The sequence below is a fragment of the Streptomyces nojiriensis genome (assembly GCF_017639205.1).
In the GTDB taxonomy this organism is placed as follows: Bacteria; Actinomycetota; Actinomycetes; order Streptomycetales; family Streptomycetaceae; genus Streptomyces; species Streptomyces nojiriensis.
On the sequence record NZ_CP071139.1, the window covers coordinates 6111493 to 6168208 of the forward strand.

52 protein-coding genes (2 of these 52 running past the window's edge) are annotated in these 56716 nt (G+C 71.7%); 27 read left to right on the forward strand and 25 right to left on the reverse strand.

The window, feature by feature from the left end:
* Positions 1-265, forward strand: partial view of a hypothetical protein gene (locus JYK04_RS28650; RefSeq protein ID WP_189743087.1) — the 3' portion only. Its footprint begins 320 nt before the window's first position; 265 of the gene's 585 nt are visible here — the last part of the coding sequence; its start codon lies beyond the left edge, outside the window; its stop codon occupies positions 263-265.
* Between the two features lie 338 nt (positions 266-603).
* Here JYK04_RS28650 and JYK04_RS28655 read toward each other — a convergent pair whose 3' ends face one another.
* A complete protein-coding gene (locus tag JYK04_RS28655) occupies positions 604-1176 on the reverse strand; it encodes a cob(I)yrinic acid a,c-diamide adenosyltransferase (RefSeq protein ID WP_150259391.1) in 573 nt (190 codons plus the stop codon).
* A gap of 284 nt (positions 1177-1460) precedes the next feature.
* Between JYK04_RS28655 and JYK04_RS28660 the strand changes: the two genes are divergently transcribed.
* The 3 genes from JYK04_RS28660 (at position 1461) to JYK04_RS28670 (ending at position 5454) form a co-directional block, all read left to right on the forward strand.
* Positions 1461-2309: a 3-hydroxyacyl-CoA dehydrogenase family protein gene (locus tag JYK04_RS28660; RefSeq protein ID WP_189743085.1), complete on the forward strand. Its 849-nt coding sequence runs from the start codon at positions 1461-1463 to the stop codon at positions 2307-2309.
* Positions 2310-2484: 175 nt separating this feature from the next.
* On the forward strand, positions 2485-2808 hold the full coding sequence (locus JYK04_RS28665) for an STAS domain-containing protein (protein ID WP_030764081.1): 324 nt from the start codon (positions 2485-2487) through the stop codon (positions 2806-2808).
* Positions 2809-3000: 192 nt separating this feature from the next.
* On the forward strand, positions 3001-5454 hold the full coding sequence (locus tag JYK04_RS28670; protein ID WP_189743082.1) for an ATP-binding protein: 2454 nt from the start codon (positions 3001-3003) through the stop codon (positions 5452-5454).
* A gap of 55 nt (positions 5455-5509) precedes the next feature.
* Here JYK04_RS28670 and nucS read toward each other — a convergent pair whose 3' ends face one another.
* Complete coding sequence (gene nucS, locus JYK04_RS28675; protein WP_189743080.1) at positions 5510-6181, reverse strand: endonuclease NucS; 672 nt, start codon at positions 6179-6181, stop codon at positions 5510-5512.
* 220 nt (positions 6182-6401) lie between these two features.
* On the opposite strand from nucS, the gene JYK04_RS28680 reads away from it, so the two are divergent.
* Positions 6402-6794, forward strand: a complete 393-nt coding sequence (locus JYK04_RS28680) for an SCO5389 family protein (RefSeq protein ID WP_030009605.1) — start codon at positions 6402-6404, stop codon at positions 6792-6794.
* Between the two features lie 105 nt (positions 6795-6899).
* Here JYK04_RS28680 and JYK04_RS28685 read toward each other — a convergent pair whose 3' ends face one another.
* Positions 6900-7931, reverse strand: coding sequence for an LLM class flavin-dependent oxidoreductase (locus JYK04_RS28685; RefSeq protein WP_189743078.1), 1032 nt, complete (start codon positions 7929-7931; stop codon positions 6900-6902).
* Positions 7932-8160: 229 nt separating this feature from the next.
* Between JYK04_RS28685 and JYK04_RS28690 the strand changes: the two genes are divergently transcribed.
* On the forward strand, positions 8161-8487 hold the full coding sequence (locus JYK04_RS28690; protein ID WP_030009607.1) for a hypothetical protein: 327 nt from the start codon (positions 8161-8163) through the stop codon (positions 8485-8487).
* A gap of 31 nt (positions 8488-8518) precedes the next feature.
* Here JYK04_RS28690 and JYK04_RS28695 read toward each other — a convergent pair whose 3' ends face one another.
* The 7 genes from JYK04_RS28695 to mce all read right to left on the reverse strand — a co-directional run bounded on the left by JYK04_RS28695 (position 8519) and on the right by mce (position 18826).
* The gene (locus JYK04_RS28695; RefSeq protein WP_189743076.1) at positions 8519-9355 is read right to left on the reverse strand and encodes an ABC transporter permease; all 837 of its coding nucleotides are present in this window, start codon (positions 9353-9355) and stop codon (positions 8519-8521) included.
* A complete protein-coding gene (locus tag JYK04_RS28700) occupies positions 9352-10488 on the reverse strand; it encodes an ABC transporter ATP-binding protein (RefSeq protein ID WP_189743074.1) in 1137 nt (378 codons plus the stop codon). Before JYK04_RS28700 ends, JYK04_RS28695 begins: the two co-directional genes overlap by 4 nt.
* Positions 10489-10640: 152 nt before the next feature.
* Entirely contained in the window at positions 10641-11414 is a 774-nt protein-coding gene (locus JYK04_RS28705) for an ABC transporter permease (protein ID WP_189743072.1), read from the reverse strand.
* Positions 11415-11416: 2 nt separating this feature from the next.
* Positions 11417-12412 (reverse strand): ABC transporter ATP-binding protein, encoded by a 996-nt coding sequence (locus tag JYK04_RS28710; protein WP_189743071.1) that lies wholly within the window; start codon positions 12410-12412, stop codon positions 11417-11419.
* A gap of 102 nt (positions 12413-12514) precedes the next feature.
* Positions 12515-13453, reverse strand: a complete 939-nt coding sequence (locus tag JYK04_RS28715; RefSeq protein WP_033218870.1) for a coiled-coil domain-containing protein — start codon at positions 13451-13453, stop codon at positions 12515-12517.
* Between the two features lie 195 nt (positions 13454-13648).
* Positions 13649-18205: a polarized growth protein Scy gene (gene scy, locus JYK04_RS28720; RefSeq protein ID WP_189743069.1), complete on the reverse strand. Its 4557-nt coding sequence runs from the start codon at positions 18203-18205 to the stop codon at positions 13649-13651.
* Between the two features lie 192 nt (positions 18206-18397).
* Positions 18398-18826, reverse strand: a complete 429-nt coding sequence (gene mce, locus JYK04_RS28725) for a methylmalonyl-CoA epimerase (protein WP_008738238.1) — start codon at positions 18824-18826, stop codon at positions 18398-18400.
* Positions 18827-18961: 135 nt separating this feature from the next.
* On the opposite strand from mce, the gene JYK04_RS28730 reads away from it, so the two are divergent.
* Both JYK04_RS28730 and meaB read left to right on the forward strand, forming a co-directional pair.
* Positions 18962-20161 carry an acetyl-CoA C-acetyltransferase gene (locus JYK04_RS28730; protein ID WP_189743067.1) on the forward strand — a complete coding sequence of 400 codons (1200 nt, stop codon included), beginning with the start codon at positions 18962-18964 and terminating at the stop codon, positions 20159-20161.
* Positions 20162-20265: 104 nt separating this feature from the next.
* Positions 20266-21228 carry a methylmalonyl Co-A mutase-associated GTPase MeaB gene (gene meaB, locus JYK04_RS28735; RefSeq protein ID WP_189743065.1) on the forward strand — a complete coding sequence of 321 codons (963 nt, stop codon included), beginning with the start codon at positions 20266-20268 and terminating at the stop codon, positions 21226-21228.
* 68 nt (positions 21229-21296) lie between these two features.
* On the opposite strand, the gene JYK04_RS28740 is transcribed toward meaB, so the two are convergent.
* From JYK04_RS28740 to JYK04_RS28760, 5 genes are all read right to left on the reverse strand, one after another.
* The gene (locus tag JYK04_RS28740) at positions 21297-21869 is read right to left on the reverse strand and encodes a PepSY domain-containing protein (RefSeq protein WP_189743064.1); all 573 of its coding nucleotides are present in this window, start codon (positions 21867-21869) and stop codon (positions 21297-21299) included.
* A gap of 129 nt (positions 21870-21998) precedes the next feature.
* Complete coding sequence (locus tag JYK04_RS28745; protein ID WP_189743237.1) at positions 21999-22502, reverse strand: MarR family winged helix-turn-helix transcriptional regulator; 504 nt, start codon at positions 22500-22502, stop codon at positions 21999-22001.
* Positions 22503-22566: 64 nt separating this feature from the next.
* Positions 22567-23379, reverse strand: coding sequence for an AIM24 family protein (locus JYK04_RS28750; protein ID WP_189743235.1), 813 nt, complete (start codon positions 23377-23379; stop codon positions 22567-22569).
* Positions 23380-23390: 11 nt separating this feature from the next.
* On the reverse strand, positions 23391-24041 hold the full coding sequence (locus JYK04_RS28755) for an AIM24 family protein (RefSeq protein WP_030009699.1): 651 nt from the start codon (positions 24039-24041) through the stop codon (positions 23391-23393).
* Complete coding sequence (locus JYK04_RS28760) at positions 24041-24679, reverse strand: AIM24 family protein (protein ID WP_030009698.1); 639 nt, start codon at positions 24677-24679, stop codon at positions 24041-24043. The genes JYK04_RS28755 and JYK04_RS28760 overlap by 1 nt, the downstream gene beginning before the upstream one ends.
* A gap of 199 nt (positions 24680-24878) precedes the next feature.
* Here JYK04_RS28760 and JYK04_RS28765 point away from each other — a divergent pair, with 199 nt between their 5' ends.
* The 7 genes from JYK04_RS28765 to glxA all read left to right on the forward strand — a co-directional run bounded on the left by JYK04_RS28765 (position 24879) and on the right by glxA (position 31649).
* On the forward strand, positions 24879-25223 hold the full coding sequence (locus JYK04_RS28765; RefSeq protein WP_189743062.1) for a DUF3817 domain-containing protein: 345 nt from the start codon (positions 24879-24881) through the stop codon (positions 25221-25223).
* Positions 25220-25516, forward strand: coding sequence for an MTH1187 family thiamine-binding protein (locus tag JYK04_RS28770; protein ID WP_189743060.1), 297 nt, complete (start codon positions 25220-25222; stop codon positions 25514-25516). Before JYK04_RS28765 ends, JYK04_RS28770 begins: the two co-directional genes overlap by 4 nt.
* A 172-nt stretch (positions 25517-25688) precedes the next feature.
* A complete protein-coding gene (locus JYK04_RS28775) occupies positions 25689-26387 on the forward strand; it encodes a hypothetical protein (protein ID WP_189743233.1) in 699 nt (232 codons plus the stop codon).
* Positions 26384-27073 (forward strand): DUF4166 domain-containing protein, encoded by a 690-nt coding sequence (locus tag JYK04_RS28780; protein WP_189743058.1) that lies wholly within the window; start codon positions 26384-26386, stop codon positions 27071-27073. The genes JYK04_RS28775 and JYK04_RS28780 overlap by 4 nt, the downstream gene beginning before the upstream one ends.
* Positions 27070-27699 carry a TetR/AcrR family transcriptional regulator gene (locus JYK04_RS28785; RefSeq protein ID WP_189743055.1) on the forward strand — a complete coding sequence of 210 codons (630 nt, stop codon included), beginning with the start codon at positions 27070-27072 and terminating at the stop codon, positions 27697-27699. The genes JYK04_RS28780 and JYK04_RS28785 overlap by 4 nt, the downstream gene beginning before the upstream one ends.
* 162 nt (positions 27700-27861) lie before the next feature.
* Positions 27862-29622, forward strand: a complete 1761-nt coding sequence (locus JYK04_RS28790) for a glycosyltransferase family 2 protein (protein ID WP_189743054.1) — start codon at positions 27862-27864, stop codon at positions 29620-29622.
* Between the two features lie 2 nt (positions 29623-29624).
* Positions 29625-31649, forward strand: coding sequence for a radical copper oxidase GlxA (gene glxA / locus JYK04_RS28795; protein WP_189743051.1), 2025 nt, complete (start codon positions 29625-29627; stop codon positions 31647-31649).
* On the opposite strand, the gene JYK04_RS28800 is transcribed toward glxA, so the two are convergent.
* Positions 31613-32653, reverse strand: a complete 1041-nt coding sequence (locus JYK04_RS28800; RefSeq protein ID WP_189743049.1) for a glycoside hydrolase family 6 protein — start codon at positions 32651-32653, stop codon at positions 31613-31615. The genes glxA and JYK04_RS28800 overlap by 37 nt on opposite strands.
* 157 nt (positions 32654-32810) lie before the next feature.
* Positions 32811-33809 (reverse strand): ArsR/SmtB family transcription factor, encoded by a 999-nt coding sequence (locus JYK04_RS28805; RefSeq protein WP_189743047.1) that lies wholly within the window; start codon positions 33807-33809, stop codon positions 32811-32813.
* A 113-nt stretch (positions 33810-33922) separates the two neighbouring features.
* Between JYK04_RS28805 and JYK04_RS28810 the strand changes: the two genes are divergently transcribed.
* The 5 genes from JYK04_RS28810 (at position 33923) to JYK04_RS28830 (ending at position 38436) form a co-directional block, all read left to right on the forward strand.
* Entirely contained in the window at positions 33923-35179 is a 1257-nt protein-coding gene (locus tag JYK04_RS28810; RefSeq protein ID WP_189743045.1) for an MFS transporter, read from the forward strand.
* A gap of 21 nt (positions 35180-35200) precedes the next feature.
* Positions 35201-35707: a MarR family winged helix-turn-helix transcriptional regulator gene (locus tag JYK04_RS28815; RefSeq protein ID WP_030011146.1), complete on the forward strand. Its 507-nt coding sequence runs from the start codon at positions 35201-35203 to the stop codon at positions 35705-35707.
* Between the two features lie 82 nt (positions 35708-35789).
* Positions 35790-36119 carry a DUF3817 domain-containing protein gene (locus JYK04_RS28820; protein WP_189743043.1) on the forward strand — a complete coding sequence of 110 codons (330 nt, stop codon included), beginning with the start codon at positions 35790-35792 and terminating at the stop codon, positions 36117-36119.
* 98 nt (positions 36120-36217) lie between these two features.
* Positions 36218-37918: a coenzyme B12-dependent isobutyryl-CoA mutase large subunit gene (gene icmA / locus JYK04_RS28825; RefSeq protein ID WP_189743041.1), complete on the forward strand. Its 1701-nt coding sequence runs from the start codon at positions 36218-36220 to the stop codon at positions 37916-37918.
* Positions 37919-37965: 47 nt separating this feature from the next.
* The gene (locus tag JYK04_RS28830) at positions 37966-38436 is read left to right on the forward strand and encodes a hypothetical protein (protein WP_189743039.1); all 471 of its coding nucleotides are present in this window, start codon (positions 37966-37968) and stop codon (positions 38434-38436) included.
* 31 nt (positions 38437-38467) lie between these two features.
* Here JYK04_RS28830 and JYK04_RS28835 read toward each other — a convergent pair whose 3' ends face one another.
* Positions 38468-39088, reverse strand: coding sequence for a TetR/AcrR family transcriptional regulator (locus JYK04_RS28835; RefSeq protein WP_030014167.1), 621 nt, complete (start codon positions 39086-39088; stop codon positions 38468-38470).
* A 249-nt stretch (positions 39089-39337) separates the two neighbouring features.
* Here JYK04_RS28835 and JYK04_RS28840 point away from each other — a divergent pair, with 249 nt between their 5' ends.
* From JYK04_RS28840 to JYK04_RS28855, 4 genes are all read left to right on the forward strand, one after another.
* Entirely contained in the window at positions 39338-40342 is a 1005-nt protein-coding gene (locus JYK04_RS28840; protein WP_189743037.1) for a tetratricopeptide repeat protein, read from the forward strand.
* Positions 40343-40970: 628 nt separating this feature from the next.
* Positions 40971-41618 carry a DUF6230 family protein gene (locus JYK04_RS28845; protein WP_189743035.1) on the forward strand — a complete coding sequence of 216 codons (648 nt, stop codon included), beginning with the start codon at positions 40971-40973 and terminating at the stop codon, positions 41616-41618.
* 108 nt (positions 41619-41726) lie between these two features.
* Positions 41727-42323: a DUF6114 domain-containing protein gene (locus tag JYK04_RS28850; protein ID WP_189743033.1), complete on the forward strand. Its 597-nt coding sequence runs from the start codon at positions 41727-41729 to the stop codon at positions 42321-42323.
* Complete coding sequence (locus JYK04_RS28855; protein WP_189743031.1) at positions 42313-43635, forward strand: hypothetical protein; 1323 nt, start codon at positions 42313-42315, stop codon at positions 43633-43635. Before JYK04_RS28850 ends, JYK04_RS28855 begins: the two co-directional genes overlap by 11 nt.
* A gap of 65 nt (positions 43636-43700) precedes the next feature.
* On the opposite strand, the gene JYK04_RS28860 is transcribed toward JYK04_RS28855, so the two are convergent.
* The 5 genes from JYK04_RS28860 to pta all read right to left on the reverse strand — a co-directional run bounded on the left by JYK04_RS28860 (position 43701) and on the right by pta (position 53269).
* On the reverse strand, positions 43701-44222 hold the full coding sequence (locus tag JYK04_RS28860) for a hypothetical protein (protein ID WP_189743029.1): 522 nt from the start codon (positions 44220-44222) through the stop codon (positions 43701-43703).
* Between the two features lie 18 nt (positions 44223-44240).
* Complete coding sequence (locus JYK04_RS28865; RefSeq protein ID WP_189743027.1) at positions 44241-48110, reverse strand: hypothetical protein; 3870 nt, start codon at positions 48108-48110, stop codon at positions 44241-44243.
* 307 nt (positions 48111-48417) lie between these two features.
* The gene (pyk, locus tag JYK04_RS28870; protein WP_189743025.1) at positions 48418-49848 is read right to left on the reverse strand and encodes a pyruvate kinase; all 1431 of its coding nucleotides are present in this window, start codon (positions 49846-49848) and stop codon (positions 48418-48420) included.
* Between the two features lie 61 nt (positions 49849-49909).
* Complete coding sequence (locus JYK04_RS28875) at positions 49910-51124, reverse strand: acetate kinase (protein ID WP_189743023.1); 1215 nt, start codon at positions 51122-51124, stop codon at positions 49910-49912.
* 60 nt (positions 51125-51184) lie between these two features.
* Positions 51185-53269, reverse strand: a complete 2085-nt coding sequence (gene pta / locus JYK04_RS28880; RefSeq protein WP_189743021.1) for a phosphate acetyltransferase — start codon at positions 53267-53269, stop codon at positions 51185-51187.
* A 238-nt stretch (positions 53270-53507) separates the two neighbouring features.
* Between pta and JYK04_RS28885 the strand changes: the two genes are divergently transcribed.
* Complete coding sequence (locus JYK04_RS28885) at positions 53508-54533, forward strand: ATP-dependent 6-phosphofructokinase (RefSeq protein ID WP_030009086.1); 1026 nt, start codon at positions 53508-53510, stop codon at positions 54531-54533.
* 40 nt (positions 54534-54573) lie between these two features.
* Here JYK04_RS28885 and JYK04_RS28890 read toward each other — a convergent pair whose 3' ends face one another.
* Complete coding sequence (locus JYK04_RS28890) at positions 54574-55257, reverse strand: helix-turn-helix domain-containing protein (protein WP_189743019.1); 684 nt, start codon at positions 55255-55257, stop codon at positions 54574-54576.
* A gap of 320 nt (positions 55258-55577) precedes the next feature.
* Here JYK04_RS28890 and JYK04_RS28895 point away from each other — a divergent pair, with 320 nt between their 5' ends.
* Positions 55578-55970 carry a MerR family transcriptional regulator gene (locus tag JYK04_RS28895; protein WP_189743017.1) on the forward strand — a complete coding sequence of 131 codons (393 nt, stop codon included), beginning with the start codon at positions 55578-55580 and terminating at the stop codon, positions 55968-55970.
* 25 nt (positions 55971-55995) lie between these two features.
* Entirely contained in the window at positions 55996-56337 is a 342-nt protein-coding gene (locus JYK04_RS28900) for a thioredoxin family protein (RefSeq protein WP_272933154.1), read from the forward strand.
* 42 nt (positions 56338-56379) lie between these two features.
* On the opposite strand, the gene glgB is transcribed toward JYK04_RS28900, so the two are convergent.
* On the reverse strand, positions 56380-56716 hold the final stretch of the coding sequence (glgB, locus tag JYK04_RS28905) for a 1,4-alpha-glucan branching enzyme (protein ID WP_189743015.1). Its footprint extends 1958 nt past the window's final position; 337 of the gene's 2295 nt are visible here — the last part of the coding sequence; its start codon lies off the right edge, out of view; its stop codon occupies positions 56380-56382.

Here is a 56716-nt window from a genome sequence, read left to right on the forward strand (position 1 = left end):
GGCGCGTGCCGCGCACGAGTGGAAGCTCTGGGTCCGTACGGTGATCGCCGCCGCCGTCGCCCTGACGCTGCTCCAGGTGGCGATCTGGTACGTGGGCGACGCGGGCGACGTCAGCTCGCTCCGGGGCTGGCAGTCCGGCGCCCTGCGGGTGGTCGGGATCCACGCCCTGGTCGCCGCGGCGTACACGATCTGGCCGAGCAAGGCCCCGGCCGTCCCGGACGACGCCGGGGAGCGGCCGCTCGCCCCGACCGGGCGCCGGCGCTAGGCCGTGTCCGCAAAGTCCCGCCTGCCCCGCGACGCCTGGCACCGCACCTCGCCGCGTTGTCGGGCACGCCCAAGTACGTCCAGTACACGGGCGACCCTCCGCCTTGCGATGCACGGCACCAGACGCCGCGGGGCCCGCCCTCCGGGCGGCCGGCGCTACTTTGCGGACACGGACTAGGCCGTCTCTTTCGGATCTTGTCGGCCGAGCCCGCGGCGTCCGGTGCCGTAGATGGCAAGGCGGAGGGGCGCACCGTGTACTGGACGTACTCGGGTGCCCCGACAACGCGGCCAGGTGCGGCACCGGACGCCGCGGGCCCGGCAAGATCCGGAAGAGACGGTCTAGCGCTCGCCGCCCGGCACCCACAGCACGTCCCCGACCTCCTTGTTGGCCACCCGGGCCAGGATGAACAGGAGGTCGGAGAGCCGGTTCAGGTAGGTCGCGGTCAGCGGGTTCATCACCTCGCCGTGCACCTCCAGCGCCGCCCAGGTCGAACGCTCGGCGCGCCGGACCACCGTGCAGGCCTGGTGCAGCAGGGCCGCGCCGGGGGTGCCGCCGGGGAGGATGAAGCTGCGCAGCTTCTCCACCTGCTCCAGGAAGCGGTCGCAGTCCGCCTCCAGCTTGTCCACGTAGAACTGCTCCACGCGCAGCGGCGGGTACTCCGGGTTCTCGACCACCGGGGTGCACAGGTCCGCGCCGACGTCGAAGAGGTCGTTCTGCACGCGGACCAGGACCTTCACCACGTCCGCCGACAGCCCGCCGAGCGCGATCGCCGTCCCGATGGCCGCGTTGGCCTCGTTGGCGTCGGCGTACGCGGAGATCCGCAGGTCGGTCTTGGCGGTGCGGCTCATGTCGCCCAGGGCGGTCGTGCCCTTGTCGCCGGTACGGGTGTAGATGCGCGTGAGGTTCACCATGCGGCCAGGGTAGACGGGCCCGCCGGGGAAATTCGGGGCGCGGTCGCCGCTGCCCCCGCGCCGCCCGCTGGGAGCTGCGGCGGCCGCGCGCGCCGGCCGGGAAGTACGCCGGGGACGACGGCACGCGAACTGGGCGGCCGGGCAGGGCTGCTGGGCCGTACTGGTGTGATGTCCGTCATCTGAGACGTGACGCGTGTTACTTCACGGTCACACCGCACCGCCCGGGCGCTAGTCTCCGCCGGAGTGGCTACGTGACTGTGCCGTAGGGAAACGAGGGGTGTGTAGTGGCTGGGAAGCTCGCCGTCATCGGTGCCGGACTCATGGGTTCCGGAATCGCGCAGGTCTCCGCTCAGGCGGGTTGGGACGTCGTGCTCCGTGACGTCACCGAGGCCGCGCTCACCCGTGGCACGGACGGAATCAAGGCCTCCTACGACAAGTTCGTCTCCAAGGGGAAGCTGACGGCCGAGGACGCCGAGGCGGCGCTCGCCCGCATCACCACCACCACGGACCTCGACGCGGTCGCCGACGTCGACATCGTGGTGGAGGCGGCCTTCGAGAAGATCGAGATCAAGCACGAGATCTTCCGCGCCCTGGACAAGATCGTCCGCGAGGACGCGATCCTCGCCTCCAACACCTCCGCCATCCCGATCACGAAGATCGCGGCCGTGACCGAGCGCCCGGAGCGGGTCGTCGGCGCCCACTTCTTCTCGCCCGTCCCGATGATGCAGCTGTGCGAGCTCGTACGCGGCTACAAGACGAGCGACGAAACCCTCGCCGCCACCCGCGCGTTCGCCGAGTCCGTCGGCAAGACCTGCATCGTCGTCAACCGCGACGTCGCCGGTTTCGTGACGACCCGTCTGATCTCCGCGCTGGTCGTCGAGGCCGCCAAGCTGTACGAATCGGGCGTGGCCTCCGCCGAGGACATCGACATCGCCTGCAAGCTCGGCTTCGGGCACGCGATGGGCCCGCTGGCCACCGCCGACCTCACCGGCGTCGACATCCTGCTGCACGCCACCAGCAACATCTACACCGAGTCCCAGGACGAGAAGTTCGCCCCGCCGGAGCTCATGCGCCGGATGGTGGACGCCGGGGACATCGGCCGCAAGAGCGGCCAGGGCTTCTACAAGCACTGAGGCCTGGCCCTGCCACGGAGCACCACCGTTCGAATGCCGTCACCCCCCAGGGTGAATTAGGTATCGGTTCGCTCACGGTCGGCAACTTCCCTGCCCGCGCGGCAGTCAGTTGCAGTGAGAGTTGCCGACCACGGACCAGTCGGACCATACGTACGCAGTACCGCCGGGAGTACACATGCACATCAGGGGCGACCACGCCGAACTCGCAGTCGGGGGCCGCCTCGACGTGCGCAGCGCGGCGGACGCCCGTACGGCCCTCCACTCCGCCCTCGACGACGGCCAGGGCGATCTCGTGCTCGACCTCACCGGGCTCGACTCCTGGGACGCGACCGGCCTCGGCGTGATCATGGGAGCGCACCGCCGGGCCGGCCGGACCGGCCGGCGCCTGGTCCTGCGCGGCGTGCCGCCGCAGATGCAGCGGCTGCTCGTCGCGACCCGGCTGCACCGGATCCTCGCGATCGAGGGCGGCCTGGAAGCCGAGTCCCTGCCGCGCGTCTGACCGGCGGGCCGCTGACCTCCGCGTTCCCTGCGGAAACGTAACGGTCCGGTGGTGATCGCACCCCTGCGGTTTCCCGCACGACCGGCCACGGTCTAGGGTTCGGGCGGAAACCGGACCGGTGGCGACAGCGGGTGCGCGAAGGCCGGGCGGTACGACGGCGAGGCGCGCGGCCCGCGATCGGGGGACTGGGTCATGGACCGTACACAGGGGCAGAGCGGACAGCACGAGCAGCCCGACGGCGGCTCCGCGGCCGCGGCACCCGGGGCGGCCGGGCCCGCACGGGTCGTCAGCCTGACCGCGGGCGGGTTCGCCCTCACCGTCAACCCGGTCGACGGCAGCGAGATCGAACCGCTGCGCCCCGGCACCGAGCCGGCCCGACCCGCCAAGCGCGCCGCGGCCGCCCGCGCGGCCCGCGCCGCCGCCGCCCGTCCGCCCGTACTGCCGGGCCCCGCCGCCCCCGCCCGCCCCCTGCCGGCGCGCGAGGAGGAGCGGGAGCGGCTGGTGCGGCTGCTGGGCCGGGGCCGGTCCGTACGGCTGACCGGGCCCTCGGGGTCCGGCCGCACCGTGCTGCTCGACGCGGTCGCCGACCGGTGCGCGGGCCTGGCGCCCGACGGCGTCGTACGGCTGAGCGGATACGGGCACCAGCAGCCCGGGGAACTGCTCCACGCCCTCTACGCGACCGTGTACGAGGCCGAGCAGCAGCGCCCCGGCCGGGCCGAGCTCCTGGCCCGCGTCCGGGAGATAGGCGCGGTCGTCCTCCTGGACGACCTGGAGATGGGCGGGACCGCCCTCGACGAGTTGATGCGCGCCACCCCCGAATGCGCCTACCTGCTGGCCGCGACCCCCGACACCCGGGCCCCCTCCGACGACTCGCACATCGAGGAGGTCTTCCTCGGCGGACTGGGCAAGGCCGACTGCCTGGAACTGCTGGAAGCGGGCGTCGGACGGCCGTTGACGGACGAGGAGACCGCCTGGGCGGGGGACCTGCGCTTCGCCTCCGAGGGGCTGCCCCTGCGCTTCGTACAGGCCGCCGCGCTGCTGCGGCAGCGGGACGAGCTCAACCACAGCGACGAGGACGACGAGGAGGAGGAGCCCGGCGTCTTCGAGGAGCGCCCGCGCGACGCCGTGCACGTCCCGCTGCCGACCCTCGCCGAGGGCGCCGCACCGGCGGAGCTGCTGGCCTCGCGGGTCAGCGAGTCGGCGCGCGCGGCCCTGCGGATCGCGTGCGCGCTCGGCGGCGAGCTGCCGCACCACGCGCACCTGCCCGCGCTGGTGGGGGACACCCACGCCGACACGGCGGTGGCGGAGCTGCTGGCCTGCGGGCTGCTGACGCCCGTCGGGACGCGGTACCGGCTGGCGTCGGGCGTCGCGCGGCAGTTGGAGGAGGTCGGGTACGGGGACACCGCGCCGGAGGAGGCCCGTACGGCCGCCCGGCACTACGCCTGGTGGACCGGGCACGCCTCGGTGGTCCCGGAGCGGGTCGCGGCGGAGGCGGACGCGGTGCTCGCGGCGCTGGCCGGCGCGGACGTGGTCGCGGCGGTGCTGCTGGCGCGCACGGCGGCCCCGGCGTTCGCGGCCTCGCTGCACTGGGAGGCCTGGGAGCGGGTGCTGCGCTCGGGAGCGGAGGCCGCGCGCAAGGCCGGAGAGGTCGCCGAGCAGGCGTACTTCCACCACGAGCTCGGGGTGCTGGCCCTGTGCGAGGAGCGCCTGGACCGGGCGCGGGCCGAGCTGGAGACCTCGATCGGGCTGCGGGGCGCACTGGCGGACAAGCGGGGCACGGTCGCGGGGCGGCGGGCGCTGGCGCTCGTCGTCGACCGGGAGACGGCCGGAGCGGCCGCGTCACCCCCGCTCCGACTGGAGGCACCGGCCGCCGCGGCGGCTCCGGAGGCCGTGACGGTGGCCACCCCGGCCGCTCCGGCGCCCCAGGCCGCTCCCGTGGCCAAGGCGGCCCCGGTGGCCTCCGAGGCGCCCACGACCAGGGTGCCCCCCGTGGCTCCCGGGGCCCGGGTCGCCCCCGTGGTCCCGGTGTCCGCCGAGGCGGTGACCCGGATGACCCCGGTCGTGCCGGTGACCGGCCGCTCGGCGGCGCCCTCGACCCTGTCCGAGGTCTTCGAGGACGCCTTCCCGCTGAATCCGAAGCCCGCCCCGCCCGCCGCGTCCCCGCCCGCCGCGCCCCGGCCCGCCCCCGCACCGGCCCCCGGCCGTCGCCGGCTCGTCCTGCTGGCCGGTGCGGGCGCGCTGGCGGTGGTGACGCTGGGCACGGTCGTGAGCCTCGCGCTGAGCTCCTCGGACACCGCGCCGCCGGAGCAGGGACCGGCGGTGTCCGCCACCCCCGCGGCCACGGAGTCCGCCACGACCGCGGTCACCAGCGGGAACGATCCTGCGCCGGAGCCGCCCGTCTCGGCCCCGCCGGCGGAAACCTCCGAGCCCGGGCAGAGCGCCGCCCCGACCCCGGGCCGCAGCCCCGTCCGGACCCCGTCGCGCCGGCCGTCCCCGACACCGCCGAAGTCCCCGCCGACGACGCCCGTTTCGCCCCCGCCGACCAGCGTGGAGCCCTCGCCCACCCCGACGGGGACCGGCGAGCCCTCGCCGACGGCCACCACCACCCAGACGGGTACGGCCGTCTCACCGGTCACGGACCGGTGAACGACAACGGCTCCGTCCCTCGGGACGGAGCCGTTGTGCGGGGCGTGGCGGAGGATCAGAACAGGCGGAGCTTGTCGTCCTCGATACCGCGCAGCGCGTTGTAGTCCAGGACCACGCAGTCCATGCCGCGGTCCGTCGCCAGGACCTTCGCCTGCGGCTTGATCTCCTGGGCTGCGAAGATGCCCCGCACCGGGGCCAGGTGCGGGTCGCGGTTGAGGAGTTCGAGGTAGCGCGTCAGCTGCTCGACACCGTCGATCTCGCCGCGGCGCTTGATCTCCACGGCCACCGTCGCGCCCGAGGCGTCCCGGCACAGGATGTCCACCGGGCCGATCGCCGTCATGTATTCGCGCCGGATCAGCGTGTAGCCCTCGCCCAGCGTTTCGATGCGGTCCGCGAGGAGTTCCTGGAGGTGCGCCTCGACGCCGTCCTTGATGAGCCCCGGGTCGGTGCCGAGCTCGTGGGAGGAGTCGTGGAGGACTTCCTCCATGGTGATGATGAGCTTCTCGCCCGCCTTGTTGATGACCGTCCAGATGTTGGCCTCATCACCGCTCCCCTCCTTGAGGGTGCACGGCGGCGACATCCAGTTGAGCGGTTTGTACGCTCGGTCGTCCGCGTGGATCGAGACACTGCCGTCGGCCTTCACGAGGATCAGACGGGGTGCCGAGGGCAGATGGGCGGTGAGCCGGCCCGCGTAGTCGACGGAGCAGCGGGCAATGACGAGACGCATGGTCGGCAACGCTACTCGACGAGAAGGCCTTCACGCGATTCGCCCCTGAAAGCCCCGTTCGCCGATGGCGCGTTGTATGCGCATTCTCCTGGTGCGTCACCGATGGGGCGCCTACCGTGGTGAGCGGGAGGTTGCCGAGCGTGCACTCTGCGTCGCGACCTCCTTCCCTGCCCGTAAGACTCCGGCAACCCAAACAGCCGGGGTCGCGAGAGGAGAACCCATGTCGCTCGACGTCTCACCGGCCCTACTCGAACAGGCCGAGCGAGGCGAGGTCGACGAAGCCGCTTTCGTCGACTGCGTCCGGACCTCCCTGCCCTTCGCCTGGGAGATGATCAGCTCGCTGGTGGCTCAGCTGAAGGTGGACGGCGGAGAGTTCGCCGACAACCAGACGCCGCCGCCGGACGAGCAGGCGCGAGGGCAGCTGCTGCGCGCCCTCGCGAGTGACGCGATACGCGGTGCGCTGCAGCGGCACTTCGGAGTGCGCCTGGCATTCCAGAACTGCCACCGGGTGGCGGTGTTCCCGCTGGATCCCTCGGTGGACGACCGGTTGGCCAAGTTCACTTCGATCCGTGGCCAGCTGCTCAACCAGTCGCCCGAGCTGCGGGACTGCTAGGCCCCGTAGGCCGTGTCCTGGCCGCCTCTTTCGGATCATGCCGCCCGGGCGTGATCCGGAAGAAACGGCCCAGGTGTCCAGGTATCCGGGTAGGGCCGGTGGGTCTCAGCCGAGACGGGGAAGGACTTCGGCGCCGAGCCGGCGTACGTTCTCCTCCGTCGCGGCGAGATCACCCGAGCCCTCCGTCATGAGGGCGAAGCGCGTGATGCCCGTCCGTGCCGACGTGGCCGCCAGCCGGTCCGCCGCCACCTGCGGGGTGCCCACCGGGTGCAGGTCGCACAACAGTTCCGTATAGGCGACCGGATCCCGCATCGCGCGCGCCCGGCCGTCCACCGTCACATGCGCGTCGAGGCCCTGCTTCAGCCAGCCCGGCATCGCCTTCAGCAGGGTCTCGCGCGCGTCCGCCGTACGGTCCGCGATCTGGCACACCCCGGCGGAGACGTGTCCCGCGTCCGCCACGAGATCGCGCGAGTGGCCCGCCGCCAGCGCCGTGCTGCGCCACAGCGCGACCATCTCGGCCTTGGTGTCGTCGCCGCAGTGCATCCCGAGGAGCATCGGCAGCCCGCGCTCCGCGGCCATCCGCACCGACGCAGGCGAGGTGCAGGCCACGATGACCTCCGGCCCCGCCGCGTCCCCGTCCAGGGACTCCGAGGGCCGCGGTACCACGGCCACCTCGCGGAACCCGTACCGCTCGCCGGCGGCGCCCACCCGCGCCTGGGTCAGCCAGCGCCGCAGCAGGTCCAGGGCCTCCGGGAAGCCGTTCTCGTAACTGTCCAGGCCGCCCCCGAACACCTCCAGGTCGACCCACGGCCCGCCGCGGCCCACCCCGAGGGTGAACCGGCCGCCCGAGGTCAGGTGCAGCAGGGCGGCCTGCTCCCCGAGCGCCACCGGATGTGTGCTCGGCAGTACGCTCACCGCCGTGCCCACCCGCAGCCGCCGGGTCCGGCCCAGCAGCAGGGCCGCCAGGGTCACCGCCGAAGGGCAGACCCCGTACGGGACGAAGTGGTGCTCGGCGAGCCAGACCGAGTCGAGCCCGGCCTCCTCGGCCACCTCGGCGGTCCGCACCGCCCGGTGCAGTGCCTCGCCCTGTCCCTGGCCCGGGAACTGGGCCGCCAGTACAAACGCTCCTACGCGCATCGCCTATAGCCTCCTCGCGGCTGACGCGGCCTCCCCCAGGTGGACCGGTTCTTCCTATGGCAACAACGTCTGACACGTGCCAAAGGCACGGGCTGACAGGAAAGTTATTGGGATTGTCGGGCCATTCCTCTTCGCGAGGCCGCCTTCCTCGGCAACCCTGCGGGTACCCGGGCTCGCTGCGCGTAGTCTGGGAGAAAGTCACTGCCGTCCGCCCATCCGTGAGGTATACGTGTCACCGCGCAACAACCGCCCCAGAGGCGGCGAGACCCCGGACGAACGCCCCAGCACCGGCCTCGACCGCTACGGGCTGGAGCGCACGGAGGAGTACCAGGGCGAGGACTGGAAGGTCCGGCACGTGGCCGGCGCGAGCGCGGCGGGCAAGCGCTACCGCTGCCCCGGATGCGACCAGGAGATCCCCTCCGGCACCCCGCACCTGGTGGCCTGGCCCGAGTACGGCGGCGTGGACGACCGCCGGCACTGGCACAAGGCCTGCTGGAACGCGAAGGACCGCCGCACCTCGAAGGTGCAGCGGTCCCGCAACGCGCCGCGGTACTAGGCCGCCTGCGGCACTAGGCCGTGGTGCCGGTTCAGACGTCCCGGCGGCCGACGATCACGTACGAGGCGGCCACCGCGCTGCCGGTGACCAGCAGGATGAGCGTCACGTGCGAGAGGCTGCTGGGGTCCGGCCCCATGTCGCCGCCCGCCGGCAGGCCGAACAGCGTCATCAGCGCCACCGGCACGTTGTGCTGCAGGATCATCCGGCCGGCGGGCGCGACGGCCTCCCAGACGATGAGCATGGCCCCTATCACCGGCGGCAGCGTGACCACGCCCAGCATGACGGCGATCGCCCCGGCGGAGTGCCGCACGAGCGAGCCGATCGCGAGCGCGAGCACGCCGAGCAGGGTGACGTAGCCGCAGCCGAGCAGCGCCCCGAACCACTCGCCGGCCGCGTGCGGGCCGGACGCGGTGCCGCCGCGCACGACCGCCGCGGTGATCCCGACCAGGAAGACCGACAACGCCGTGGTGGCGAAGGCCGCCATGCTGAAGACGAGGTACTTCGCGGTGAGCACCCGGTACCGGTCGGGGGCGGCCGTGAAGGTGGTCCGCACCAGCCCGGTGCCGTGCTCCGAGCTGATGGTCAGCACCCCGAGGACCATCACCGCGAGCTGGCCGACCAGCAGGCCGAAGAGGGCGGGCGTGGTGAAGTTGATCTGCGTGTAGTCCCCGTCCGCGGTCTGCGCGACGACGGTCAGGCCGACGCCGACCACCGTCAGCACCAGCGAGCCCAGCGTCCACAGGGTGGAGCGGAGCGAGACCAGCTTGGTCCACTCCGAGGCCATGGCGTGCCCCAGGTGCGGCCGCGGCGTGGCGAGGGGCGAGCTGTAGCTCCCGGGCTGCTCCGCCGTCGTGGTCGTCGGGGTCATCGGGTGTCCTCGGGGGTGTGCGGGGTGGTGTTCCTGGTGGTGCTCGCGAGCTCGCCCGGCTTGCCGGGCATCAGGAAGGGCCGGCCGCCCGCCCCGGGCGGCGGGGGCGCGAAGAAGCCGGTCTGCGGGACCTCGGGGGCCGTCGCCTCCGCCTCGTCCTCCTCCCAGGCCGGGAGGGAGAGCGGCTCGGGCTCCCACAGCTCGGCCCGCGGGTCGTCGGTGGAGGTGTACTCGACGGTGGACTGGGTCATCCGCATGTACGCCTCCTCCAGCGAGGCCCGATGCGGTGACAGCTCCCACAGCCGTACGCCCGCCTCGTGCGCGAGGTCGGAGATGCGCGGCAGCTCCAGGCCGGTCACGCGCAGTGCTCCGTCGGGCTCCTGGAGGACCCGGCCGCCCGCCTTGGTGAGGGCCTTACCCAGCGTGTCCCAGCCATCAGGATCGGTGTCGGCCGTGCGTACCCGAGCGAATCCGGCCGAATTGTGCGCGATGAACTCCTGGGTACCCATGTCGGCCAGCAGCCGTCCCCGGCCGATCACGATCAGGTGATCGGCGGTCAGTGCCATCTCGCTCATCAGGTGGGAGGAGACGAAGACGGTGCGGCCCTCGGAGGCGAGGCGGCGCATGAGGTTGCGGACCCAGAGGATGCCCTCGGGGTCGAGCCCGTTGACCGGCTCGTCGAACAGGAGCACCTGCGGGTCGCCCAGCAGGGCGGTGGCGATGCCGAGCCGCTGGCCCATGCCGAGCGAGAAGCCCTTCGTACGCTGCCTGGCGGCGTCCTGCAGGCCGACCACGGCCAGCACCTCGTCCACCCGCTTCTCCGGGATCCCGGAGAGCTGGGCGATGGACAGCAGGTGGGTACGGGCCCGGCGGCCGCCGTGCACGGCCTTGGCGTCGAGCAGGGCCCCGACGTGCCGCTGGGCGTTCGGCAGCTCCCGGAAGGGACGGCCGTTGATCGTGACATGACCGGACGTGGGCCGGTCCAGGCCGAGGATCATCCGCATGGTGGTGGACTTCCCGGAGCCGTTGGGCCCGAGGAATCCGGTGACGTGACCCGGCTTGACCTGGAAGGACAGCTGGTCGACGGCGGTCTTGGCGCCGAAGCGCTTGGTCAGGCCGACTGCCTCGATCATCTTGCTGCCCCTTACCAGGCCGGGACGACTTTCGCCCGCGTAAGGGTTAAGAGGATAACGAGGTTCCTGCGGTTCCGTCCCGGGCCGGATCCCTGAGCTGCCCCTGAGACCGACCCGGGCATCACCCGTAGTACTTCAGCGGGGGCCGGCCGTCAGGCGTCCCTCTTCCTGAGGACGACGTAGCCCCCGAGTACCGCGGCGGCCACCCACAGGAGCATGATCCCGAGCCCGCCCAACGGTCCGTACGGGGACTCCCTTCCCATGGCGTTCGGTACGACCTGCATGATCCTCGATCCGGCCGCGGTGGGCAGGTACTGGCCGTACTCGCGGGTCGCCTCGAAGGCGTTGAGGAGGTTCGTGACGATCAGGAAGAACGGGATCAGGATGCTGATCGAGGCGACCGAGCTGCGCAGCATGGCGGCGACACCCATGGAGAACAGGGCGAGGAGAGCCATGTACACGCCGGCGCCGACGACCGCGCGCAGGACGTTCTCCCCGTCGAGGCCGGTGCCGTGGTCGCCCAGGATCGCCTGGCTGAGGAAGAACGACACGAAGCTGGTCAGCAGCCCGACCAGCAGGGCCAGCGCCGTGGCCACGGTGAGCTTGCCGAAGAGGAAGCCCCCGCGGGCGGGTACGGCGGCCAGCGAGGTGCGGATCATGCCCGTGCTGTATTCGGTGCTGACCACCAGCACGCCGAAGACGATCAGCGCCAGCTGGCCGAACTGCATGCCGGCGAAGCCCACCAGGGTGGGGTCGAAGGTGGCCCGTTCGATCGGGCTCATGTCGTCGAAGGCCGACGCGACCGCGGTGGAGATCAGGGCGCCGAAGCCGGCGGTGACGATCAGGGCCAGCGCGAGCGTCCAGCTGGTGGAGGCGACCGTGCGGATCTTGGTCCACTCGGACTGGAGGACGGCGGTGAAGGCCATGCTCACTCACCGGCCTTGGGCGTCGCCTGGAAGCCGGCGCCCCAGGCGGGGGCGTCGGTCGGCCGGGCCGGACCGTCGGCGGCCATGCCCGGGGCGTGGGCGTGGTACTCGACCGAGTCCGCCGTCATGCGCATGAAGGCTTCCTCGAGTGAAGCCCGTTGCGGGCTGAGCTCGTGGAGCACGATCTGGTGCTGGGCCGCCAGCTCGCCGAGCTGCTCCGCACTCGCGCCGTCGATCTCCAGGGTGCCGGTGGCGGGAACGCTGACGGCGTTGATCCCGGCGTCGTGCAGGACGTCTTTCAGCCGCTCCTGCTGCGGCGTGCGCAGCCGGACGTAGCTGCGCGAGTTCTGCTGGATGAAATCGGCCATCGGCAGGTCTGCCAGCAGCTTTCCCTGTCCGATGACGACCAAATGGTCGGCGGTCAGTGCCATTTCGCTCATCAAGTGGGAGGAGACGAAGATCGTCCTCCCCTCGGCCGCGAGGCCCTTCATCAGATTGCGGATCCAGAGAATTCCCTCGGGATCCAGGCCGTTGACCGGCTCGTCGAACATCAGGATTTCCGGATCGCCCAGCAATGCAGAGGCGATTCCCAGCCGCTGGCTCATTCCGAGCGAAAATCCTTTGGACTTCTTCTTGGCCACGGCCGTCAGGCCGACCAGATCCAGCACCTCGTCGACCCGCCGCCGCGGGATGCGGTTCGACTGGGCCAGGCAGAGAAGGTTGTTGTATGCACTTCGGCCACCGTGCATGGCCTTCGCGTCCAGCAGCGCCCCGACGTGCCTCAGCGGCTCCGACAGCTCGCGGTAGTGCTTCCCGTAGACCCGGACCGTGCCGCTGGTCGGGTTGTCGAGGTCCAGCATCATGCGCATGGTCGTGGACTTGCCCGCGCCGTTCGGGCCCAGGAAGCCGGTCACCACTCCCGGTCGGATCTGGCAGCTGAGGTGGTCCACGGCGGTCGTCGTACCGAATCGCTTCGAAAGGCCCTCAAGCTCGATCATGCGGCCACGCTAAAACGCCCGAGGGCCCTACGCCACCTCAAAATGGTGACATAGGGCCCTCAATCGGGCATGCGGCGGGTGCCGCGTGCTACCCGCTGGTAATCAGCGGCTCTGCTGCGCCGGCACGCCGCGGGTCACGGGCTCGTCGTCCACGATCGGGTTGGCCGCCGCGACGGCCGCGCCGGTGAGCGTCGCCAGCATCTCGCGGACGTTGGTCAGCTGCGCGTTGATCGAGTCGCGGCGGTTGGTGAGCGCCGCCAGCTCGCGCTCGGACTCGCTGCGGATACGGTCCGCCTTGGCGTTGGCGTCGGCCACGATGTCCTCGGCCTGGCGCTGCGCGGTCTCCACGGTCTGGCGGGCCCGGCGCTCGGCGTCCGTACGCAGCTTCTCGGCCTCCAGGCGCAGCTGCTCGGCGCGGTGCTCGATCTCCGCGAGACGCTTCTCGGCCTTGGCCTGGCGCGAGGCCAGGTCGCGCTCGGACTGCTCACGGCGCTTGGCCAGGTTGGTCTCGAAGTCCGCGGCGGCCTGGGCGGCCTTGGCGCGGGTCTCCTCGAAGAGCGCGTCGGCCTCCTCGCGCTTGGAGGCCGCGTCCTTCTGGGCCTCGGCGCGCAGGGTCGACGCGTCGCCCTTGGCCTTCTCGACGATGCGGACGCCCTCGTCCTCCGCCTTCGACTTGCGGTCGGCGGCGAACGACTCGGCATCGTTGCGCACCTGCTGGGCAGCCGACTCGGCGAGCTCACGGTGCTGCTCGGCCGCGCGACGGGCCTCCTCGCGCAGGTCCTTCGCCTCCTCCTCGGCCAGCCGCAGGATCTTCTCGACCCGGGCGCCGAGGCCGGCGTACGACGGCTCGGCGTCGGTCACCTGGGCCTGGGCGTTCTGCGTCTCGAGGTGCAACTCCTCGATCCGCTTTTCCAGAGAGTTGATACGTCCAAGGGCGCTGTCGCGGTCGGAGACCAGCTTGGTAATGCGGTCGTCCACCTGACCACGGTCGTAACCACGCCGCACGAGCTCGAAGCCGAAGGGGGAGGAAGTGTCGCTCATGGGGTTCCTGTCGAATGAGACCGATGAGGTGCTACGTGAGGTGTTAGGGGAATCCTAGGCGCCCAGACGGCGTGTCATCGAGTCAATCCGCGTTTGATCTGGACAATGACACCCCTTTTGAGTGGCAAGACAGCAGAATGCTTGTCACCCGTTCGCCTGAACCTTCATCAGGTGCACACACCCCGGAGCTTTTGGCTACCCCTCCGACGCCTTGCCACCCGAACGAGTGGATCCCGCAGTCACTCCGGCCTTCACGCCCCCCGTGCCCTGGCCGCCGACGGCCGGCTTTCCGCCACCCGAAGGCGCCTCGAATGATTCCAACGCCTCAAGAACGTCCTGGACACGGGAGATCTCCGCCTGGATGTCCTCGCGACGGCGCACCAGGACCTCCAGCTCACGGCGGCCCTCCTCGACGAGCTGCTCCGCCTCCGCCTTGGCCTGCGCGAGCGCGCTCTCGGCCTCCCGGGCCAGCTCCGCCTTCTTCTGCTCGGCCTCCTTGAGGAGCGCCTCCGCCTTGCGGACCGCCGCGATGCGCACCTTGCTCGCCTCGCTGCTCGCGTCCGACACCAGCTCCTTGGCCTTCGCCTCGGCCTCGACGCTCTGCTCCGTCGCCGCGCGCACCAGCTTGTCCACGCGCTCGCCGGCCGACTTCATCTGCTCCGCAGACTCCCGGCGGGCCCGCTCGTGCAGCTCCTCGACCTCGCCCTCGACGCGGCCGCGCAGCTCCTCCGCCCGTTCCCTTATGGCAGCCGCGTCCGTGCGCGCGCCGACCAGCAGCTCGTTCGCGTCGGTACGGGCCTTCTCCACCGCGGAGTTGCCCTCGACGGTCGCCTCGGAGGTGATCCGCACGGCCTCCTTGCGGGCCGCGTCGACCATCGCGTCGGCCTGCTCCTCGGCCGCCGTGGTGGCGGCGAGGGCCTGCTTCTGCGCATCGGCCGTGAGCTTCTCGGCTTCCGCCGAGGCCTCCGTGATGAGCCGGTCGACCTGCTCCGCGGCTTCGGTGCGGCGCTTGTTGGCCGCCTCGCGCGCCTCGTCGAGCAGTCGCTCGGACTCGGCACGGGCCTCGCTGCGGGTGCGCTCCGCCTCGGCCGCCGCCCGGGCCTTGACCCGCTCGGCCTCGGAGCGGGTGCGGGCCGCGTGCTCCTGCGCGGAGGACAGCGCCTCCGACGCGTCCGCGCGCAGCCGCTCGGCCTCGCCGGCCGCCTCGCCGACCGTGCGCTCGTTGTCCTTGCGGGTCTGCTCGGTGAGCTTCTCCGTCTCGGAGACCGCCTCGGTGACGAGCCGGTCCGCCTGCTCGGCCGCGTCGGTACGCAGCCGGTTCGCCTCCGCGCGCGCCTCGTCCAGCGTCTGCTCGGCATCGCGCTCGGCGCCCGCCAGGGTCTCGTTCGCCGCGGCCGTGACACGCTCGGCCTCCGCGGTGGCCTCGCCGACGATCCGGCCGCCCTCCGCGCGGGCCTCGTCGAGCACCTGGGCCGCCTCGGCGCGGATCCGGTCGGCCTCTGCCGCCGCCTCGCCGACGGTGGCCTCGTTGGCCACCCGGGTCTCGTCGATCAGCCGGTCGCCCTCGGCACGCGAGTCGACCATGATCCGCGCGGCGTCGCGCTCGGCGCTCGCCAGGGTCTCGGCCGCCTGCGCCTTGAGCCGGGTCGCCGCGCTGGTGAGCCGCTCGGCCTCCACCGTCGCCTCGCCGACGGTGGCCGCGTTCGCGGCGCGGGTCTCGTCGGTGAGCCGGTCGGCCTCCGCCGCGGCCTCGCTGATGAGCCGGTCGACCTGCTCCGCGGCCTCGGTACGCAGCCGGTTGCCCTCGGCCCGTGCCTCGTCCAGGGCGTTCGCCGCCTCGGTGCGGGTGGCCTCGGCGGCCTGGGCCGCCTCGGCGGTGATCCGCTCGGCCTGCGCCTCGGCCTCGCCGACGGTGGCCGCGTTCGCGGCGCGCGTCTCCTCGGTGAGCCGCTCGGCCTCCGCCGTCGCCTCGGCCGTGATCCGGGCACCCTCGGCGCGGGCGGACTCCAGGGACTCCGCCGCCTCGCCGCGGATGCGGTTCGCGTCGTCGCGGGCGTCGGCCCGGGTCCGGGCCGCGTCCCGCTCGGAGGAGGCCAGCGCGTCCGTGGCCTCCGTACGCACCCGCTGCGCGTACTCGGCGGTGTCGCTGCGCAGCTGCTCCGCCTCGGCGATGGCCTCGGCGACCGTACGCTCCGCCAGTGCCTTCGCCGCGTCCGTCTCGGCCCGCGCCTCGCTGCGGACCCGGTTGGCGTCCTCGGTGGCCCGCTCCCGCTCCGCGTAGGCGTCGCTGCGGACCCGGCCGGCCTCTTCCTCGGCCTCGGTCCTCGTACGCTCCGCCGCGTGCTCGGCGGCGTTGCGCAGCCCGGCGATCTCCTCCTCGGCCTGCTCGTGCAGCCCGGCCACGGAGTCCCGTACCTGCTGGGCGGTGGCCTCCGCGGCCGACACGACCTCCGACGCGCGCCGCTCGGCCTCCTCGGTCAGCCAGACCGCCTCGGCCTGTGCCTCCTCGGAGCGCTTGCGGGCCTGCGCCAGCAGTTCCTCGCTCTGCTCGCGGGCCTGGGCCCGCTCGCTGTCCGCGTCGGTCCGCGCCGACGACAGGGTCTCCTCGGACTCCCGGCGGCGCCGGGCGGCCTCCTCCTGGGCGGCGGCCAGCGCCTCCGCGGCCTCCTCGGCGACGCGCTCGGCGGCGGCCTTCGCCTCGGCGCGCAGCCGGTCCGCGGTCTCCTGGGCCTCGGAGCGCACCCGCTCCGCCTCGGCCTCGGCCTCACCGCGCAGCCGCACGGCGGACTGCTCGGCCTCGGCGCGCGCCCGGCCGGCGTCCTGCGCCGCCTCGGTGCGCAGCTGGTCGGCCTCGGCCTCCGCCTGCGTCTGCAGGGTGCGGATCCGCTCCGCCGACTCTGCGCGCAGCCGGTCGTTCTCCTCCGTGGTCTCCCGGCGGATGTTCTCCGCCGCACCGCGGGCGTCACGCAGCGTCTGCTCGGCCGTCGTCAGCCGGGCCTCGGCCTCCGTGTGCAGCCGTACGAGCTCCTCGTCGGCCTCCGCCCGCTTGGCGGCCAGCGCCTGCTCGGTCTCCTGGCGCCGGGCGGCGGCCGCCGCGTCCGCCTCGGCCCGTACGCCCTCGGCCTGCTCCTCGGCCTCGGCGCGCAGCCGTTCGGCCTCGGCGCGGGTCCGCTCCAGGGTTTCCTCGGCCTGCTTGCGCAGTGTGCCGGCCCGCTCCACGGCCTCGGCGCGCACCCGCTCGCTCTCGGCGGTCGCGCCGCCGCGCAGCTCGTCGGCGTCCGCCTTGGCCTTGCCGAGCAGTTCCTCGGCGGTCCGGGCCGCCTCCTCGATCTGCTGGACGGCCTCGCGGCGGGCCTCGCCGCGGATCCGCTCGCCCTCGGCGACTGCCTCGGCGCGCAGCTGCTCGGCCTCGCCGCGCAGCCGCCGGGCCTCCGACTGGAGCTCGACCGTGCGGGCCCGGTACTCCTCGGTGTCGTCCTTCGCCGCGCCCTTGAGCTCGTCGGCCGTGGCCGCCGCCTGCAGGCGCAGCCGGTCGGCCTCGGTCTCGGCCTCGCGGCGGATCCGCTCGGCCTCCTCGGACGCGGCCCGGGTGGTGGCCCGGGCGTCCTCCGAGGCCTTGTTCAGTACGTCCTCGGCGGTGCGGGCGGCCTTCGCCAGCTGCGCCGCCATGTCCTCGGCCGCGGCCGTACGGGCCTGCTCGCCGGCCTCGGTGCGCTGCCGCTCGGCGTCCGCGCGGGCGTCGGCCAGGACCTGCTCGGCCTCCGCCTTGAGGGCCTCGGCCTCCTTGGTGGCCTCGCCGACCAGCCGGGCGACCTGCTCCTTGGCGGTTCGGGTGCGCTGCTCGTTGACGGACTCCGCCGACGTCAGCTGCCGGGTGGCGCTCTCCTTCGCCTCCGCGAGGAGCTTCTCCGCCTCGGAACGCGCCACCCGCAGCGCGGAATCGGCTTCCTGCACGCGGGATTCGGCCAGCCGGCCCAGGTCCAGGGTCTGCTGGCGGGTGTGCTCGGCCTCGGCGGTGGTGGTGGAGCGCAGCCGCTCCGCGTGCTCGCTGGCCTCCTGGGCCTGGGCGGAGGCGGCGGTCAGCAGCCGCTCGGCCTCCTTGCGGGCGCGCAGCAGGGTGGCCTCGGCCTCCGCGCGGGCGGTCTCGGCGTCCGCGGCCATCCGGCGCCGGGTCTCCTCGGCGACCCGGGCGGCTTCCGCGCGGGCGGCGTTCAGGGACTGCTCGGCCTCGGCGCGGGACTCCTCCATGAGCCGGCGCGCCTGGGACTCCGTACGGGCCCGCAGCTGCTCGGCCCAGGCCACGTTCTCGTTGACGTGGGCCTCGACGGTCTGGCGCCGCTCGCCCAGCTCCTGGTCCAGGCGCTGGCGGCGGTTGACGGCCTCGGCGTGCAGCTCGGCCTGCAGGCGCGCCTGGTGCTCGGCGTGCTCCTGGAGGATGCGCTGGGTCTGCGCCCGGGCGTCGCGGAGCTCGCGCTCGGCGTCGGAGCGCATCTGGTCGGCCTGGATCTGGGCATTACGGAGCAGCTGCTCCGCCTGGTACCCCATGTCCGCGCCGTCGTACGCGGGGCGGGACGCAAGAGCGCGTCGTACCTCGTGAAGCTTGGCGCGCAGCACCTCGACCTGGTATCCCAGGTCCTCGGCGTGCTGGACGGCCTTCCCGCGCTCCTTCTTCAGCCGCTCCATCTCGGCCTCGAAGCGCGAGAGATGGTCGGCCTCGGCCTGATGGCTCTCCTGGCTTTCGTAGCCCCGCACAGCGCGGTCCCATCCGTCCCCTGGTCGCAAGCTCACTCCCAATGAGCATCGCTCGCCCGCTGAACGACGCCCCCGGGGGAATGGTGTCAGATACCGGGGCAGGGGTCACAGGCCCCGACCCCGTCTCCGCACCGAACCCCGGCCGAGCCATGGCCACTCTACCGGCCGGGGAATCGGGCCATCAGTGGTCTCTCAGTGCTCGGGGTTCGAGGTGACCAGTTCGGTGAGAACGCCGTGGCAGTCCTTGGGGTGCAGGAAGGTGATGGAGGAGCCCATGGAGCCGGTGCGGGGCTGGTCGTAGAGCACGCGGACGCCCTTGCCGCGGATGGCCTCGGAGTCCCCCTGGACGTCCTCGGTGCCGAAGGCGATGTGGTGCACGCCCTCGCCGTTCTTGGCCAGCCATTTACCGACGGCGGAGTCCTCGCGGGTGGGCTCCAGCAGCTGGAGGTACGAGGCGCCGCCGTCGGACGTCTCGTTGATCTTCAACATGGCCTCGCGGACACCCTGCTCCTCGTTCACCTCGGAGTGGAACACCTCGAAGCCGTACGTGGCACGGTAGAACTCGACAGTCTTGTCCAGGTCGAAGCAGGCGATCCCGATGTGGTCGATTCTTGTCAGCATGGTGACAGTGCACCGCCGAAGGGGGCCGTCACGCAACGTGCGCGCGATCACACCGGCAGGCCGGTGACCGCTGCGGTACCGCCCAGTACATTCACGTAAACCCTCGTTCACTCCTCATCCAAGGGGCTGTGCCTCATGTCCGGATCGAACAACACCACTTCTGTGATCGTCGCCGGGGCCCGCACGCCCATGGGACGGCTGCTCGGCTCGCTGAAGTCCTTCTCGGGTGCCGACCTCGGCGGCTTCGCCATCAAGTCCGCGCTGGACCGGGCCGGGATCTCCAGCGACCAGGTGCAGTACGTGATCATGGGTCAGGTGCTGCAGGCCGGTGCGGGCCAGATCCCGGCCCGCCAGGCGGCGGTCAAGGCCGGCATCCCGATGAACGTGCCCGCGCTCACGATCAACAAGGTGTGCCTCTCGGGCCTGGACGCGATCGCGCTGGCCGACCAGCTGATCCGCGCCGGGGAGTTCGACATCGTGGTCGCGGGCGGTCAGGAGTCCATGACCAACGCCCCGCACCTGCTGCCCAAGTCCCGCGACGGCTACAAGTACGGCGCCGTCGAGATGCTGGACGCGATGGCCTACGACGGCCTCACCGACGCCTTCGAGAACATCGCGATGGGCGAGTCCACCGAGAAGCACAACACCCGCCTGGGCATCGAGCGCGCCCCGCAGGACGAGTTCGCCGCCGCCTCGCACCAGCGGGCCGCGGCCGCGCAGAAGAACGGCGTCTTCGAGGCCGAGATCGTCCCCGTGGAGATCCCGCAGCGCAAGGGCGACCCGGTGATCTTCTCGGCTGACGAGGGCATCCGCCCGGAGACCACCGTGGAGTCCCTCGGCAAGCTGCGTCCGGCCTTCGCCAAGGACGGCACGATCACCGCCGGCACCTCCTCCCAGATCAGCGACGGCGCCGCCGCCGTGGTCGTGATGAGCAAGGCGAAGGCCGAGGAGCTCGGCCTGGAGTGGATCGCCGAGATCGGCGCCCACGGCAATGTGGCCGGTCCCGACAACTCGCTCCAGTCGCAGCCGTCGAACGCGATCCTGCACGCCCTGAAGAAGGAGGGCCTCCAGGTCTCCGACCTGGACCTCATCGAGATCAACGAGGCCTTCGCGGCGGTCGCCGTGCAGTCAATGAAGGACCTCGGCGTGACCCCGGAAAAGGTGAACGTCAACGGTGGCGCCATCGCCCTGGGGCACCCGATCGGCATGTCCGGTGCCCGTGTGGTGCTGCACCTGGCGCTGGAGCTGAAGCGCCGTGGCGGCGGCGTCGGCGCGGCCGCCCTGTGCGGCGGTGGCGGCCAGGGCGACGCCCTGATCGTCCGCGTCGCCAAGTAGGCAGCGGCAGGCCGCCCGGCCCCGATGCGGGGGCCGGCGGCGCCTCTTCCCCGGGCCTGGCGGCCCTCAGGCATCCCGTACGAGAACCGAGGAGCGCAGCACGTATGACGGCGGTGGACGTCCCCCAGCTGGTGGCCCAGGCCCGTGAGGGCCGGCCGAGAGCGGTGGCCCGGCTGATCTCGCTGGTCGAGGGGGCGTCCCCGCAGCTGCGCGAGGTGATGGCCGCGCTGGCCCCGCTGACCGGCGGGGCGTACGTGGTGGGGCTGACGGGGTCGCCGGGCGTCGGCAAGTCGACCTCGACCTCGGCGCTGGTGTCCGCTTACCGCAAGGCCGGCAAGCGGGTCGGCGTCCTCGCCGTCGACCCGTCCTCGCCCTTCTCGGGCGGTGCGCTGCTCGGCGACCGGGTGCGGATGTCGGACCACGCCTCGGACCCGGGGGTCTACATCCGCTCCATGGCCACCCGCGGCCACCTGGGCGGGCTCGCCTGGGCCGCCCCGCAGGCGATCCGGGTGCTGGACGCGGCCGGCTGCGAGGTGATCCTGGTCGAGACGGTCGGGGTCGGGCAGTCGGAGGTGGAGATCGCCTCGCAGGCCGACACCTCGGTGGTGCTGCTCGCCCCCGGGATGGGGGACGGGATCCAGGCCGCCAAGGCGGGCATCCTGGAGATCGGCGACGTCTACGTGGTCAACAAGGCGGACCGGGACGGCGCCGACGCCACCGCCCGGGAGCTGAACCACATGCTGGGCCTGGGCGAGGCCCGGGGCCGGGACGACTGGCGGCCGCCGATCGTGAAGACGGTCGCGGCCCGCGGCCAGGGCATCGACGAGCTGGTCGAGGCGCTGGAGAAGCACCGGGCGTGGATGGACGAGCGCGGAGTGCTGGCGCAGCGCCGGGCGGCCCGCGCGGCCCGGGAGGTCGAGACGATCGCCGTGACGGCGTTGCGGGCGCGGATGGCCGATGTGCACGGCGACGCGCACCTCGACGCCCTGGCCGCCAGAGTGGCGGTGGGCGAGCTGGACCCGTACGCGGCGGCGGACGCGCTGCTGACGACGCTGACGGAGGCGTAGATCCGGACCCCGGGCCGGACCCCGGCAGGGCGCGTGCGGCGCCGCTGCCGGGGCCCGGCCCGGGTGCGTCAGGAGTTCTCGTCCGAGTCGGAGTCCGAGTCCGAGTCGGACTGCGCGGTGACCTTGCCGGTCGTGGGGTCCACGGAGCCGTTCCACGTCTTGCCGTCGGAGCCCTTGACCTCGACGTGCCAGTACGGGGCCTGGCCGTTGTCACCGGAGTCCCATTCGACGGTCCACGCCGTGCCCGGGTGGGCGGCCACGGCGGCCTTGGCGGCCTGCGCCGCGGTGATCTTGGCCGCGAGCAGCCCCTTGTGCTCGCCGGGGTTCTCGCCCTTGTCCACGTTCTGCCGGGAGACCTTGCCCGTGGCGGCGTCGACCTCCAGCTCGGCATGGCCCTTGCCGTCCTTGGTGATCACGTCCACGTGCCAGACGTTGCCGTCCCGGTCGAGGGACTCGACCACGCCCGGGTAGTCCTTCAGGGCGGCGGCGAGAGCCTGCTCGGCCGTGACGTCGGCCTTGGCGGCGGCGGCCGCGGGGGCGGTTCCCGCCAGGTCGGCGGAGACCGCGGCGGCGGTCGCCACGGGGCCTGCGACCAGCAGGGCCACGGACGCGGCCGCTGAGACGAACACGTTGCGCTTCATGGGCTGGACCTCCTCAGGCCGGCCCACGGACACCGGGCCGGCAGCGGGCGTTCCCAGCCATTGTCGGGCCGACGGCCGTCCGGGGCGCGGCGAGCCGATGAGGCCCGCGCCGGCCGGACGGCCCCGGCCTCAGACCTTGCCGCGGTTGTCGCGCAGGTGCTCCGCGACCGGGGTCAGCGAGGCGCGCAGCGCCGCCAGGGCCTCCGGCGGCAGCAGGTCGATGAAGTGCCGACGGACGGACGCCACGTGGTGCGGGGCGACGCGTCGCATCGTTTCCATGCCCTCGTCCGTGAGCACCGCGTACAGGCCGCGGCGGTCGGACTCGCAGTTCACCCGGCGGACCAGGCCGGCCGTCTCCATGCGCGTGATCTGGTGCGACAGCCGGCTCTTGGACTGCAGCGTGGCGGTCGCGAGATCGCTCATCCGCATCCGGTGGTCCTGCGACTCCGAGAGGTTCACGAGGATCTCGTAGTCGTTGTTGGTGAGTCCGAAGGGCTGGAGATCCTTTTCCAGCTGGTGCATCAGCAGCCTGCTGACGTCCAGGTGGGTGCGCCAGGCGCACTGCTCGGCGTCGGTCAGCCAGTGGGTCCCCCCGGACGGAGTCTGGGGGAGGGGGGCCGTCTCGGTCTCCATGGTCTCCATGAATGAACTCTACCTAAAAAGTTGAATTGCGTACAAAAATCTCAGGTCAGGCGGATCACAGTCCGAGGCGGCGCTGGAGATCACCCAGCTGTCCCGGCATCCGCGGCACGCCCAGCTGCCCCATCGGACCCTGGCCGGCCCCCGGAACGCCCTGTGCGTTGCCCGTGGCCGCCCCGGCGCCGACCGCGCCGATCGCCTGCTCCGCCATCAGCATCTCCGACGACTGGAGCAGCACCGTCCCCGCACCGACGAACTCGAACTGGTGCTCCTCGCCCGAGCTGCCCCCTATGCCCGTGAGCGAGCGCAGTCCGCCCATCACGCCCGTCATGTAGCCGTGGTCGTAGTGGTGGCACGGCGAGGGGCAGTCCGCCCAGCCCACCAGGGCCTGCGGGTCCACGCGCAGCGGCGGCTCCATGAACACCACCGGTCCGTTGGACGCAGCCACGAACTTCCCGGTTCCGATCAGGGTCAGGAAGCCCGGGACGATCGACTGCTTCAGGGCGAGCGAGGGCTGGTACGCCAGCAGGTTGCCCGACCGGATCGTCAGGTTGCCGTTGTCCAGGTCGTACGAGTTCACGTCGAAGGCCTGGTCGGCCAGCAGCATCTTGCCCGAGCCCTCGGCCACCACCCAGTCGCTGGCGTGCAGCGGCGAGTGGAAGCTGGTGCGCAGCAGGCGGTCGAAGCGGCCGTTGCCGATGCCGTTGAACTCGATGTGCCCGTAGTACGAGATCATCTTGCCCTTCTGCAGGAACCACTGGCTCCCCTTGAGCTCCACGCAGAAGGTGTACGCGTTCACGTTGTCGTCGGAGGGCAGCGTGTACGGGTCGTAGACCGTCGGACTGCCAGCGCCGCCCGGTCCGCCGGTCACGGGGCCAAAGTTCACAGCTTCTCCTCGGAGGCCTGTACGTACACCGCGCCCTGGCCGGACAGCTCCAGCTGGAACGCCTCGCCCGAGCCGCGCCCCACCATGTCCCGCCAGCCGAGCGCGGTGGAGAGCTTGTTGCGCACGTCACCGTGGTGGGCGACGTACGCCTGCGGGTCCACGTGGATCGGGCGCTGCGGGGTGATCGGCAGCTCTATGACCCCGCCGTGGGCCATCACGGCCACGGAGCCGTGGCCCTTGAGGGTGGTGGTGAAGAGGCCCTGGCCGGTCACCTGGCCGCGGACCATGCCCATGACCCCGCCCTGGGAGCCCATGAACATCGTGCCCTGCTGGAGGGTGCCGTCGAAGGCGAGCAGCCGGTCGGCCTCGACGTAGAGGGTCTCGCCGGTCAGGTTGATCACCTGGATGTGGTGGCCGCCGTGGCCGAACATCACGGTGCCGCTGCCCTCGACCGCCATCAGCGGGGTCTGCTCGTTCGCCACCCGGCGCCCGATCATGCCCATGACCCCGCCCTGACCGCCCGTCAGGCTCGGGGTGAAGGAGACCTCGCCGCGGTACGCGAGCATGGCGCCCCGCTGGCTGTACATCTTCTGACCCGGGATCACCTGGGCCTCGACCATCTTCGAGTTGATCTCGCGGAACGGCATCAGATGTCGCCCCCGACGGTGTTGCGCTCGCTGGGCTGCACGTAGACCAGGCCCTCGCCCTCGAAGCGGATCTGGAACGCCTCGCCGGAGCCCTCGCCGATGAGTGTGCGGAAGTTCACACCCGACTGGAAGGACTGCTGGAGGTTGCCCGTGTGCGCGATGTACGCGCCGGGGTCGACGGACAGCGGGTACTGGGCGCTCACGCGCAGCACCACGGCCGGGCCGTCGGACATGATCGCGGCCTGGCCCGAGCCCTCGACGGTCGTGGTGAACAGGCCGTTGCCCGTCGTCGCACCGCGCAGGCCGGTGAAGGTGGTGCCGGTGCGCAGACCGGCGTCGGTGCACAGCAGGTTGCTGGACTCGACGTAGAGCTTCTCGCCGCGCAGGTTGACCAGGTTGATCTCGCTCGCGCGGTCGGCGAAGAAGCAGGTGCCGTGCCCCTGCACTTCCATCACTGTCATCTGTTCGCCGGTCAGCCGGCGGGTCACCATGCCGCGGAGGCCTTCGCCGCCGCCGGTCATCTTCTTGAAGGCCATCTGCCCGTCGTACGCGACCATGGAGCCGTTCTTCGCTTTCACGGCATCCCCGGTCAGGTCGACGGCCAGCACCTTGCTGCCTTGGAGTCGGAACTGAGCCACGGGGAGACGTTATCGGCACCGGGCGAACCCGAACAGGGCCTCGTGGCTGATATATGCCACACCCAGGAGATATCGGTGCGACCGTACGGGGGTCCCGGACCTCGTGCGCAGGCCGCGGCGGGGGGAGGGGTCGGGTCAAGATCCCGTAAAGCGGCTGAGACACTGGGAAGGACCCTGGCCTCCACCCCGAAGGTTCCACGTGGACATCAAGACCGCCTCCGCCCTGCACCGCCTGCGCCTCGTCTCCGTTCCGGAGGCGCTGTCGTTCCCGGCCCTGCTGATCTTCGGGACGCTGCTCAGCTGGCTCACCGACATCGACTACCTGAAGATGCCGCTGGGCATGCTGCACGGCATCCTCTTCCTCATCTACTCGGTCTTCCTGCTGGACGTCTGGAACCGGGCCAAGTGGCCCTTCAAGAAGGTCCTGATGTTCTTCGCCCTCGCGGTGGTGCCCTTCGGCGGGCTGTACGGGGACAGGCTGCTCAAGCGGGAAGAGGCCGACAGCGTCATCGCGGCCCGGGCGCGCGAGGCGGCCGACGCATGATCGTCGCGTTCTCGGTGACCCCGCTGGGGGTCGGCGAAGAGGTCGGCGAGTACGTCGCCGACGCGGTCCGGGTGGTCCGCGAGTCCGGGCTGCCGAACCGCACCGATGCGATGTTCACCACCGTGGAAGGCGAGTGGACCGAAGTCATGGACGTGGTCCGGCGTGCGGTGGCGGCCGTCGAGGAACGGGCGCCGCGCGTCTCCTTCATCCTGAAGGCCGACATCCGCCCCGGGGTCCACGACGGGATCACCTCCAAGGTCGAGACGGTGGAGCGGCACCTCGCCGAGGGCTGAGCCGCCCTCACCGGCCCCCCTTCCACCGGTATTTCCGAAAGCGCCCCCGGCCTGCAGGCCGGGGGCGCTTTCGCATGCCCCGGGACCCGGGCCGCCGTGGTTTGAGCGATCGCTCAACTTCCCCTAAGGTACCGGTTGAGCGATCGCTCAAACCACGGAACGGGGGGTGGCGATGGGCCTGTACGTCGAGACGCGGATCCGGGCCGGCATGGACGAGCTGTGGGAGCGCAGCCAGGACCCGGCGCAGCACCAGCGCTGGGACCTGCGGTTCACCTCCATCCGCTACCTCCCGCGCGCCGAGGGTCAACCCCAGCGGTTCCGGTACGCGACCCGCGTGCTGCCGTTCCTCTCCGTCGACGGGACCGGGATCTCCGCCGGGGAACGCCACCGGCCCGACGGCACCCGGGTCTCCGCCCTGCGGTTCGCCTCGGCGCACCCGCTGTCGCTGCTAGCCGAGGGCAGCGGGTACTGGCGCTACGTCCCCGGCCCCGACGGGATCCGCTTCCTCACCGGCTACGACTACCGCCCGCGCTGGGGCCGCTTCGGCGCCCTCGCCGACCGGCTGGTGTTCCGCCCGCTGATGGGCTGGGCCACCGCCTGGTCCTTCGACCGGCTGCGGCTGTGGTGCGAGCGCGGGACCACCCCCGGCCTCGCCCTCACCCGCGCGATCGGCGAGAGCGCCCTGCGCGTCCTGCTGTCCGTGGCCGCCCTGGCGTACGCGCCGCTGCCGGCCGCCCTGCTCGTCCTGGCCGCCGCCCTGCTGCTGCCGCCGCTGCCCGGCACCCCCGCCGCCCGCCGCTGTCTGCGCACCCCGCCCGGCCGCACCCCCGCCCGCGCACCTCGCCTGCTCAGCACCCTGGAGCCGTCATGACCTCCATCTTCCGGGCCCACATGGGCGCCGCGTTCGACCGACTGCACCCGCAGATCCAGCGCCGCTTCTCGGTGGGGCTCGCGAGCGGCGAGGGCTGCATCGGCCGCGGCACCATGGAACGCATATGGCACGGGCCCGGTTACGTGAAGCCCTTCCTCCGGATCGGCGGCATGCGCAACATCCTGGTGCCGCGCGAGGGGCGCGACGTCCCCTTCGTCATCGAGAACCTCCCCTACCTCGACTCCTTCGGGCGCGAGACCGTCACCTTCGTCCGCACCTTCCGGCTGCCCGGCGGAGCCCACCGCTTCGACGCCACGATGGTCCACAGCCCCGAGCGCGACTGCGTCCTCGACTACCTGGGCACCCACCAGCACCTCGCCAGCGACCTCCGCATGAGCGCCGAGCCCGACGGCTCGCTGCTCATCCGCTCCGGCGAACACCGCTTCCGCGAGGGTCCCGTCGACGTCCGCGTCCCCGACCTCATCGGCGGCGACGCCGAGGTCCGCGAGTCCTTCGACGAGACCACCGGCCGGTTCCGGATCCGGGTACGGGTGGTCAACCGCCGCTTCGGACCGCTCTTCGGCTACGAGGGCTCCTTCACCGCGGAGTACGTCGACGCCCGCGACCGGTGGGCGAGCGGGCTCTGCGGCGACCTGCGGCCGGTCCGCGAGGAGGTCCGGGCATGAGCGCCGCCACCAAGGAGAAGCTGCTCGAAGGGGCCCTGCGCACCCTGGCCGAGCAGGGCATCGCCAAGGCCTCCGCCCGCAGTGTCGCGGCCACCGCCGGGGTGGGGCAGGGCCTGATCTTCTACCACTTCGGCTCCGTTGACGAGCTGTTCGCCGCGGCCTGCCGGTACGGCGCCGAGCAGCGGGTGGCCCGCTACCGCGACCGGCTCGCCGACCTGGGCAGCCTCGCCGAACTGCTGGAGTTCGCCCGCGCCATGCACGAGGAGGAACGGGCCGCCGGGAACGTAGCCCTGCTCGGGCAGCTGCTGGCCGCCGGGCAGACCTCGCCCGTGCTGGCCGCCGCCACCGCCGACGGGCTCGGGCTGTGGATCGAGGAGCTGGAGAAGGTCCTCACCCGGCTGCTGGCGGCGACCCCGCTGGCCGGGTACGCCGACCCGGCCGGGCTGGCCCGGGCCACGGCCGCCTCCTTCATCGGCATCGAGCTGTACGAAGGGGTGGACCCGGGGGGCGCCGGCAGCGCGCTCGCCGCGCTGGAACAGCTCGCCGGGCTGGCCACCGTGCTGGAAGGCCTCGGCTCCCTGAGCCAGCGCGTGGTGCGGCACGGCCTGCGGCGCGGCACCCGCTGACACCCGCGCCGCAGGCGCCGCCGACCGCGCGCGTCACCCGTACGGCCCTGCGGTCGCGGACCTGAGGGAGGACCGCCCGGTCGGCCGATCCCCGGTCGACACGACCGGGTTCGTCCCCTTTCGTGGGTGCATAGGCCTCGGGATCGAGCACCGGGAGGGACCGTGGCGCCGGAAGGCTTCGACTACGAGACGCACAGCCGCCTCGCCGGTCCGTTCGCGCAGCCGGCTCCCGGCCCCGACGGCGTCCACCGGGTGCAGTACCGCTCCCTCCTCTCGCGCGAGGAGGTCCGCACCCGAATACGGGCGATCGCCCTCATGACGCTCGCCCCGGTGGCCGCGGCCGGACTGCTGCTCTACCTGGTCTGGCCCACCCACTGGACCGTCCGGGAGGGTGCCGCCCGCTGGCTGATCGTCTGCGATGCCGTGATGCTCTGCTCCATCGCGCTGATCATGCTGTTCACGCTGGTCAACGTGGTGTCGATCGCCCACGCCACGATGGCCGCCCGCGACCCCGTCCCCGTACCGGCCGAGCCCGGCACCCGCGTCGCGTTCCTGACGACCTACGTCCCCGGCAAGGAGCCCCTCGCCATGGTGCGGGCCACCCTCCGGGGCGCCCGGCGCGTGCGCCACGCCGGGCCGCTGGACGTATGGCTGCTGGACGAGGGCGACGACCCCGAGGCGCGGGCGCTGTGCGCCAAGCTCGGCGTACGGCACTTCACCCGCAAGGGCGTGCCCGAGTGGAACACGGCGAAGGGCTCCCACCGGGCGAAGACCAAGCACGGCAACTACAACGCCTGGCTGGAGCGGCACGGCGACGACTACGAGTTCTTCGCCTCCGTCGACACCGACCACGTCCCGCTCGCCAACTACCTGGAGCGGATGCTCGGATTCTTCCGCGACCCCGACGTCGCCTTCGTCGTCGGCCCGCAGGTCTACGGCAACTACACCGGGCCCGTCACCAAGGCCGCCGAGTCCCAGCAGTACCTCTTCCACGCCCTGATCCAGCGCGCCGGCAACCGCTACGGCGCCCCCATGTTCGTCGGCACCAACAACACCGTCCGGATCACCGCCCTGCGGCAGATCGGCGGACTCTACGACTCCATCACCGAGGACATGGCCACCGGCTTCGAGCTCCACCGCCGCAGGAACCCGGCCACGGGCCGGTTCTGGCGTTCCGTCTACACCCCTGACGTGCTGGCCGTCGGCGAGGGCCCCGCCTCCTGGACCGACCTCTTCACCCAGCAGCTGCGCTGGTCGCGGGGCACCTACGAGACCCTGTTCAAGCAGTACCGCAAGGGCCTGTTCACGATGCCCGCCGGGCGCCGGCTCAACTACACGCTGATGCTCGTCTACTACCCGATGACCGCGGTGAACTGGCTGCTCGGCGTCCTCAGCTGCGCCCTCTTCCTGTGGTTCGGCGCCTCCGGCACCCAGGTCTCCTCCAAGGTCTGGCTGATGCTCTACGCCGACGCGGCCGCCCTCCAAGTGGGCCTCTACCTGTGGAACCGCCGCCACAACGTCTCGCCCCACGAACCGGCCGGCTCCGGCGGCGTCGCGGGCATGGCCCTCTCCGCCGTCTGCGCACCCGTCTACCTCAGGTCACTCGGCTCCGCGGTGCTGCGCACCGAGGGCCGTTTCGTCGTCACCCCCAAGGGCGGTGACGCCAGCCCCGACCGGCTGATGACCTTCCGCATCCACCTCTTCTGGGCCGCCGTCCTCGTCGCATCGCTGCTGGCGTCCGTCCGCTTCGACCACACGCACGTCGCCATGCGCGTCTGGGCGGTGCTGGCGCTGGCCATCGCACTCGCCCCGGTCGCCGTGTGGTGCGCGACGCGCGGCCGGGCGGGATCCGGGGGCGGGGCGGACGGAGGCTCCGAGCCGGGTGAGGAGCCGGCGTACGTCCGGGCGACAGGAGGGAACTGAGCATGGACTACCGGCCCTCGAAGAAGTTCAAGAAGACCGCCCTGGGCGCGGCCGCCGTGCTGGTGCTGGTCGCGCTCAACGCGCCCGCCGCCATCTCCTTCGCCGAGGACAAGTACCACGCGTACAAGATCGGGCAGACCAGCTACCGGATCCAGTACGGGTCGTGGGGCCTCGTCGGGCTCCCCGAGGAGTACCGGATCAACGCCATGCACGCGGCCCTGCTGCACACGGGCAAGGTGCTGCTCATCGCCGGCAGCGGCAACAACCAGAAGAACTTCGACAAGGGCACCTTCGACACGGTCCTGTGGGATCCGCGGGACGACAGCTTCAAGAAGATCCCGACACCGGAGGACTTCTTCTGCGCCGGGCACAGCCAGCTGCCCGACGGCCGGCTGCTGGTGGCCGGCGGCACCGCCCGCTACGAGGTTCTCCACGGCAAGGTCACCCGGGCGGGCGGCCGGATGCGGGTCAAGAACGAGAACCCCGACAAGGCCGTCAAGCTGCGCAAGGGCACCCGGTTCCGCTCTCCGTCCGGGGTGGAGTACGAGGCGAAGTTCGACGTGGTCGTACCCAGGGCCAGGAAGAAGTTCGAGATCACCTACGGGCACGGCGGGCAGGTCATGCCGTGGCGGACCACCGTGGTCGCCGCCGAGTCGCGGGTCTTCGTGGAGGCGGTGAAGCCCGGCGCCGAGGGACTGACGACGGAGGCCGCGCAGTACGAGGTGGTCGGGCTGACGGGCAAGGACGCCGACAACGTCTACGGGCTCGCGGAGCGGCTGAGCGCCGACAAACAGGACTTCCAGGGCATCAAGTCGGCGTACGAGTTCGACCCGGTGGCGGAGAAGTACCTGCGCGTCGACCCGATGAGCGACGCCCGCTGGTACCCGACCCTCGTGACCCTGGAGGACGGGCGGGTGCTCGCGGTCTCCGGGCTCAACGACGTGGGCGACGTGGTGCCCGGCGACAACGAGTACTACGACCCGCGGACGAAGAAGTGGTCGAAGGCCCCCTTCCACTACTTCCCGACCTATCCCGCGCTCTTCCTCGTGCAGGGCGGCAAGCTCCTGTACACCGGCTCCAACGCGGGCTACGGCCCGAAGACCAAGGGGCGCGAGCCGGGTGTGTGGGACCTCGCGACCAACGAGTTCAAGAAGGTGGGCGGGCTCGCGGAGCCGGACCGGCTGGAGACCTCCTCCTCGCTCCTGCTGCCGCCCGCCCAGGACCAGAAGGTGATGGTCCTCGGCGGCGGCGGGGTCGGCGAGTCGAAGCTCTCGTCCAGCCGGACCGCGATCGTGGACCTGAAGGAGGAGAACCCGGTGTTCCGGTCCTCGGCGCGGCTGCCGCGCGCCACCCGCTACCTGAGCAGCGTGCTGCTGCCGGACGACTCGGTCTTCACCACGGGCGGCTCCGCCGACTACCGCGGCCGCAGCGCCAGCGACATCCACAAGGCGCAGTTCTACTACCCGCGCACCGACTCCTTCGTGGCCGCCGCCGATCCGACCGTGGGCCGCAACTACCACTCCGAGGCGCTGCTGCTGCCCGACGGGCGGGTGGCGACCTTCGGCTCGGACCCGCTCTTCGCCGACAAGGACAACACCCGGCTCGGCAAGTTCGAGCACCGGCTGGAGGTGTACTCGCCCCCGTACCTCTACCGCGGCGAGGACCGGCGGCCCGTCCTGGGCGAGGGGCCCGAGGAGCCCGGCGCGGACGGGCGGGCCACCTTCGCCGCCGTGCACCCGGAGCGGATCGAGCGGGCCCGCCTGATGCGGCCGAGCGCGGTCACGCACACCACGGACGTGGAACAGCGCTCGATCGAGCTCGGGCTGACCAGGACGGACGACTCGGTCACGGTCGAGGTGCCGCGCGACCCGACGCTGGTGCCGCCGGGCTGGTACATGCTGTTCGTGACCGACGCCGACGGGACGCCCTCGGTGGCGAAGTGGCTCCAGGTCAAGGCCCCGGATCCGGCGGCTCCTCAGGGGGTGTCCGGTCATTCCCTGGCGCGGCGGGCCAGCCCCAGGGCGTAGTCCGGCCACCAGGTGCCGGCCGACGGGCCGCCGCGGCAGGTGCCGTCGGACTCGCCGGGCCGCTTGACCCAGAGGTACGCGTCGACGAGCGGGTCGCCCGTCCGGTCGGTCGGCGGTGCCCCGAGTGCGCGGCCCGGCGGATTGCACCAGGCCTGGGCGCGGTTGCCGGGCAGCGGTCCGTCGCCGTTGCGGCTGGTGTCGATGACGAAGTGCTTGCCGCTGGTGCCCTTGGAGATCTTGGCGCCGTAGGCCCGGGCGGCCGCGTCGGGCTGGAAGTTGGAGACGTTGAGGGCGAAGCCGTCGGCGCGGGCGAGGCCCGCCTTGAAGAGCGGATCGACCAGGTCCATCGGGTTGGGGATCCAGGCCGGGTTGCCGGCGTCCAGATAGACCTTGGTGTTGGGGTTCCTCTTCAGCCGGTCGACGGCCTCGGAGAGCAGCTGGTAGCGCTCGGCGTGGTGCTCGGGCCGGGTGCAGCCGTCGATGATGTGCGCGATGGCGTCCGGCTCCAGGACGACGACGGCCTTGGTGTCCTCGATGTTGTCGGCGAAGGCGCCGATCCAGCTGCGGTAGGCCTGGGCGTCCGGGGCGCCGCCGGCCGAGTGCTGACCGCAGTCCCGGTACGGGATGTTGTACGCGGCGAGCAGCAGGGTCCGCCCGGTGGCCCGGGCTCCCGCGCGGGCCCGGCGGATCTCGGGGCCGGGGTCGTCGCCGGGCCCCCACAGGGTGAGCGGGCGGTCCGCGATCCTGCGCAGCACCTGGGCGTCGCTGTTGCGGCCGGCCGCTTCCCAGGCCGCGACCTGGCGGGCGGCGTCACTGTGCGGGTCCACCCAGAACGGGGACTCCTCGGCCGCGACGATGGCGGAGGGCGCCGCGGGCGTGGCGGCGGGGGTCCCCGGCTCGGGCGCGGGCTCGCCGCCGCAGGCGGGGGCCGCGGCGAGGAGCGCGAGGAGGCCGAGGACGGGGGCGGTGGTGCGAAAACGCGGCCTGCGAGCGGCGGGGGGCATCCGGCTTCCTCGGGACGAAGGGTCGGGCAGCGGAGCGAGATACCGGGATATGTTGACATGTCGGATAGTTGGCGCGGCTGTGCGACACCGGGCGGCGGGGCCGGGCGGTACGGGCTCGGCGGGCCGGGTTCAGGGGGCCGGGTTCAGGGGGACGGGCTCAAGGGGCGGGGTCGCCGGTGGTGAGCGCGATCGCCAGCGGGGTGCGCTCGTAGCGGACCTGGTGGCCGTGGCGGGCGGAGATGAGCAGCCCGGCCGCCCGCAGGACCCCGAGGTGGGCCGAGACCGTGGACGGGGCCAGCCCGAGCCGGTGGGCCAGCGCCGTGGTGGAGGCCGGTTCCTCCAGTGCGCACAGCACCTCGGCCCGGGCCCGGCCCAGCAGCCGGGCGAGCGCGTCCGGGACGCTCTCCCGGGCCGGGGTCCACAGGGCGCCGATGCCGCGGGCCGGGTAGACGATGGTGGGCTGCCAGGGCGGGTCGAAGCCGCCCGCGATCCCCGGCCAGATGAAGGCGCTCGGCATCAGGAGCAGACCCTGGCCGCCCAGGACGCGCTCGTGGTGACTGGTGGGCCGCTCGATGGTCAGGGTGAGGGAGGCGGCGTCCCAGGCGAGGCTCGGGTGCAGCCCGTCGAACAGGGCCTGGAGGCCTCCGGCGGCCAGGCGGCGCGAGTGGAAGAGGACGTCCGCCTCCAGCAGGGCCCGCAGCCGAGGCCAGTGCGGCTCGATCAGCACGCTCCAGGCCCGCTCCAGCAGGTCGGCCAGATCGCGCACGGCCCGGGCCGGATCGGCCAGCATGGCCCGGCCCAGGTCGCTGTCGAGGGCCCCGGGCGTACTGGCCAGCGACTTGCGGATGTCCTCGCGCGCCACGGCCGGATCCGCCCCGCGGATCAGCGCGATCTCCTCCTCGAAGGAGACTCCGGGGCCGCTCGGCGGCGGGCCGATGAAGTCCGCGCTGTGCCCGCGGTGCGGCATCAGCAGCCACAGCGGCCGCAGGTCCAGCCCGTCGGCGGCGGCGCGGATCCGCCGCAGCCAGGGCAGGTGGTAGCCCTGCCGGTCCGGGCGGTTCAGGGTGCGGACCGCCTCCTGCGTCTCCCACGCGGGCGACAGCGCGAACCGGCACCGCAGCAGGTCCTCGTGCCCGAAGTGGTGGTGCAGTCCCATCCCGGCGCTCCCTCCCCTTCCTTGAGACGGCCGACGACGTAAGGACTCTGCCGCAACATTCGGCCACAGCCGAATCCCTGGGGCGCCGGCCCCGGGCCCGGGACGCTGGGCCCATGCCAGCCGACACCCAGGCGCCCGGGCGGACCGCACCGCCACCGGGCTACCGCTCCGTGTTCCGGGTCCGGGAGTTCCGGACCGTCTTCGCCGCCCACCTGCTGTCCGTGTTCGGCGTGGTCGTCGCCGAGATCTCGCTGTCCGTCCTCGTCTACCGCACCACCGGCTCGCCCCTGATGAGCGCACTCACCTTCGCCCTCGGGTTCCTCCCTTACGTCCTCGGCGGGACCCTGCTCGCCGGGATCGCCGACCGCCACCCCGCCCGCCGGGTGCTCGTCGCGTGCGACCTCGTCTGCGCGCTCTGCGCGGCCGCCATGGTGGCACCGGGCACGCCCGTCGCCGTGCTGCTCGTACTGCGCTGCGCGATGGCCTTCGTGGCGCCGCTGTTCCAGGGCACGCGCAACGCCTCCCTCTCCGACATCCTCGGCACCGGCGACGCCTTCGTCCTGGGCCGCTCGCTGCTGCGCATGGTGGCCCAGAGCGCCCAGCTCATCGGCTTCGGCCTCGGCGGGCTGCTGCTCACCGTGCTCGCCCCGCGCGCGGCCATCGCCCTCACCGCCGCCGGCTTCCTCGGCTCCGCACTGCTGCTGCGGCTGGGCACGCGCAGCCGCCCCGCCCGCAGCAGCGCCCGTACCTCCCCGCTCGCCGGACTGCGCGCCGTCCTCGGCCGGCGCCGGCTGCGTGCGCTGATGCTGCTGTTCTGGCTGCCGCCCGTCTTCCTCGTCGTCCCCGAGGTGCTGCTCGCCCCGTACGCGGACGGCATCGGCGCCGGCACCGCCGCCCTCGGCCTGATGATGTGCGCGCTGCCCGTCGGCACCATCGCCGGGGAGCTCTGGGCCGGCTCGGCCCTCACCGCCCGCACGCGCTCGCGGATCGTGGCGCCGCTCGCCGCCGCCGGGCTGCTGCCGCTCCTGCTCTTCGCCGTCCGGCCGGGCCTGCCCGTGGTCCTCGCCGCCCTGCTGCTCGCCGGGCTGGCCCACGCCTACACCCTCGGCCTGGACCAGTGGTACGTCGAAGCCGTCCCCGACGAGCTGCGCGGCCGGGCGATGACGCTGCTCAGCACCGGCCTGATGACCCTCCAGGGGGTCGGCATGGCCCTGGCCGGCCTCGCCGCCGAATTCCGCCCGGTGCACGAGGTCGTCACCGGCGCCGCGGTCCTCGGTACGGGGGTCGTCCTGCTGCTCCTGGCCGAACTCCGGGCGGCCGCACGGCAGGAGGAACGACTGAGGGATGAGACGGCCCCCGCGGTCAAGTGACCTCCCGGTAGGGTCGGAGGCGTGCCCAAGCCGCTCAGCCTTCCCTTCGACCCCATCGCCCGCGCCGACGAGCTCTGGCAGCAGCGCTGGGGGCCCGTGCCCTCGATGGCCGCGATCACCTCGATCATGCGCGCGCACCAGATCCTGCTCGGTGAGGTCGACGCGGTCGTCAAGCCGTACGGGCTGACCTTCGCCCGGTACGAGGCGCTGGTGCTGCTCACCTTCTCCAAGGCCGGCGAACTGCCGATGTCCAAGATCGGCGAGAGGCTGATGGTCCACCCGACGTCGGTGACCAACACCGTGGACCGGCTGGTGAAGTCCGGACTGGTCGCCAAGCGGCCCAACCCGAACGACGGCCGCGGCACCCTCGCCTCCATCACCGAGAAGGGCCGCGAGGTGGTCGAGGCCGCCACCAAGGACCTGATGGCCGTCGACTTCGGCCTCGGCGCGTACGACGCCGAGGAGTGCGGGGAGATCTTCGCGCTGCTGCGCCCGCTGCGGGTGGCCGCGGCGGACTTCCAGGAGTAGCCGGGGCCGGGGCGTCCGGGGCCGGTGCCCGGGTCCGGGCCCGCGTCAAGATCGAGCAAAACGGACGGCTAGGCTCGTCGGCATGAAACGAAGCGTGCTGACCCGCTACCGCGCCATGGCCTACGTGACCGCGGTCATGCTCCTGATCCTCTGTGCCTGCATGGTGGCGAAGTACGGCTTCGACACCGGTGCCGACCTGACCTTCGTGGTCTCGCAGGCCCACGGTGTGCTCTTCATGATCTATCTGGTCTTCGCCTTCGACCTGAGCTCCAAGGCCAGGTGGCCCTTCGGAAAGATGCTCTGGGTCATGCTCAGCGGAACGATTCCGGTGGCCGCCTTCTTCGTCGAGCGCAAGGTCCGCGCCGAGGTCGAGCCGCTGGTCAGCGACTCGGTCGCGACCGCCAAGGCCTGATCGCCGGCGCGTACGAGGCGAGCGTCACCCACCCCCGGGGCGAGTCCCCGGGGGTTTGCCATCGACATTTACTAGGACGTCCTAGTAAATTCATGGGTATGGACGCTGACGCCATCGAGGAAGGCCGCCGTCGCTGGCAGGCCCGTTATGACAAGGCCCGCAAGCGCGAGGCAGACTTCACCACGCTCTCCGGCGACGAGGTCGAACCGGTCTACGGGCCCCGGCCCGGCGACGCGTACGAGGGCTTCGAGCGCATCGGGTGGCCGGGCGAGTACCCGTACACCCGCGGGCTCCACGCCACCGGGTACCGAGGGCGGACCTGGACCATCCGGCAGTTCGCCGGCTTCGGGAACGCCGAGCAGACCAACGAGCGCTACAAGATGATCCTGGCCGCCGGCGGCGGCGGGCTCTCGGTCGCCTTCGACATGCCCACCCTCATGGGGCGCGACTCCGACGACCCCCGCTCCCTCGGCGAGGTGGGCCACTGCGGGGTCGCCATCGACTCCGCCGCCGACATGGAGGTCCTGTTCAAGGACATCCCGCTCGGTGACGTCACGACCTCGATGACGATCTCGGGCCCGGCCGTCCCCGCCTTCTGCATGTACCTGGTCGCCGCCGAGCGGCAGGGCGTGGACCCCGCCGTCCTCAACGGCACGCTCCAGACCGACATCTTCAAGGAGTACATCGCCCAGAAGGAGTGGCTCTTCGAACCCGAGCCGCACCTGCGCCTCATCGGCGACCTCATGGAGTACTGCACGAAGGGCATCCCGGCCTACAAGCCGCTGTCCGTCTCCGGCTACCACATCCGTGAGGCCGGGGCCACGGCCGCGCAGGAGCTCGCGTACACCCTCGCCGACGGCTTCGGCTACGTGGAGCTGGGCCTCTCGCGCGGGATGGACGTCGACGCCTTCGCGCCCGGCCTCTCCTTCTTCTTCGACGCGCACCTCGACTTCTTCGAGGAGATCGCCAAGTTCCGCGCCGCACGCCGGATCTGGGCCCGCTGGATGAAGGAGGTCTACGGGGCCAAGAGCGAGAAGTCCATGTGGCTGCGCTTCCACACCCAGACCGCCGGTGTCTCCCTGACCGCGCAGCAGCCGTACAACAACGTCGTGCGCACCGCCGTGGAGGCCCTCGCGGCCGTGCTCGGCGGCACGAACTCGCTGCACACCAACGCCCTCGACGAGACCCTCGCCCTGCCGAGCGAGCAGGCGGCCGAGATCGCCCTGCGCACGCAGCAGGTGCTGATGGAGGAGACCGGCGTCGCCAACGTGGCGGACCCGCTCGGCGGCTCCTGGTTCGTGGAGCAGCTCACCGACCGCATCGAGGCCGAGGCCGAGAAGATCTTCGAGCAGATCAAGGAGCGCGGCCTGCGCGCCCACCCCGACGGGCAGCACCCGATCGGGCCGATCACCTCGGGCATCCTGCGCGGCATCGAGGACGGCTGGTTCACCGGGGAGATCGCCGAGTCGGCCTTCCAGTACCAGCGGTCGCTGGAGAAGGGCGACAAGCGTGTCGTCGGCGTCAACGTGCACCACGGCTCGGTCACCGGAGACCTGGAGATCCTCCGGGTCAGCCACGAGGTGGAGACCGTCCAGGTGCGGGAGCTGGCGGCCCGCAAGGCCCGCCGCGACGACGTCAAGGTCGACGCGGCGCTGAAGGCGATGCTGGACGCCGCCCGGGACGGGTCGAACATGATCCCGGCCATGCTGGACGCGGTGCGGGCCGAGGCCACGATGGGCGAGATCTGCAACGTCCTGCGCGACGAGTGGGGCACGTACACGGAGCCCCCGGGCTTCTAGACCCCCTGTGTGGCACGGGCCGGTCATGGCGCTTGTACGGTGGCGCCATGACCGGCCTTCCTGTGCCCGTACGGGGCGTGAGCGCGCGCGTGGTGGAGAACAAGGGCGGCTGCGGCGGCCACTACGCCTACGTCGTCGCCGACTTCGAGCCGCCGGGGCCGGGCGGGACGGAGATCCTGAACCTGGCGCGGGAGGACCGGCTGCCCGCCGAGTTCCTCGGGGCGGTACGGGACGGCATCGAGCTGGGGCTGGACGGGGTCGAGGCCGCGGTCCTGATCACCGACGGCGGCTTCTACTTGCCGGACGCCCGCGACATCGGCTACCGCACGGCCGGGGCCCAAGCGGCCCGGGGCGCGCTCGTCGCGGCCGGCCTGCGGCCCGAGGAGGAGGCCGACGCGCTGCGCTGGGCCAGCTGGCCGGGCCGCCGGCGGCCCTGGCCGGGGGACAACCCGCGGGCCGCGGCGCTGGCGGAGCAGGTCCTGGAATCCCGGCGCCGCTCCGGGGTGTCGATCTTCTGACGGCGCGGCGGCAGCGGGCGGCCTGGTGGGTTCAGGCGGCGGCCGGGCCGCGCAGGCCGTGCATCAGGAGGGCCGTGAAGGTGGCCACCCAGAGCTCGTCCACCGGTTCGGAGCTCACCAGGGCGCGGTGCACCACCGTGCCCGCGATCACGTCGAAGATCAGGTCCGTGGTGCGGCCCGCGAGGGACTCGTCCTCCTCGTACGGGAGTTCGCCGCGGGCCTGGGCCCGTTCGCGGCCCAGTACGACGAGACGTTTCTGCCGGTCCACGATCGCCGACCGGATCCGGTCGCGCAGGGCCTCGTCCCGGGTGGACTCGGCGACGACGGCCATCAGGGCGGTACGGGCCTCCGGGCGCCGCAGCAGCTCCGCGAACTGCAGCACCACGTTTTCGATGTCCGCCTCGAGGGAGCCCCGGTCCGGGAGTTCGAGCGCGTCGAAGAGCTCGGCCACCGCGTCCACGACCAGCTCGTTCTTGCCCGCCCAGCGCCGGTAGAGGGTGGTCTTGGCGACCCCCGCGCGGGCGGACACGTCCCCCATCGTCAGCTTCGACCAGCCCAGCTCGACGAGCGCGTCCCGGGTCGCGGCGAGGATCGCGGCGTCCGCGGCGGCACTGCGGGGACGACCGGTGCGGCCGGGGCTGGGGTTGCGCATGGCCGAGACCATACCCGCCGGTAGCCACAACGGCCGCTGTGGTTCAGATCACGGGGCCGGAAGGGGCGCGGGCGGCGGCCGGGGGAGTTACGCTACGGCTCGTAGCGTAAGAGCGACAACCACGCGAAGAGCTACAGGCGTCAGGTGGGGACCCGGCGCCGTTCAACATCACGATCGCGACGGTACGGCGGCACGGCCAATTCACGCGATCTTTTTCGTCGGCGCGCGCACACGGGGGAGGATGTACGCATGCAGCCCAGAAACATGTCCATGAGCGGCGTCGTCGACCTCGCCGCGGTGAAGGCGGCCGGTGAGGCCAAGGCCAAGGCCGAGCAGGCCCGCGCCGAAGCGGCGAGCCGGGCCGCCGAGTCCGGCGGGGCGGGTCCGTCCGCCGGTGCCGTGCCGCCGTCGGCACTCGTCATCGACGTAGACGAGGCCGGTTTTGAACGCGATGTGCTCCAGCTCTCCGCAGAGGTTCCGGTCGTCCTGGACTTCTGGGCCGAGTGGTGCCAGCCGTGCAAGCAGCTCAGTCCGCTGCTGGAGCGCCTGATCACCGAGGCCAACGGTCGCCTGGTGCTCGCCAAGATCGACGTCGACGCCAATCAGATGCTCATGCAGCAGTTCCAGATCCAGGGCATCCCGGCCGTCTTCGCCGTGGTCGCCGGTCAGGTGCTGCCGCTGTTCCAGGGCGTGGTCCCGGAGCAGCAGATCCGCGAGACCTTCGCCCAGCTCGTCCAGGTCGCCGAGGACCGCTTCGGGATCATCGGCATCGAGGTGGACCCGGCCGCGGAGGGGGCGGCTCCCGCCGCCTCGGCCGCGGACGAGATCCCGGCCGGCCCGCACGACGCCTTGCTGGAGGCGGCCGTCGTCGCGCTCGACGCCGGTGACCTGGGCGGCGCGGTCCAGGCGTACAAGAACGTGCTCGCCGACGACCCGGGCAACACCGAGGCCAAGCTGGGTCTGGCCCAGGCCGAGCTCCTCGCCCGGGTCCAGCACATGAACCCGCAGGCGGTGCGGGCCGCGGCGGCCGAGAACCCGCGCGACCCGGCGGCGCAGATCGCCGCGGCCGACCTCGACCTGGTCGGCGGCCACGTGGAGGACGCCTTCGGGCGCCTGGTGGACACCGTCCGCGTCACGTTCGGTGAGGACCGGGACGCCGTGCGACTGCGGCTGCTGGAGCTGTTCGAGGTCATCGGCGCGGACGACCCGCGGGTCTCCGCGGCGCGTACGGCGCTCGCGCGGGTGCTCTTCTAGGCCGCGTCCGGACCGGCTCCGCGGCCGCTCCGGGGCGGTCGCGACGCACCGCCCGTACATCGCCGGGCCACCGGCGATTTGTTGACACGTAGATAAACAGCGGCCGCGCTTTGCCAAAACTTGGCAATCGCGGCTGCTGTTACTCGCAGTAAATCGAACCCCGTGAACTGTCCGGTGTGTTCGCCATTTGCCCGTTCTGTCGTGGCCCTGGGTGACACCCTGTGTTGCTGCCCGACGGCGACGGGTCGCACCTAGGTTATCTGGCCGTTACCCGCCAGTAACGAACCCCCTTGTGCCCCGGCCTGGAATGGACCACGATCGGCGACGCTCGGTCCTTCCCGCAGAGCCGCTCACTCGGAGCCGCGGTGAAGGGTCCCCACCGAGCCGGCCTGTGGCAGTGGCACCGGCCGTGGGACAGGGGGGTCTCCGCCACTCCGGCGGGGCCTGTCCTCCAGGTTGCGCGAACGCGTGGCCCAGTGGTTGTCGCTCGGGGGTGATCGCCGGTGTATCGGACGTGGCACAGCCGCGGCCCGGCCGCCTGCGCTCCTTCCCGAGGACGTAGCACTTCTCCCATCCCAGGACGGGCACGGCCCGGACCGGAGATGTACGTCCGAGAAGGAGGAACGAAATGAGTTCTCAGGTTCGTGGTGGGACCAGATGGAAGCGCTTCGCGCTCGTCATGGTGCCGAGCATCGCGGCCACGGCCGCGGTCGGTGTGGGTCTGGCGCAGGGTGCCCTCGCGGCGTCCTTCAGCGTCTCCGGCCAGGACTTCAAGGTCTCGGCCGACAAGCTCGACGGTCAGAACCTCATCCAGTACGGCGGCATCGCCAAGGGGCACGATCTCAGCCCCGACGGCAAGGCGCAGAACCACCCGGTCACCATCTCCGGGTTCAGCAACGCCAAGATCACCAACATGTGCCAGTCCCTGGTCACCCCGACTCCGCTGGGCCCGATCACGCTCCAGCTGAAGACCGGTCACAAGGGCACCCCGGCCGAGGCCAGCAACATCTACCTGGATGTGGCCGAGCTCGACACCGACGCCGAGTTCACCAACCTGGACATCGGTGTCGCGGTCGGTGACGAGAGCCACAAGACCAAGCCGCAGGCCGGTACGGTCTCCAGCCCGTACGCGTTCTCGCAGCGCGCCGACCGGGCCATCCTCACGAACGTGAAGCAGAAGGCGTGGGCGACCACGGCGGGCACCTTCAAGCTGCCCAACCTGAAGCTGCGCCTTCTCGGTGGCGACCAGCCCTGCTACCAGGACATCAAGGACTGATCAGTCCCCGTGTCTGACCGGACGGGCGGGTGGTGACAGCCGTCGCCCCCCGCCCGTCCGGGCTCCACAGAGTTCTCAAGTACCACCGTTTCCAGGGAGCTGTTGTCCATGAACCCCCAGGCCCCGGTTTACGTGCGCGCAGAAGACGACGCCTGGCCCACCGTGGTGTACTACCACTTCCATGCCTGGAGCGGCCGCCGTCCCTTCTGGGCCGGGTTGTTCACGCTCCTCGGTGGCTTCCCGATCGCATACTTCCCCTACGCGGACCTCCGGCTGGGCAACATCAGCCTCGCGATGGCCACCACCGGCGGCGCCGGCGCACTGATCATCGGTGTACTGCTGATCACGCTGGGCCTGGCGCTCTGGTTCCAGGAGGCCATCCGCGTCTTCGCCGGCGTGGCCGCGATCCTGCTCGCCCTGGTCTCGATCCCGGTGTCCAACCTCGGCGGCTTCTTCGTCGGCTTCATCTTCTCCATGGTCGGCGGCGCCCTCGCCCTGTCCTGGGCGCCGGGCAAGCCGGCGGAGGAGGGCGAGCAGCCGGCGGGCGGACAGCAGCCGGGCGTCGTCCACCTGAGCAAGGCGGACGCGATGGCGGACATGGGCGTCCAGGGAACCCAGGGTCTTCCGGGTCCCGGTGCGACGGAAACGGCACACGCGAGCGAGACGACTGCCCACGCCGATGGCGGGAGGAACAGTGCGGGGTGACGAGACGCAGCGGGGCGTGGCCCCTGGCGCAGAGTCCCGTGTAGTGAAGGGGCCGCGCCACGCGGCGCCCAGGAAGTCGCTGCTGAACAAGATCCAGATACCCGTCGGCAAGACGATGGCGCTCGCGGCGATGCCGACGGCCGTGTTCGTCGGGATGGGCATGGCGCCGAAGCTCGCCGTGGCCGACGACAAGGAGATCCCCTTCGCGCCCGGCCCGTGTGTGACGCGGTCCGACGAACCCGCGGAGACCGAGTCGAAGTCCCCGTCGCCCACGCCCACGCCCTCGACGACGCCTTCGCCGAGCACGTCGCCCAGCGCGACGCCCTCTCCGTCGGCATCGGCATCGGCGGCCGCGAAGGAGAAGGCGAAGCCGACCACGTCTCCGTCGGCGGCCAAGCCCCCGGTGACGAACGAGAAGGCCCCGGCCACCACGCCGGCTCCGGACCCGACCAAGGCCACGAACCCGCTGGACCCGCTGGGTGTCGGCGACGCGCTCAAGAACCTCGTCGACGAGCTCGGCAGGCCCCTCAAGGACGCGACGGCGAAGGCGACCCCGACGCCCGCGCCCACCCCGTCGGGCACGGCCACGGCGGCCCCGACCCCTGACCCGTCCGCGGACGCGATCCGCGAAGCGGCGAAGAAGGCCGGTGTCGACGTCAAGGAGCTGTCCGAGGAGGTCAAGAAGACCGAGAAGGACCCCAAGAACGAGACGGGCGAGGACAAGGCCAAGGACGAAGCCAAGGACGACAAGTCCAAGGCCGAGGACGACAAGTCCAAGGACAAGGACAAGGCCGAAGAGCCGAAGGACCCGGACGGGAAGCAGCCCTTCCCGTGCCCGACCTACGACGCCAAGGCACTGGCCGACGCCGAACTGGAGCAGGGCGTCCCGCTCCTGCCGGACGAGCCCTGGTACCTCGACAGCTCCCTGCTGACCCTCTACGGCCTGGACTACCACGGCATCGTCGAGGTGAAGACGGCCGGCGGCAAGACCAAGAAGGTCCTGAAGTTCACCGCGGACTCGCTGGACATCAAGGACCTGTACCAGACGGTCGGCAAGTCGGGGAACGTCGCCCACCTGAAGTCGCGTCCGGGCTCCACGTCCAAGATCCGCGGCGGCACGGTGACGATGTACACCGAGAGCCTCAAGGGCAACCTGTTCGGTCTGATCCCGATCGAGTTCACCCCGAACAGCCCGCCGCCCCTGAACGTCCCGTTCGCGTTCTTCACGAACGTCAAGGTCGTCCAGGCCGGCCAGTTCGGCGGCACGCTCACCGTTCCGGGCCTGAAGAACTACATCGGCCCGCCGGAGTAGTCCCGTAGGCCGAACGAAGCTCCCGGCAGTAGATACTGCCGGGAGCTTCGTCGTTCACCGGTCGCTCACGGGGTCCAGACGACCTCCCGGACCGGGCCGAATGGCAGGTCGGGCCCCTGGGCGAAATCCAGCCAGCGCTCGTAGGCGCCGCGCCCCTGGAGCCGGATCCCATGGAAGTACCCCGGGTCGGCGAACAGGTGCCAGGAGTTCTCGAACTCGAACTCGATACACCTGATGACGCTCTCGGACGCGACCGCCCCGTCTCTGACGGCACACCGGATGCGGGTGATCCGGAAAGAGGACTGGTCCTCGTCGAGGAACAGCCTGCCGTAGGAGCTCGTGGCGAACTCCTCGTCCTCTTCGAGGGTTTCCGGACGCTCAGGCCGATTTACGGGCCGGAAGGTCAGGTAGTCCTCGGACGGGGGCACCTCGAACCGGACGAGATCGTTCTCCCTGGCCAGGTAGAAGGCCCTGGTCAGGGCGACGAACCGCGGGTACGCGCCGTCCCTGTCGACGTATCCGGGAATCTCGATGTCGAGGACCGGTGTCCGCGCCAGCAGGGAGGCCAGGGGTGCGATGCCTGCCATGATGTGCCTTGTCCTTCCTCACAGCATTTGGATGCTCTTGTCCATGCCCATTCCGGACTCCAGCAGAGTCTGGAACTCACCATTCGGCTTGAGTACCACGGTGAGTCCCTCGCCGCGGAAGATGAGCTTCTGGGAGTAGGTTCCGTCGGCGTCGGGCCTGGGCAGAGTGCCTACTCCTTCGAACTTGAGCCGCTGGTCCTTCAAGACCAGCTGGGTGAGGTCGTCGAGGAATTCCTGTCCCTCGTCCTCCTTCCATTTCCCGTACTTCTTACCGAGAAGCTTCTCCGTCAGGCCCTTGTGATCCCGGAAGTGGTTCTTCAGGTTGGGGCCACGAGTGACGCTCTTGATGCACGGAATCTCGGGGGTTTCGCTCTGCGCTGCGGACACCGCCCGTCCAGGCGTGCCCTTCAGAAATGCGCCGGACGCGGCCAGGGACTTGGGCTTGATCAGGCAGACCGGTACCGTTTTGCCGTTCTTGCGGACCTTCTCGATGATGCCCTTGAGGCGCTTGAGGGAGCGGGCCCCGGCCTCCGCGGCGTCGAAGAACTTGTAGACGCGGGTGGTCACCTTGTAGATGGCCTCGATGACGTCCCCGACCTTCTTGATCGGGATCAGCGAGCTGGCCACGTCGAACAGGGCCCACAGGCAGGGCTCGATCTCTCGGGTCGCGAAGCAGGCCTTGATGTTGTCCAGGCCCAGCATCGAGATGAGGATGTCGCCGCCGTTCGCGACGAGCCAGTCGACGATGCTCGCACCGACCGAGGCCCGGGCCGCACGGTACTCGTCCACGCAGGTCTGACCGCACTCGGCCAGGAGGACGGCTTCCTCGTCGGCGGCGAGCGGTGCGCCCGGGGTGACACCGGCGACACCGGTGTTGCCGGTCTGCATCGCCTTCTTGCGGTCTTCCTCCTGCTCCCGGCGCTCCTCTTCCTCGGCCCGGTCGGCCGCGGCGTCCGCGTCCTTGGCCGCCTGGTTGGCGTTGGCCGCGGCCGTCTCGGCCTTGGTGGCGTAGCCTTCGGACTTGGTCGCGGCGGTGTTCGCGGCGTTCGCGTCGCGGGTGGCGGCGTTGGCGGACGCGCGGGCGTTGGTAGCGCTCTTCTCCGCCTCGGTGGCCTCATTGTTCGCCCCGAGCGCCTCGTTCGCGGCGTCCTTGGCGGCGCTCTTCGCGTAGAAGGCGTCCGTACCCGCCTGGGTGCTGTACTCCTTCGTCTTCTCGTCCGCCTTCTTGGCGGCATCGGCGGCCCGGGCGGCTTCCGCCGCCGAGCCGCGCGCCGCCGCCATGGACTTCAGCGCCGCCGCGGAGTCGGCAGCAGCCGTAGCCGCTGCCTGGGCGGCGAGCTTCGCGTCACCGGAGGCCTTGTCTGCCAGCGCCTTCGCCGTGGCGGCGGCCTTCTCCGCCTCGTTGGCCTTGGCGGTGGCCGCAGCGGCCTGCTGCTCGGCGTGCGTCTTGGACGACTGGCCGACCAGGACGGCGAAGGCGGCCGCGGAGTCGGTCTCCCGGTACGGGGTACCCATCGCGATGGCGGTGTTGGCCGGCTGGATCGCCTGGGCCGCCGAGTCGCGTGCGGCCGAAGCGGCCTGGCTGGTGGCGTAGGCGTGTCCGGCGGTGACGGCCGACCAAGCGGCAGTCTTGATCGACTCGGTACGGGCGGCTGCGGCCTCAGTGCTCGCCTTGAGCGCTGCGGCCTGGGCCGTCTTGGCGTCAGCCTCGGCCTTGGTGGCATTCACCGAGGCGGCGTCGGAGGCGTCGATGGCGTCGGCAGCCGCAGCGTGTGCGGTCGCGGCGGCGGCTTCGCTGGTCTCGTATGCGGACCAGGCCTTGTCCGCGGCGCTGTTGGCACGTTGCGCCGCGGCATCCGCGCGGGTCGCGGCGGCGCGAGCGTTGACGGCGGCAGTTGCCGCGTCGTCGGCAGCCTGATGGGCGGCGGTCGCTGCGGTCGCCGCATTGTTCGCGGCGGTGCGGGCCTCGGTGGCCGCCTTCCGGGTCGCCGCGGCGGCCTCGTCGCCCGAGTGGGCCGCGGCCGCAGATTCGAGTGAGGCAGCGCGTGCGGCCGTGGCCTGCTTGTTGCGCTCTGCCTCGGTCGCCTTGTCACGGGCCTCGGTGGCCCGTTGCTCGGCGTTCTCCGCCTTCTGCAGCTCGTCCCAAGCCGTCCCTGCGGACGACTGGGCGGCGGTACGGGCGTGCCCCGCCATCTCCCGTTCGTTCGCCGCGCGCTGTTCGGCTGCTTGGGCCTTGCCGCGCTCGGTGGCAGCCTTCTGCCGTTCCGCCGCCGCGGTGGCCTTCTCCTTCTCGGCCTTCGCCCGCTCGGTCTTGGCCGTCTCGGCGGCCTTGCGGGCGGTCTCCTGCGCGGCCTCGGCCGTGGCCTGGGCGGCCTTCGCCTTGGTGGCGTTGTCCGCGGCCTCCTTGGCCTGGGCCGCAGCCGATGCGGCGGCGGCCTTGGCCTGGGCGGCGGCCTCCTGGGCGGCGACGCGGCGGAACTCGGTGTTCAGCGCGTGCGACTGGGTCTGGGCCAGCGAGTACAGGGTCTTGCTGTCCGCGACGGTCGCCTTCGAGGCGTTCGACGCGGTCAGGGCTGCCTTCGAGGCGGCCTCCGCAGCCGCGGCCGAGGCCTTGGCGACCTGAGCGGACTGCTGAGCGAAGAGCAGGCCACGCCCGCGCGGGGCCTTGGTCGCGTCCGCGATGGCCCACGCCTTGTTCTGGGCGGTGTTGGCCTTGTCGGCGGCCGTCTTGGCGGTCGCCGAGGCGGTCGCCGCGATCTTCGCCTGGTCGGCGGCCTTGGTGCGGGCGGTGGCGAGGTCCTTGTCGGCCTGGGTGAACACGGCGGCCGCAGGCCGGTTGGACGCGTTCGCGGGCTGGTCGGCCCAGTACTTCTGCCAGGTCAGGATCTGGTCGGCGAGCCACGCCTGCCCGAGCGACTCGATCATCGCTTCGGCGGCTTTGCGGGTCTCAGCAGCGGCGCTTACCTCGGCGTTGACGATCTCGTTGCGCGAGGTGGTCTGGCCGGCGTACTCCTGCTCCCACTCCAGGTGCGCGGTGACGACGATCGGCGACATGACCCGGTAGTAGTCGATCGGGTTGCGGCTGTCGCAGGCGCCCCAGGCGGCCTTCATCGCCTCGACCTCAAGGCGGAACTCGACCGACCCCTCGGCCGGCGTCTGCTTCATGAAGCCGCCGAGCCGCAGGTAGCGGGCGACGTCGCTGGCCGTCGCGGCGCCGTAGTTGAGCTCGGTCTTGTCCGCGTCGAGGACGGAACCAGTGACGAAATCCAGGTTCGGGTCCTGCCCCTTGAGCTGGGCGGCCAGTGCCCTCGCCTTGTCCGCCGCGGCCTTGGTGGCGGGCGCGTGTCCGTCCTCACCGAGCCGGTAGTACAGGTTCCGCTGGTCGTAGGTGAAGGCGACGATGTCTTTGTCGAACTGGGGGGCGTACTGGGAGACCCCACCGCGGCTGCCGGTTTCCCAGTAGACCTTGTTGGACGCCTGCCAGCGGTCCCGCCGGTCGATGGACGCGACGAAGGAGCCCTCGTAGGCGTCGCGGTCCTTGAGCATGGCCTGGCGCAGCGGGTCCATGCCCATGACCGGGTCGGTGGCCGTGGCCAGCTCCGCAGGCGTGCCGGTCAGGGCCTTGGCCGCCGACTTCTTCAGCTCGGGCCCGCCGACGTGCAGGGCGAATCCGCCCGAGCAGCGGTCCAGCCGGGCTTGTGCGCCCAGGCTGATCGGCCGGTACTGCGGTTCGTCGTCCGGCGGTACCTCGACCGCGGAGGCCGGGGCGGCGCTGATGAGGCCGGCCAGCAGGGCGGCGCTGGTGGCCAGCGCGGTGCCGGCGAGGCCGCGCCGTACCGCGGCCCGGACAGCGGGGCTTCTCCCCCGCAGGAGTGTGGATCTGCGCACGTGTTTTGCCTGTTCCTTCGGAATGGAAATGGGCAGCCCGAAGGAAGGTGCGTGGACGTGTATGCGCTGGTCAGGCGCGAATGATGAGCGGTATGCCTTCCCCCAAGGCGTGCACTGACAGTTTCATGATCCTCTTACCGCCGGTAGCGCTTTTTCGGACACGCTACTCATAAGTAGGAATCGCACAGCGGAGTCACAGGTTCCGCCGGGCCGGGGGACGCACCGAGGGCGGCACCCCGGATCCGTTGCGGATCCGGGGTGCCGCCCTCGGTCTCTGTGCGGCAGAGGTGGAGCGGGGCCGGCGGTGTCAGGCGCGGGTGTCGCCGCCCAGGTGGTGGACGCGGACCATGTTGGTGGTGCCGGGGACGCCGGGGGGCGAGCCGGCGGTGATGATCATGATGTCGCCCTCGTTGTAGCGGCCCAGCTTCAGCAGCTCGCCGTCCACCAGGTCGACCATGGCGTCGGTGGTGTCCACGTGCGGGACGACGTACGAGTCCACGCCCCAGCTCAGCGTCAGCTGGTTGCGGGTGTTGACGTCGGTGGTGAAGGCCAGGATCGGCTGGGTCACGCGGTAGCGCGACAGGCGTCGGGCGGTGTCGCCGGACTGGGTGAAGGCGATCAGCGACTCGGCGTCGAGGAAGTCCGCGATCTCGCACGCCGCACGGGCGACGGAGCCGCCCTGGGTACGGGGCTTCTTGCCCTGGACCAGCGGCTGGAGGCCCTTGGAGAGGAGCTCCTCCTCGGCCGCCGTGACGATCTTCGACATCGTCTTGACGGTCTCGATCGGGTAGGCGCCGACCGAGGACTCGGCCGACAGCATGACCGCGTCCGCGCCGTCGAGGATGGCGTTGGCGACGTCGGACGCCTCCGCGCGCGTCGGGCGGGAGTTGGTGATCATCGACTCCATCATCTGGGTCGCGACGATCACCGGCTTGGCGTTGCGGCGGCACATCTCGATGAGCCGCTTCTGGACCATCGGGACCTTTTCGAGCGGATACTCGACGGCGAGGTCGCCACGGGCCACCATGACCGCGTCGAAGGCGTCGACCACGGCCGCCATGTTCTCGACGGCCTGCGGCTTCTCCACCTTCGCGATGACGGGGACCCGGCGGCCCTCCTCGTCCATCACCTTGTGGACGTCCTTGACGTCGTTGGCGTCGCGTACGAAGGACAGGGCGACCATGTCGCAGCCCATCCGCAGGGCGAAGCGGAGGTCGTCGACGTCCTTCTCCGACAGGGCGGGGACGTTCACGGCGGCACCCGGCAGGTTGATGCCCTTGTGGTCCGAGATGACACCGCCCTCGATGACGATGGTCCGCACCCGCGGGCCCTCGACCTCGGTCACCCGGAGCTCGACGTTTCCGTCGTTGATCAGGATCTGGTCACCCTTGGCGACGTCGCCCGGGAGGCCCTTGTAGGTGGTGCCGCAGATGGACTTGTCACCCGGGACGTCCTCGGTGGTGATGGTGAACTCGTCACCGCGCACCAGCTCGACGGGACCCTCGGCGAAGGTCTCCAGGCGGATCTTCGGGCCCTGGAGGTCGGCGAGGACGCCGACGGCGCGCCCGGTGTCCTCGGAGACCTGCCGGACGCGGTCGTACCGCTCCTGGTGTTCTGCCTGGGACCCGTGGCTGAAGTTGAATCGGGCCACGTTCATACCTGCCTCGATGAGCGCTTTCAGCTGCTCATACGAGTCGACGGCGGGGCCCAGCGTGCAGACAATTTTGGAACGGCGCATGACTGGATCCTATCGGTTTGTTTCGTAGCGGAATATTCAGGCTGGTGGAAAGTCCAAGTGACTAGTCGGTAACCAGCGCGTACGCCTGGGTGGCGATCTCCAGTTCCTCATCCGTCGGGACCACCGCCACCGCCACCCGGGCATGCTCCGCCGAGACCAGCCGCGGCTCGGCGGAGCGCGCGGCGTTGGCCTCCGGATCCAGCACCAGGCCCAGCACGGCCAGGCCGTCGATCGCGGCCTCGCGGACCTGGTGGGCGTTCTCGCCGACCCCGGCCGTGAAGGTCACCGCGTCCACCCGCCCGAGCACCGCGGCGTAGGCCCCGATGTACTTCTTCAGCCGGTGGACGTACGCGGCGAAGGCGAGGCTCGCCGCCTCGTCGCCCTCGCCCGCGCGCCGCAGCACCTCGCGCATGTCGTTGTCGCCGCACATGCCCAGCAGACCGCTCTTCTTGTTCAGGAGCGAATCGATCTCATCCACCGAGAAGCCGCCCACCCGCGCCAGGTGGAAGACGACCGCCGGATCGACATCGCCCGAACGGGTTCCCATGACCAGCCCCTCCAGCGGGGTCAGGCCCATGGACGTCTCCACGCACACCCCGCCCCGCACGGCCGAGGCGGAGGCGCCGTTGCCGAGGTGCAGCACGATCACGTTCACGTCCTCCACCGGCTTGCCGAGCAGCCGGGCCGTCGCCCGCGAGACGTAGGCGTGGGAGGTGCCGTGGAAGCCGTACCGCCGGATGGAGTACGCGTCGGCGGTCGCGGCGTCGATCGCGTACCGCGCCACGTGCTCCGGCATCGTCGCGTGGAAGGCCGTGTCGAAGACGGCGACCTGCGGAAGGTCCGCGCGCAGCGAGCGCGCCACCTCGATGCCCGTCACGTTCGCCGGGTTGTGCAGCGGGGCGAGCGGGATCAGGCTCCGGATCTCCGCCAGCACCTCGTCGTCGATCACGGTCGGCCGGGTGAACCGCGTCCCGCCGTGCACCACCCGGTGCCCCACCGCCGCCAGTTCGGGCGAGTCCAGGCCCATCCCGTCCGCGGCGAGCTCCGCGGCCACGGCCTTCAGCGCGGCCCCGTGGTCCGCGATCGGCCCGAGCCGCTCCCGCCGGCCGGCGGGAGCGCCCGGACCCGAGAGCGGCTCGTGCACCAGCCGGGAGGTCTCCTCGCCGATGCGCTCCACCAGGCCGGACGCGAGCCGGGACCGGTCCGCCATGTCGAGGAGCTGGTACTTGACCGACGAGGAGCCGGAGTTGAGGACGAGTACGCGCGATGCGGTCACGGTGGAGGTCTTTCCTGGTCGCGGGTGGTGGAGGGGAAGGGTCGGGCCGTGGGCGAAGGGTCAGGCCGTGGGCGCCGGCGCGCCCTGCGCCTGGATCGCGGTGATGGCCACGGTGGTGACGATGTCCTGGACGAGCGCACCGCGCGAGAGGTCGTTGACCGGCTTGCGCAGGCCCTGGAGCACCGGGCCGACCGCCACCGCGCCCGCCGAACGCTGCACGGCCTTGTACGTGTTGTTGCCGGTGTTGAGGTCGGGGAAGATCAGCACCGTCGCGCGGCCGGCCACCTCGGACCCGGGCAGCTTGGTCGCCGCGACCGAGGGCTCCACGGCCGCGTCGTACTGGATCGGTCCTTCGATCTTCAGGTCCGGGCGCTGCGCGCGGACGAGCTCGGTGGCCTTGCGGACCTTGTCGACGTCCGCACCGCTGCCCGAGGTGCCGGTCGAGTACGAGAGCATCGCGATCCGCGGCTCGACGCCGAAGGCGGCCGCGGTGGCGGCCGACTGGACGGCGATGTCCGCGAGCTGCTCGGCGTTCGGGTCCGGGTTGACCGCGCAGTCGCCGTAGACGAGGACCCGGTCGGCCAGGCACATGAAGAAGACCGAGGAGACGATGGACGCCTCGGCCTTGGTCTTGATGATCTCGAAGGCCGGGCGGATGGTCGCCGCGGTGGAGTGCACCGAACCGGAGACCATGCCGTCGGCCAGGCCCCGCTGGACCATCAGGGTGCCGAAGTAGTTGACGTCGGTGACCACGTCGCCCGCCAGCTCGACGGTCATCCCCTTGTGGGCGCGGACCTGCGCGTAGTACTCGGAGAAACCTTCCCGCAGCGGGGAGGTCGCCGGGTCGATGAGCTGGGCGCCGGAGATGTCGACACCGAGGTCGCCGGCCTTCTTCAGGATCGCCTGCTCGTCGCCCAGCAGGGTCAGGTCGCAGACCCCCCGGCGCAGCACCACGTCCGCGGCGCGCAGCACGCGCTCCTCCGTGCCCTCGGGCAGCACGACGCGGCGGCGGTCCGAGCGGGCCCGCTCCAGCAGCTCGTGCTCGAACATCATCGGGGTGACGCGCTCCGAGCGGGCCACCGACAGCAGACCGCGCAGCTCGCCGGTGTCCACGTGCCGCTCGAACAGGCCGAGCGCGGTCTCCAGCTTGCGCGGGGTCGCGGAGTTCAGCCGGCTCTGCAGCGAGAAGAGTTCGGCGGCGGTGGGGAAGCTGTTGCCGGCCACCGACACCACGGGCGTGCCCGGCGCCAGCTTCGAGGCCAGCGTCAGGATGTCCGGGCTCGGGCGCTCGTTCAGGGTGAGCAGCACACCGGCGATCGGCGGGGTGCCGGAGGCGTGCGCGGCCAGCGCGCCGATGACCAGGTCGGAGCGGTCTCCCGGGGTGACGACCAGGCAGCCGGGGGTCAGGGCGTTCAGGAAGTTCGGCAGCATGGCGCCGCCGAAGACGAAGTCCAGGGCGTCGCGGGCCAGCCCGGCATCGTCGCCGAGGAGCACCTCGCCGCCGAGCTCCCGGGTGATCTGGGCGACGGTCGGGGCGGAGAGCGACTTGTCGTCCGGCAGCACGTAGCAGGGCACGGGCAGCCGGGCGGCCAGCCGCTCGGCTATGACGTCGCGGTCCTCCGCGGCCACCCGGTTCACCACCATCGCGACGACGTGGCAGCCCAGGGTCTCGTAGGCGCGGTAGGCGTTGCGGGCCTCGGCGCGCACGGCCTCGGCGTGGTGCTTGGTGCCGCCCACCACGGGCACGACGACCGCGCCCAGCTCGTTGGCGAGGCGGGCGTTGAGCGCCAGCTCGTCGGGGAGGTTGGTCTCCGCGTAGTCGGTGCCGAGGACGAGCATGACCTCGTAGTCGCGGGCCACCCGGTGGTAGCGGTCGACCAGCCGCGAGACCAGTTCGTCGGTGCCCTTCTCGGCCAGGATCGCCGAGGCCTCCTGGTAGGACATGCCGTAGGCCGCCGCGGCGTCCTGATCGATCCGGTAGCGGGCCCTGAGGAGGTCGAAGAGCCGGTCCGGTGCGTCGTGCAGCAGCGGACGGTAGACACCGACCCGGCCCGTCTGCCGGGTCAGCAGCTCCATGATGCCCAGCTCGACGACCTGCCGGCCGTCCCCCCGCTCGATACCGGTCACGTACACGCTGCGCGTCACGCCCGCTCTCCGTCCCATGCTGTGAATGTCATGCTGTGGATGTCACTTCGCTCTGGCTCGACCTCTTGACAATACCTCTGTCAATGGATAAGGCGCTCCCGGGAAAAAGGCCTGGCCGGGAGGGCCGGAGGGCCTTCGGGGCGCGGTCTTCGAAAACGTGCGGCGACCCGGGCCCGTGGAACAATCGGACAGGGTGCACGATTACGCCCTTCATATGTACGGCAGGAGACACAGCACGATGCGTATCGGAGTTCTCACCGCAGGCGGCGACTGCCCGGGCCTCAACGCTGTCATCCGGTCGGTCGTACACCGGGCCCTGGTCGGGCACGGAGATGAGGTCATCGGTTTCGAGGACGGCTTCAAGGGCCTCCTCGACGGCCACTTCCGTCCCCTCGACATCAATGCCGTCAGTGGCATCCTCGCCCGCGGCGGCACGATCCTCGGTTCGGCGCGCATGGAACGCGCCCGTCTCCACGAAGCCGCTGAGAACGCCCAGGAGCTGGCGACGCGCTACGGCATCGACGCCCTCATCCCGATCGGCGGCGAAGGCACGCTGACCGCCTCCCGGATGCTGTCGGACGCCGGGATGCCGGTCGTCGGCGTACCGAAGACCATCGACAACGACATCTCCTCCACCGACCGCACCTTCGGCTTCGACACCGCCGTCATGGTCGCCACCGAGGCGATCGACCGCCTCAAGACCACCGCCGAATCGCACCAGCGCGTGATGGTCGTCGAGGTCATGGGCCGCCACGCGGGCTGGATCGCGCTGGAGTCCGGCATGGCCGGCGGCGCGCACGGCATCTGCCTTCCGGAGCGCCCCTTCGAGGTGGACGCCCTGGTGAAGATGGTCGAGGAACGATTCGCCCGCGGTAAGAAGTTCGCCGTGATCTGCGTGGCCGAGGGCGCGCACCCGGCCGAGGGCTCCATGCCGTACGAGAAGGGCGCGATCGACCAGTACGGTCACGAGCGCTTCGCCGGCATCGGCAACCGCCTCGCGATCGAACTGGAGCACCGCCTCGGCAAGGAGGCCCGCCCGGTCATCCTCGGCCACGTCCAGCGCGGCGGTACCCCGACCGCGTACGACCGGGTGCTCGCGACCCGCTTCGGCTGGCACGCCGTCGAGGCCGTCCACCGCGGCGAATTCGGCAACATGACCGCCCTGCGCGGCACCGACGTCGTGATGGCCCCGCTCGCCGAGGCGGTCACCGAGCTGAAGACCGTCCCCGAGGAGCGGATGTACGAGGCCGAGTCGGTCTTCTGACGCCGGTCCGGGCGGGACCTGCGGCGCCGGTGCGATCGCCCTACGCCGCACCGCCCGCGAGGTGCCAGAACCGGTCCACGATCTCGGCGAGGAACTCCCGGCCCGCGTCCCCGCTGCCGGCCTCGCCCTGGCCGCCGCCCCAGCTGAGCGTGGCCACCATCCGCGACTGGTAGTCGCCGTGCAGCTGCTCCAGCACCGCCTCCAGGTGGTGCTTGGGGATCGGCAGCAGCTTGCCCAGCGGCTTCACGTACGCCTGCCAGCGCGTGGTCACCGCACTGCGCAGCAGGTCCGCGAGCTCCTCGTGCTTGCCGGTCGCCGTCACGAACTGGGCCAGCGTCAGACCCAGCACCGTGGCCAGGGCGGCGGACTGCCGTTCGTTGCCCCTCCAGCGCCCGGTGTCCTCCATCTTCTGGTACGCGCTCGTCTCCAGGCCGATCCGGCGGGCCAGGTCGTCCGCCGCGAGCCCCCGGGCGACGCGGTGTTCCCGCAGGGTGACCGGTTCGGCGAGCAGTTCGCCGGGCGCACACCACAGGACGCCCGCGAGCGCCGTGAGCTCGGCGGCGGAAGGGGATATCTCGCCACGCTCCCAGGCCATCACGGTCTCGGGCGCGACGACGAGTCCGTACTGGGCGCGCAGGCCGTAGGCGACATGTCCGGGAGCCATGCCCAGGGCCGCGCGCAGACGACGCGCGGCGGGGGCATTGAAAGGTGGGCTGGAGTGCACACCGCACACCGTAGAAGTGGCCAGGCTGCGGCGCCTACAGACCAAACAAACAAGCCCATACCTCGTAGGAACGTCCTATGAAGTTAAGGCCTTTCGTCGGGTTTCCGGGCGACTGTCCGGTAATCGGTGAAGCGGAAGATCTTTTCCGTATGTACGGTTCCAGCCAACGCCCGCCGATGCAAGACCTCTCACACTCTTCGCACAATCCGAACCGCCCGCCCGTTTCCTGCGTGATCCTTTCCGGGGCCCTCGCCGACGGGGGTGGTGAGGGCCCCGTCCTTCCTTGCCTTGACGTCGGCGTCAAGGAATACGGTCGTTCCATGCGCATCGGCGAACTGGCGGAGCGGGCGGGGACCAGCACCCGGACCCTCAGGTACTACGAGTCACGCGGGCTGCTCCCCGCGCGGCGGGCCGACAACGGCTACCGGACCTACGACGAGGACGACCTGCGGCTGCTGAGCCAGATCCGCACGCTCCAGGACTTCGGCTTCGAGCTGGAGGAGACCCGCCCCTTCGTGGACTGCCTGCGGGCCGGCCACCCGGCCGGGGACTCCTGCCCCGCCTCGCTCGCCGTCTACCGGCGCAAGCTCGCCGAGCTGGACGGCCTGATCGGCCAGCTGGCCGACGTGCGCGAGCAGCTCGGGCGGCAGCTGGCCGATGCGGAACGGGCGGCCGGCGAAGCGGCCGTGCCGAAGTGCGAGATGACCGGATGACCGGATGGACGAGAGGGACGGTGGCATGAAGGCTCACGGCGTGGCGCAGGTGACCGACGCGGATTTCGAGGCCGAGGTGCTCGGGGAGCGGGGACGGCCCGTCCTCGTGGAGTTCACGGCGGACTGGTGCGGCCCCTGCCGCCAGCTCGCCCCCGTCCTCTCCTCGATCGCCGCCGAGGAGGCCGACCGGCTCAAGGTCGTGCAGATCGACGCGGACAGCAACCCCGGGGCCGTCGCCCGCTACGGGGTGCTGTCCATGCCGACCCTGCTCGTCTTCCGTGACGGCGAGCCCGTCCAGCAGATGGTCGGGGCCCGGGCCAAGCGCCGGCTGCTCCAGGAACTGGAGGAGCAGCTCGCCACGGCCTGAGCCCCGGCTCCGGGCCCCGGCCCCGGCTCCGGGCCCGGAGCCTCAGACCTGGGGCCGGAACCAGACCGTCGCCAGCGGCGGGAGGGTCATGCGCAGGCTCGCCGGGCGGCCCTGCGCCGGCACCGGCTCCGGCCGCATCGGCTGCGTGTGGTGGATGCCGCTGCCGCCGTAGACCTCCAGGTCGGTGTTGAGCACCTCCCGCCACAGCGGCACCTCCTCGGGCACCCCGATGCGGTAGCCGTGCCGGACCACGGGCGAGAAGTTCGACACCGCCAGGAGCTGCGAGCCGTCCTGCGCGTACCGCAGGAACGCGAAGACGTTGTCCTCCGCGGCGTCCGCCTCCACCCAGGCGAAGCCCTCCGGCACGGTGTCCCGCTCC

Bases quoted from the DNA above. Each gene is read 5' to 3' on its own strand.
- JYK04_RS28685 (WP_189743078.1), bottom strand. From the start codon at position 7,931: ATGCGCGTAGGAGCGTTTGTACTGGCGGCCCAGTTCCCGGGCCAGGGA.
- JYK04_RS28885 (WP_030009086.1), top strand. From the start codon at position 53,508: ATGCGTATCGGAGTTCTCACCGCAGGCGGCGACTGCCCGGGCCTCAAC.
- JYK04_RS28800 (WP_189743049.1), bottom strand. From the start codon at position 32,653: ATGCCCCCCGCCGCTCGCAGGCCGCGTTTTCGCACCACCGCCCCCGTC.
- JYK04_RS28755 (WP_030009699.1), bottom strand. From the start codon at position 24,041: ATGCCGTTCCGCGAGATCAACTCGAAGATGGTCGAGGCCCAGGTGATC.
- JYK04_RS28835 (WP_030014167.1), bottom strand. From the start codon at position 39,088: ATGCGCAACCCCAGCCCCGGCCGCACCGGTCGTCCCCGCAGTGCCGCC.
- pyk (WP_189743025.1), bottom strand. From the start codon at position 49,848: ATGCGCCGTTCCAAAATTGTCTGCACGCTGGGCCCCGCCGTCGACTCG.
- JYK04_RS28805 (WP_189743047.1), bottom strand. From the start codon at position 33,809: ATGGGACTGCACCACCACTTCGGGCACGAGGACCTGCTGCGGTGCCGG.
- JYK04_RS28730 (WP_189743067.1), top strand. From the start codon at position 18,962: ATGTCCGGATCGAACAACACCACTTCTGTGATCGTCGCCGGGGCCCGC.
- JYK04_RS28820 (WP_189743043.1), top strand. From the start codon at position 35,790: ATGAAACGAAGCGTGCTGACCCGCTACCGCGCCATGGCCTACGTGACC.
- JYK04_RS28840 (WP_189743037.1), top strand. From the start codon at position 39,338: ATGCAGCCCAGAAACATGTCCATGAGCGGCGTCGTCGACCTCGCCGCG.
- JYK04_RS28775 (WP_189743233.1), top strand. From the start codon at position 25,689: ATGGGCCTGTACGTCGAGACGCGGATCCGGGCCGGCATGGACGAGCTG.
- JYK04_RS28745 (WP_189743237.1), bottom strand. From the start codon at position 22,502: ATGGAGACCGAGACGGCCCCCCTCCCCCAGACTCCGTCCGGGGGGACC.
- JYK04_RS28715 (WP_033218870.1), bottom strand. From the start codon at position 13,453: ATGAGCGACACTTCCTCCCCCTTCGGCTTCGAGCTCGTGCGGCGTGGT.
- JYK04_RS28680 (WP_030009605.1), top strand. From the start codon at position 6,402: ATGTCGCTCGACGTCTCACCGGCCCTACTCGAACAGGCCGAGCGAGGC.
- JYK04_RS28655 (WP_150259391.1), bottom strand. From the start codon at position 1,176: ATGGTGAACCTCACGCGCATCTACACCCGTACCGGCGACAAGGGCACG.
- JYK04_RS28665 (WP_030764081.1), top strand. From the start codon at position 2,485: ATGCACATCAGGGGCGACCACGCCGAACTCGCAGTCGGGGGCCGCCTC.
- nucS (WP_189743080.1), bottom strand. From the start codon at position 6,181: ATGCGTCTCGTCATTGCCCGCTGCTCCGTCGACTACGCGGGCCGGCTC.
- JYK04_RS28850 (WP_189743033.1), top strand. From the start codon at position 41,727: ATGAACCCCCAGGCCCCGGTTTACGTGCGCGCAGAAGACGACGCCTGG.
- icmA (WP_189743041.1), top strand. From the start codon at position 36,218: ATGGACGCTGACGCCATCGAGGAAGGCCGCCGTCGCTGGCAGGCCCGT.
- JYK04_RS28900 (WP_272933154.1), top strand. From the start codon at position 55,996: ATGAAGGCTCACGGCGTGGCGCAGGTGACCGACGCGGATTTCGAGGCC.
- JYK04_RS28785 (WP_189743055.1), top strand. From the start codon at position 27,070: ATGAGCGCCGCCACCAAGGAGAAGCTGCTCGAAGGGGCCCTGCGCACC.
- JYK04_RS28845 (WP_189743035.1), top strand. From the start codon at position 40,971: ATGAGTTCTCAGGTTCGTGGTGGGACCAGATGGAAGCGCTTCGCGCTC.
- JYK04_RS28830 (WP_189743039.1), top strand. From the start codon at position 37,966: ATGACCGGCCTTCCTGTGCCCGTACGGGGCGTGAGCGCGCGCGTGGTG.
- JYK04_RS28810 (WP_189743045.1), top strand. From the start codon at position 33,923: ATGCCAGCCGACACCCAGGCGCCCGGGCGGACCGCACCGCCACCGGGC.
- JYK04_RS28770 (WP_189743060.1), top strand. From the start codon at position 25,220: ATGATCGTCGCGTTCTCGGTGACCCCGCTGGGGGTCGGCGAAGAGGTC.
- JYK04_RS28710 (WP_189743071.1), bottom strand. From the start codon at position 12,412: ATGATCGAGCTTGAGGGCCTTTCGAAGCGATTCGGTACGACGACCGCC.
- glxA (WP_189743051.1), top strand. From the start codon at position 29,625: ATGGACTACCGGCCCTCGAAGAAGTTCAAGAAGACCGCCCTGGGCGCG.
- JYK04_RS28780 (WP_189743058.1), top strand. From the start codon at position 26,384: ATGACCTCCATCTTCCGGGCCCACATGGGCGCCGCGTTCGACCGACTG.
- JYK04_RS28700 (WP_189743074.1), bottom strand. From the start codon at position 10,488: ATGATCGAGGCAGTCGGCCTGACCAAGCGCTTCGGCGCCAAGACCGCC.
- mce (WP_008738238.1), bottom strand. From the start codon at position 18,826: ATGCTGACAAGAATCGACCACATCGGGATCGCCTGCTTCGACCTGGAC.
- JYK04_RS28695 (WP_189743076.1), bottom strand. From the start codon at position 9,355: ATGACCCCGACGACCACGACGGCGGAGCAGCCCGGGAGCTACAGCTCG.
- JYK04_RS28860 (WP_189743029.1), bottom strand. From the start codon at position 44,222: ATGGCAGGCATCGCACCCCTGGCCTCCCTGCTGGCGCGGACACCGGTC.
- JYK04_RS28670 (WP_189743082.1), top strand. From the start codon at position 3,001: ATGGACCGTACACAGGGGCAGAGCGGACAGCACGAGCAGCCCGACGGC.
- JYK04_RS28895 (WP_189743017.1), top strand. From the start codon at position 55,578: ATGCGCATCGGCGAACTGGCGGAGCGGGCGGGGACCAGCACCCGGACC.
- JYK04_RS28740 (WP_189743064.1), bottom strand. From the start codon at position 21,869: ATGAAGCGCAACGTGTTCGTCTCAGCGGCCGCGTCCGTGGCCCTGCTG.
- JYK04_RS28705 (WP_189743072.1), bottom strand. From the start codon at position 11,414: ATGGCCTTCACCGCCGTCCTCCAGTCCGAGTGGACCAAGATCCGCACG.
- meaB (WP_189743065.1), top strand. From the start codon at position 20,266: ATGACGGCGGTGGACGTCCCCCAGCTGGTGGCCCAGGCCCGTGAGGGC.